The sequence below is a fragment of the Micromonospora taraxaci genome, assembly GCF_007830095.1.
In the GTDB taxonomy this organism is placed as follows: Bacteria; Actinomycetota; Actinomycetes; order Mycobacteriales; family Micromonosporaceae; genus Micromonospora; species Micromonospora taraxaci.
The window spans coordinates 339,764-395,154 of sequence record NZ_VIWZ01000001.1 but is presented as its reverse complement, the minus strand read 5'-3'; the positions used below and the strand labels follow the sequence as shown (position 1 = coordinate 395,154).

At 71.3% G+C, this 55,391-nt stretch carries 62 protein-coding genes and 2 pseudogenes (2 of these 64 running past the window's edge); 43 read left to right on the top strand and 21 right to left on the bottom strand.

All coding sequences use genetic code 11. The features are described from left to right. From FHU34_RS01960 to FHU34_RS01865, 20 genes and pseudogenes are all read left to right on the top strand, one after another. Positions 1-338, top strand: the 3' portion of a protein-coding gene (locus FHU34_RS01960; protein ID WP_145778417.1) for a YbaB/EbfC family nucleoid-associated protein. It extends 76 nt beyond the left edge of the window; the window shows 338 of its 414 coding nt (coding positions 77-414); its start codon lies beyond the left edge, outside the window; its stop codon occupies positions 336-338. Between the two features lies 1 nt (position 339). Beyond that, complete coding sequence (locus FHU34_RS01955) at positions 340-660, top strand: hypothetical protein (RefSeq protein ID WP_145778416.1); 321 nt, start codon at positions 340-342, stop codon at positions 658-660. Positions 661-666: 6 nt separating this feature from the next. Beyond that, a complete protein-coding gene (locus FHU34_RS01950; protein ID WP_145778415.1) occupies positions 667-1,161 on the top strand; it encodes a WXG100-like domain-containing protein in 495 nt (164 codons plus the stop codon). Beyond that, on the top strand, positions 1,154-1,663 hold the full coding sequence (locus FHU34_RS34190; RefSeq protein WP_145778414.1) for an EndoU domain-containing protein: 510 nt from the start codon (positions 1,154-1,156) through the stop codon (positions 1,661-1,663). Before FHU34_RS01950 ends, FHU34_RS34190 begins: the two co-directional genes overlap by 8 nt. Before the next feature lie 101 nt (positions 1,664-1,764). After that, a complete protein-coding gene (locus FHU34_RS01940; protein ID WP_145778413.1) occupies positions 1,765-2,055 on the top strand; it encodes a hypothetical protein in 291 nt (96 codons plus the stop codon). A 180-nt stretch (positions 2,056-2,235) separates the two neighbouring features. Beyond that, positions 2,236-3,000: an ABC transporter ATP-binding protein gene (locus FHU34_RS01935; RefSeq protein ID WP_145778412.1), complete on the top strand. Its 765-nt coding sequence runs from the start codon at positions 2,236-2,238 to the stop codon at positions 2,998-3,000. Further along, positions 2,985-4,688, top strand: a complete 1,704-nt coding sequence (locus FHU34_RS01930; protein WP_145778411.1) for an ABC transporter permease — start codon at positions 2,985-2,987, stop codon at positions 4,686-4,688. The genes FHU34_RS01935 and FHU34_RS01930 overlap by 16 nt, the downstream gene beginning before the upstream one ends. Before the next feature lie 89 nt (positions 4,689-4,777). Further along, complete coding sequence (locus FHU34_RS01925) at positions 4,778-5,680, top strand: alpha/beta fold hydrolase (RefSeq protein ID WP_145778410.1); 903 nt, start codon at positions 4,778-4,780, stop codon at positions 5,678-5,680. Further along, positions 5,643-6,194 (top strand): annotated as a pseudogene (locus FHU34_RS01920) (flavin reductase family protein); the annotation flags it as partial. The gene FHU34_RS01925 and the pseudogene FHU34_RS01920, both read left to right, overlap by 38 nt. 174 nt (positions 6,195-6,368) lie before the next feature. Beyond that, positions 6,369-6,734, top strand: a complete 366-nt coding sequence (locus tag FHU34_RS01915) for a DUF485 domain-containing protein (protein ID WP_145778408.1) — start codon at positions 6,369-6,371, stop codon at positions 6,732-6,734. Next, complete coding sequence (locus FHU34_RS01910; protein WP_145778407.1) at positions 6,712-8,403, top strand: solute symporter family protein; 1,692 nt, start codon at positions 6,712-6,714, stop codon at positions 8,401-8,403. The genes FHU34_RS01915 and FHU34_RS01910 overlap by 23 nt, the downstream gene beginning before the upstream one ends. 78 nt (positions 8,404-8,481) lie before the next feature. Beyond that, on the top strand, positions 8,482-9,459 hold the full coding sequence (locus FHU34_RS01905; RefSeq protein ID WP_145778406.1) for an NAD-dependent epimerase/dehydratase family protein: 978 nt from the start codon (positions 8,482-8,484) through the stop codon (positions 9,457-9,459). 76 nt (positions 9,460-9,535) lie between these two features. Next, the gene (locus tag FHU34_RS01900; protein WP_145778405.1) at positions 9,536-10,762 is read left to right on the top strand and encodes an LCP family protein; all 1,227 of its coding nucleotides are present in this window, start codon (positions 9,536-9,538) and stop codon (positions 10,760-10,762) included. 174 nt (positions 10,763-10,936) lie between these two features. Next, on the top strand, positions 10,937-12,202 hold the full coding sequence (locus tag FHU34_RS01895) for an LCP family protein (RefSeq protein ID WP_145778404.1): 1,266 nt from the start codon (positions 10,937-10,939) through the stop codon (positions 12,200-12,202). 175 nt (positions 12,203-12,377) lie between these two features. Then, positions 12,378-13,340, top strand: a complete 963-nt coding sequence (locus FHU34_RS01890) for an LCP family protein (RefSeq protein WP_145778403.1) — start codon at positions 12,378-12,380, stop codon at positions 13,338-13,340. 58 nt (positions 13,341-13,398) lie between these two features. After that, positions 13,399-13,734: a rhodanese-like domain-containing protein gene (locus FHU34_RS01885; RefSeq protein ID WP_145778402.1), complete on the top strand. Its 336-nt coding sequence runs from the start codon at positions 13,399-13,401 to the stop codon at positions 13,732-13,734. A gap of 11 nt (positions 13,735-13,745) precedes the next feature. Beyond that, entirely contained in the window at positions 13,746-14,534 is a 789-nt protein-coding gene (locus tag FHU34_RS01880) for a glycerophosphodiester phosphodiesterase (protein WP_145778401.1), read from the top strand. Positions 14,535-14,580: 46 nt separating this feature from the next. Further along, a complete protein-coding gene (locus FHU34_RS01875) occupies positions 14,581-16,035 on the top strand; it encodes a PAS domain-containing sensor histidine kinase (RefSeq protein ID WP_145778400.1) in 1,455 nt (484 codons plus the stop codon). 60 nt (positions 16,036-16,095) lie between these two features. After that, complete coding sequence (locus FHU34_RS01870) at positions 16,096-16,512, top strand: ATP-binding protein (RefSeq protein WP_145785395.1); 417 nt, start codon at positions 16,096-16,098, stop codon at positions 16,510-16,512. A 91-nt stretch (positions 16,513-16,603) separates the two neighbouring features. Further along, positions 16,604-17,491 carry a DUF5926 family protein gene (locus FHU34_RS01865; RefSeq protein ID WP_145778399.1) on the top strand — a complete coding sequence of 296 codons (888 nt, stop codon included), beginning with the start codon at positions 16,604-16,606 and terminating at the stop codon, positions 17,489-17,491. Between the two features lie 18 nt (positions 17,492-17,509). On the opposite strand, the gene FHU34_RS01860 is transcribed toward FHU34_RS01865, so the two are convergent. Further along, a complete protein-coding gene (locus FHU34_RS01860) occupies positions 17,510-18,739 on the bottom strand; it encodes an arginine deiminase (RefSeq protein WP_145778398.1) in 1,230 nt (409 codons plus the stop codon). A gap of 164 nt (positions 18,740-18,903) precedes the next feature. On the opposite strand from FHU34_RS01860, the gene FHU34_RS01855 reads away from it, so the two are divergent. The 5 genes from FHU34_RS01855 to pheA all read left to right on the top strand — a co-directional run bounded on the left by FHU34_RS01855 (position 18,904) and on the right by pheA (position 22,392). Further along, on the top strand, positions 18,904-19,641 hold the full coding sequence (locus FHU34_RS01855) for a hypothetical protein (protein WP_088987108.1): 738 nt from the start codon (positions 18,904-18,906) through the stop codon (positions 19,639-19,641). A gap of 169 nt (positions 19,642-19,810) precedes the next feature. Then, positions 19,811-20,269: a hypothetical protein gene (locus FHU34_RS01850; protein ID WP_145778397.1), complete on the top strand. Its 459-nt coding sequence runs from the start codon at positions 19,811-19,813 to the stop codon at positions 20,267-20,269. A gap of 75 nt (positions 20,270-20,344) precedes the next feature. Beyond that, entirely contained in the window at positions 20,345-20,734 is a 390-nt protein-coding gene (locus FHU34_RS01845; RefSeq protein ID WP_145778396.1) for an ACT domain-containing protein, read from the top strand. A 133-nt stretch (positions 20,735-20,867) separates the two neighbouring features. Further along, entirely contained in the window at positions 20,868-21,425 is a 558-nt protein-coding gene (locus tag FHU34_RS01840) for a hypothetical protein (RefSeq protein ID WP_145785394.1), read from the top strand. 10 nt (positions 21,426-21,435) lie between these two features. Then, complete coding sequence (gene pheA, locus FHU34_RS01835) at positions 21,436-22,392, top strand: prephenate dehydratase (protein WP_145778395.1); 957 nt, start codon at positions 21,436-21,438, stop codon at positions 22,390-22,392. A gap of 46 nt (positions 22,393-22,438) precedes the next feature. Here the strand turns inward: pheA and FHU34_RS01830 are convergent, their stop codons facing one another. From FHU34_RS01830 to FHU34_RS01820, 3 genes are all read right to left on the bottom strand, one after another. Further along, complete coding sequence (locus tag FHU34_RS01830; protein WP_145778394.1) at positions 22,439-23,161, bottom strand: AIM24 family protein; 723 nt, start codon at positions 23,159-23,161, stop codon at positions 22,439-22,441. Between the two features lie 106 nt (positions 23,162-23,267). Further along, the gene (locus FHU34_RS01825) at positions 23,268-23,615 is read right to left on the bottom strand and encodes a metallopeptidase family protein (protein ID WP_208745111.1); all 348 of its coding nucleotides are present in this window, start codon (positions 23,613-23,615) and stop codon (positions 23,268-23,270) included. A gap of 145 nt (positions 23,616-23,760) precedes the next feature. Continuing rightward, positions 23,761-24,192, bottom strand: a complete 432-nt coding sequence (locus tag FHU34_RS01820) for an OsmC family protein (RefSeq protein ID WP_145778392.1) — start codon at positions 24,190-24,192, stop codon at positions 23,761-23,763. 131 nt (positions 24,193-24,323) lie between these two features. Between FHU34_RS01820 and FHU34_RS01815 the strand changes: the two genes are divergently transcribed. The 3 genes from FHU34_RS01815 (at position 24,324) to FHU34_RS01805 (ending at position 26,875) form a co-directional block, all read left to right on the top strand. After that, positions 24,324-25,052 carry a hypothetical protein gene (locus FHU34_RS01815; protein ID WP_145778391.1) on the top strand — a complete coding sequence of 243 codons (729 nt, stop codon included), beginning with the start codon at positions 24,324-24,326 and terminating at the stop codon, positions 25,050-25,052. Between the two features lie 189 nt (positions 25,053-25,241). Then, complete coding sequence (locus FHU34_RS01810) at positions 25,242-26,063, top strand: HAD family hydrolase (protein WP_145778390.1); 822 nt, start codon at positions 25,242-25,244, stop codon at positions 26,061-26,063. After that, on the top strand, positions 26,063-26,875 hold the full coding sequence (locus FHU34_RS01805) for an HAD family hydrolase (RefSeq protein ID WP_145778389.1): 813 nt from the start codon (positions 26,063-26,065) through the stop codon (positions 26,873-26,875). The genes FHU34_RS01810 and FHU34_RS01805 overlap by 1 nt, the downstream gene beginning before the upstream one ends. A gap of 5 nt (positions 26,876-26,880) precedes the next feature. Here the strand turns inward: FHU34_RS01805 and FHU34_RS01800 are convergent, their stop codons facing one another. Continuing rightward, a complete protein-coding gene (locus tag FHU34_RS01800; protein WP_145778388.1) occupies positions 26,881-27,486 on the bottom strand; it encodes a bacterial proteasome activator family protein in 606 nt (201 codons plus the stop codon). Between the two features lie 84 nt (positions 27,487-27,570). On the opposite strand from FHU34_RS01800, the gene FHU34_RS01795 reads away from it, so the two are divergent. Together FHU34_RS01795 and FHU34_RS01790 are read left to right on the top strand one after the other, a co-directional pair. Beyond that, complete coding sequence (locus FHU34_RS01795) at positions 27,571-28,368, top strand: alpha/beta hydrolase family protein (protein WP_145778387.1); 798 nt, start codon at positions 27,571-27,573, stop codon at positions 28,366-28,368. An 80-nt stretch (positions 28,369-28,448) separates the two neighbouring features. Continuing rightward, on the top strand, positions 28,449-29,636 hold the full coding sequence (locus FHU34_RS01790) for an ABC transporter substrate-binding protein (protein WP_145778386.1): 1,188 nt from the start codon (positions 28,449-28,451) through the stop codon (positions 29,634-29,636). A gap of 77 nt (positions 29,637-29,713) precedes the next feature. Here the strand turns inward: FHU34_RS01790 and ddaH are convergent, their stop codons facing one another. Continuing rightward, on the bottom strand, positions 29,714-30,547 hold the full coding sequence (ddaH, locus tag FHU34_RS01785) for a dimethylargininase (protein WP_341874417.1): 834 nt from the start codon (positions 30,545-30,547) through the stop codon (positions 29,714-29,716). Positions 30,548-30,606: 59 nt separating this feature from the next. Between ddaH and FHU34_RS01780 the strand changes: the two genes are divergently transcribed. Further along, a complete protein-coding gene (locus tag FHU34_RS01780; RefSeq protein ID WP_007453771.1) occupies positions 30,607-31,068 on the top strand; it encodes an Lrp/AsnC family transcriptional regulator in 462 nt (153 codons plus the stop codon). A gap of 59 nt (positions 31,069-31,127) precedes the next feature. Further along, entirely contained in the window at positions 31,128-32,084 is a 957-nt protein-coding gene (locus tag FHU34_RS01775; RefSeq protein ID WP_145778385.1) for a zinc-binding dehydrogenase, read from the top strand. Here FHU34_RS01775 and FHU34_RS01770 read toward each other — a convergent pair. From FHU34_RS01770 to mobA, 3 genes are all read right to left on the bottom strand, one after another. Continuing rightward, complete coding sequence (locus FHU34_RS01770; RefSeq protein WP_145778384.1) at positions 32,081-33,178, bottom strand: YbjN domain-containing protein; 1,098 nt, start codon at positions 33,176-33,178, stop codon at positions 32,081-32,083. The two genes, FHU34_RS01775 and FHU34_RS01770, sit on opposite strands and share 4 nt — an antisense overlap. Positions 33,179-33,259: 81 nt before the next feature. After that, positions 33,260-33,526 carry a DUF6457 domain-containing protein gene (locus FHU34_RS01765; protein WP_145778383.1) on the bottom strand — a complete coding sequence of 89 codons (267 nt, stop codon included), beginning with the start codon at positions 33,524-33,526 and terminating at the stop codon, positions 33,260-33,262. Then, positions 33,523-34,128: a molybdenum cofactor guanylyltransferase gene (gene mobA, locus FHU34_RS01760; protein ID WP_145778382.1), complete on the bottom strand. Its 606-nt coding sequence runs from the start codon at positions 34,126-34,128 to the stop codon at positions 33,523-33,525. Before mobA ends, FHU34_RS01765 begins: the two co-directional genes overlap by 4 nt. A gap of 73 nt (positions 34,129-34,201) precedes the next feature. On the opposite strand from mobA, the gene fdhD reads away from it, so the two are divergent. Then, positions 34,202-35,068 carry a formate dehydrogenase accessory sulfurtransferase FdhD gene (fdhD, locus tag FHU34_RS01755; RefSeq protein WP_145778381.1) on the top strand — a complete coding sequence of 289 codons (867 nt, stop codon included), beginning with the start codon at positions 34,202-34,204 and terminating at the stop codon, positions 35,066-35,068. Between the two features lie 3 nt (positions 35,069-35,071). Here fdhD and FHU34_RS01750 read toward each other — a convergent pair whose 3' ends face one another. The 4 genes from FHU34_RS01750 to FHU34_RS01735 form a co-directional block, all read right to left on the bottom strand. Continuing rightward, positions 35,072-35,779 carry a GAP family protein gene (locus tag FHU34_RS01750; RefSeq protein WP_145778380.1) on the bottom strand — a complete coding sequence of 236 codons (708 nt, stop codon included), beginning with the start codon at positions 35,777-35,779 and terminating at the stop codon, positions 35,072-35,074. Positions 35,780-35,902: 123 nt separating this feature from the next. Then, positions 35,903-36,301: a hypothetical protein gene (locus FHU34_RS01745; protein WP_145778379.1), complete on the bottom strand. Its 399-nt coding sequence runs from the start codon at positions 36,299-36,301 to the stop codon at positions 35,903-35,905. Then, positions 36,298-36,549 carry a hypothetical protein gene (locus FHU34_RS01740; protein WP_145778378.1) on the bottom strand — a complete coding sequence of 84 codons (252 nt, stop codon included), beginning with the start codon at positions 36,547-36,549 and terminating at the stop codon, positions 36,298-36,300. Before FHU34_RS01740 ends, FHU34_RS01745 begins: the two co-directional genes overlap by 4 nt. 49 nt (positions 36,550-36,598) lie before the next feature. Further along, the gene (locus FHU34_RS01735) at positions 36,599-37,645 is read right to left on the bottom strand and encodes a DUF4192 domain-containing protein (protein ID WP_145778377.1); all 1,047 of its coding nucleotides are present in this window, start codon (positions 37,643-37,645) and stop codon (positions 36,599-36,601) included. Positions 37,646-37,819: 174 nt separating this feature from the next. On the opposite strand from FHU34_RS01735, the gene FHU34_RS01730 reads away from it, so the two are divergent. The 5 genes from FHU34_RS01730 to FHU34_RS01710 all read left to right on the top strand — a co-directional run bounded on the left by FHU34_RS01730 (position 37,820) and on the right by FHU34_RS01710 (position 44,519). Then, complete coding sequence (locus FHU34_RS01730; RefSeq protein ID WP_145778376.1) at positions 37,820-38,734, top strand: fructosamine kinase family protein; 915 nt, start codon at positions 37,820-37,822, stop codon at positions 38,732-38,734. Next, the gene (gene moaA, locus FHU34_RS01725) at positions 38,731-39,744 is read left to right on the top strand and encodes a GTP 3',8-cyclase MoaA (protein WP_145778375.1); all 1,014 of its coding nucleotides are present in this window, start codon (positions 38,731-38,733) and stop codon (positions 39,742-39,744) included. Before FHU34_RS01730 ends, moaA begins: the two co-directional genes overlap by 4 nt. Positions 39,745-39,747: 3 nt before the next feature. Continuing rightward, the gene (locus FHU34_RS01720; RefSeq protein ID WP_145778374.1) at positions 39,748-40,002 is read left to right on the top strand and encodes a MoaD/ThiS family protein; all 255 of its coding nucleotides are present in this window, start codon (positions 39,748-39,750) and stop codon (positions 40,000-40,002) included. 13 nt (positions 40,003-40,015) lie between these two features. Then, the gene (locus tag FHU34_RS01715; protein ID WP_145778373.1) at positions 40,016-41,263 is read left to right on the top strand and encodes a metallophosphoesterase; all 1,248 of its coding nucleotides are present in this window, start codon (positions 40,016-40,018) and stop codon (positions 41,261-41,263) included. Positions 41,264-41,324: 61 nt separating this feature from the next. Next, entirely contained in the window at positions 41,325-44,519 is a 3,195-nt protein-coding gene (locus tag FHU34_RS01710; protein ID WP_145778372.1) for a UvrD-helicase domain-containing protein, read from the top strand. 15 nt (positions 44,520-44,534) lie between these two features. Here the strand turns inward: FHU34_RS01710 and FHU34_RS01705 are convergent, their stop codons facing one another. Together FHU34_RS01705 and FHU34_RS01700 are read right to left on the bottom strand one after the other, a co-directional pair. Further along, entirely contained in the window at positions 44,535-45,176 is a 642-nt protein-coding gene (locus FHU34_RS01705) for a prepilin peptidase (protein ID WP_145778371.1), read from the bottom strand. A gap of 24 nt (positions 45,177-45,200) precedes the next feature. Next, positions 45,201-46,193 carry an EamA family transporter gene (locus FHU34_RS01700; protein ID WP_145778370.1) on the bottom strand — a complete coding sequence of 331 codons (993 nt, stop codon included), beginning with the start codon at positions 46,191-46,193 and terminating at the stop codon, positions 45,201-45,203. Between the two features lie 423 nt (positions 46,194-46,616). Here FHU34_RS01700 and FHU34_RS33515 point away from each other — a divergent pair. From FHU34_RS33515 to FHU34_RS01685, 3 genes and pseudogenes are all read left to right on the top strand, one after another. Continuing rightward, positions 46,617-47,108 (top strand): annotated as a pseudogene (locus FHU34_RS33515) (LppU/SCO3897 family protein); the annotation flags it as partial. A 453-nt stretch (positions 47,109-47,561) separates the two neighbouring features. Beyond that, on the top strand, positions 47,562-48,017 hold the full coding sequence (locus FHU34_RS34120; protein WP_145785392.1) for an LppU/SCO3897 family protein: 456 nt from the start codon (positions 47,562-47,564) through the stop codon (positions 48,015-48,017). A gap of 137 nt (positions 48,018-48,154) precedes the next feature. After that, entirely contained in the window at positions 48,155-49,396 is a 1,242-nt protein-coding gene (locus tag FHU34_RS01685) for an ATP-binding protein (protein ID WP_145778368.1), read from the top strand. A 24-nt stretch (positions 49,397-49,420) separates the two neighbouring features. On the opposite strand, the gene FHU34_RS01680 is transcribed toward FHU34_RS01685, so the two are convergent. Further along, the gene (locus tag FHU34_RS01680) at positions 49,421-49,969 is read right to left on the bottom strand and encodes a GNAT family N-acetyltransferase (protein WP_145778367.1); all 549 of its coding nucleotides are present in this window, start codon (positions 49,967-49,969) and stop codon (positions 49,421-49,423) included. A gap of 133 nt (positions 49,970-50,102) precedes the next feature. Between FHU34_RS01680 and FHU34_RS01675 the strand changes: the two genes are divergently transcribed. Then, a complete protein-coding gene (locus FHU34_RS01675) occupies positions 50,103-50,648 on the top strand; it encodes a DoxX family protein (RefSeq protein WP_145778366.1) in 546 nt (181 codons plus the stop codon). 214 nt (positions 50,649-50,862) lie between these two features. Beyond that, on the top strand, positions 50,863-52,308 hold the full coding sequence (locus tag FHU34_RS01670; protein ID WP_145778365.1) for a glycosyltransferase 87 family protein: 1,446 nt from the start codon (positions 50,863-50,865) through the stop codon (positions 52,306-52,308). A 6-nt stretch (positions 52,309-52,314) separates the two neighbouring features. Here the strand turns inward: FHU34_RS01670 and FHU34_RS01665 are convergent, their stop codons facing one another. The 5 genes from FHU34_RS01665 to FHU34_RS01645 form a co-directional block, all read right to left on the bottom strand. Continuing rightward, the gene (locus FHU34_RS01665; protein ID WP_130405760.1) at positions 52,315-52,743 is read right to left on the bottom strand and encodes a molybdenum cofactor biosynthesis protein MoaE; all 429 of its coding nucleotides are present in this window, start codon (positions 52,741-52,743) and stop codon (positions 52,315-52,317) included. Continuing rightward, the gene (locus FHU34_RS01660; protein ID WP_145778364.1) at positions 52,740-53,996 is read right to left on the bottom strand and encodes a molybdopterin molybdotransferase MoeA; all 1,257 of its coding nucleotides are present in this window, start codon (positions 53,994-53,996) and stop codon (positions 52,740-52,742) included. The genes FHU34_RS01665 and FHU34_RS01660 overlap by 4 nt, the downstream gene beginning before the upstream one ends. 118 nt (positions 53,997-54,114) lie before the next feature. After that, positions 54,115-54,585 (bottom strand): MogA/MoaB family molybdenum cofactor biosynthesis protein, encoded by a 471-nt coding sequence (locus tag FHU34_RS01655; RefSeq protein WP_145778363.1) that lies wholly within the window; start codon positions 54,583-54,585, stop codon positions 54,115-54,117. After that, on the bottom strand, positions 54,582-55,073 hold the full coding sequence (moaC, locus tag FHU34_RS01650; RefSeq protein ID WP_088987073.1) for a cyclic pyranopterin monophosphate synthase MoaC: 492 nt from the start codon (positions 55,071-55,073) through the stop codon (positions 54,582-54,584). The genes FHU34_RS01655 and moaC overlap by 4 nt, the downstream gene beginning before the upstream one ends. Positions 55,074-55,335: 262 nt before the next feature. Beyond that, on the bottom strand, positions 55,336-55,391 hold the 3' end of the coding sequence (locus FHU34_RS01645) for a tetratricopeptide repeat protein (protein ID WP_145778362.1). 598 nt of this gene lie beyond the right edge of the window; the window shows 56 of its 654 coding nt (coding positions 599-654); its start codon lies off the right edge, out of view; its stop codon occupies positions 55,336-55,338.

Sequence of the window (55,391 nt, the reverse complement as noted above, 5' to 3'; positions counted from 1 at the left end):
CAGCGGAAGCGGTGTCGGTCGTGCAGGGCACCGGGGAGGCGGCCGACGGCATGGTCCGGGTCGTGGCGATCGCAGGTGGACAGATCGAATCGGTCTGGATCGACCCCCGCATGATGCGAGAGCCCTCGGAGGCCCTCGCCGAGCACATTCGTGAGGCCACCAACTCCGCCCTGACGGACCTCCGCTCGGCACTGGCCGCCGTCGCTGCCGCCTCTGACACGACGGCGTTGCTGGAGCAGCTGCGCGAGGTGCAGCGCAGCGCGGTGCCGCAGTTGCAGGGGATCATCGACACTCTCGGCGATGTCCAGGAACGCCTCTCCTCCGGCAGGCGGCCCTGAGATGGCCCGGGTTGTCGACCCGGACGGGCTGCGCGACGCCGGCACCAACCTGCAGGACGTCTCCGACCGTTTTCTCACTGAGCTGCGCACGTTCCTGACGGACCTTCAAGGGTTCGGCGCTCCCTGGGGCGGCGACGACATCGGCAGCCTGATCGGTGCCGCCTGCGAGGAGGTGACCGCGTACGCCGCCGAGTGTTTCGAGTCCGCGATCGAGGAACTCGGCGTGGTCGGCGTCGACCTCAACCGGATGGCGCACCTGATCGACGAGGACGAGCGGGCAGTCGCGGAGCGCCTGGCCGGCCTCGGCCAGCAACTGGGGTGAGCTGACGTGGGACTGCAACTGCCGGGTGAGCTGGCCACCTTCCTCAGCATGATCGGCTACGACTGGCCGCAGGCGGACGAGACTGCCCTTGTCGAAATGGGGCAGCGCTGGCTCACCTTCAGCGGCACCCTCCAGACCCTGACCGCAGAGGCGGGGCAGGCGGCCCAACCGGTCTCGGCCGGCAACACCGGGGCCGACATCGATGCCTTTCAGCGATACTGGACCGAGCAGGACGGCCCGGCGCAGGTCCTACAGGACGGGGCGCTGGCGGCAACCCTCGCCGGCACCGGGCTCATGATCGTCGGGGCCATCGTGCTGGCGTTGAAGATCCAGGTCATCGTGCAACTGGTGATCCTCGGCGTCCAGATCGCGCAGGCGGTGGCGACCGCGGCCGCCACGTTCGGCGCCACCCTCGCGGAGATTCCGATCTTCCAGATGATCACCCGTGAGATCGTCGGCCTGCTGATCGACGAGGTGATCGGCGCGCTCCTCGATGGGTAGGGGCCGGGGAGGAAAGCTCGTCCGCGCCGCTCTCGAACACATCCGTAAGCAACGTAGACGTTCCCGCACGGGGGAAGGAACCGGCGGTATGACGCCGGAACGGCTCCGGCACACGCTGCTGGGCGAGCGTGACGGCCGGGCCTCCGGTTGGCATCACCGCCCAGGTGGCATCGATCCACCCGGTGCCAAGTTGGTGAAAGTGACACGCCGCGACACGAGAACCGGTGTCTACAACGGTCGAGTCGCGTTCCAGAACCGTCGTACCGGCGAATGGCGGGAGAAGCGAGGAGGTAGCACGTTCTTCCCGGACGATTGGACACCGGCACAGGTGGACAACGCCGTGAACCGCGGTTTCGACTCCCCCGACGTGGTCAAGGACCCGGAGACCGGGCGGTGGTCCAGCATCTTCCGCAACGTCGAATTGGAAGGGTTCTACGATCCGGACACTGACACACTCAGACACGGTTACCCCGTTCTGCGGCACCCTGGAGGTACTCCCTGAGCACCATCGACTTCTACTGGACCGAGCGAGGTCGGGCTGAGTACCGTACGACCGATCCACGGCTTCAGTGCATCGGAATGTGGCTTACCGGGGACATCCAAGTGGTGCACGAGCTCTGCCTCGACCTGCTGGCCGACCTGGAGGACATCGCGGCAGGGCGGAAGGAAAACGAAAGCTGGGAGGGCAACGCGTGGGCTGCGGAACTCAGCGCCGGGGGCGTTGACCTGCAGAATCTCTGGCGGGATGTGCTCAAAGCCCACTATCCCCTCCCGGAAGCCCGCCGGGTGGTGGCTCAGTACTGGCGGCTGCTCGCGGAGGACCCGGACCGTACGCGTGCCGTGATCGAGTGGGAGCGCGAGAACGGTCGTCAGCACCCGTTCCAAGGACTCTGATCGCGTGATCCACTCCACGTCGGCGATGTGGTGGCATGCCGATGCTCTGACACCCCGATATCGGCGATGTGGAGTGGATCAACCGCCGTCGAGGGCAGATCGGGGATCTACGACTTCAGGATGATCCCGGTCCGCCCGTCGCCGGACGCAGAACTGGCAGCCGCCGGATAGCGTCGACGCATGACTGTTGAGCACCCCGCGCTCGCACTGCGTGGCCTGGCCAAGCGGTTCGACGGCACGATCGCGGTGGCCGGCGTCGACCTGGACGTCCCCGCTGGCTCCTTCTACGGGCTGCTCGGCCCGAACGGCGCCGGCAAGACCACCACCCTGTCGATGGCGGTCGGCCTGTTGCGGCCGGACGCCGGCTCGGCCCGGGTGCTCGGGCAGGACGTCTGGCAGGACCCGGTCGCCGCGAAGCAGCTGTTGGGCGTGATGCCCGACGGGGTACGCCTGTTCGACCGGCTGACCGGAGCGGAGCTGCTCGCGTACAACGGGTTGTTGCGGGGGATGGATCCGGCGGTGGTCGACCAGCGGGCCGCGGAGCTGCTGGACGTACTGGCGCTCGGCGACGCCGGTCGGACGCTGGTGGTGGACTACTCAGCGGGCATGAAGAAGAAGATCGGCCTGGCCTGCGCGCTGCTGCACGGCCCGCGGGTGCTGGTGCTGGACGAGCCGTTCGAGGCGGTCGACCCGGTCTCCGCCGCGCTGATCCGCGACATCCTCAGCAGGTACGCGGCCGGCGGCGGCACCGTGGTCTTCTCCAGTCACGTGATGGAGGTCGTCGAGCGGCTCTGCTCGCACGTGGCGATCCTGGCCGGCGGCACGATCAAGCGGGTAGGGACGATCGGCGAGGTCCGTGGTGACCGCTCGCTGGAGCAGGTGTTCGTCGAGGTGGTCGGCGGGCGCACTGCGACGGGCGAGGAGCTGTCGTGGCTGTCGCGGTGAGCACGGACGCCGGGCCCACCGCGCCCGTACGCACGGTCTCCGCTCGGCACTTCGTGCGGCTGAAGCTGCGGGTGATGGGCAACAACTTCCGGGGTCAGGGCTGGCGGATCGCACTGTTCATCGGTGGCGCGCTGCTCGGGCTCTGGTTCGCCGTCAGTGGCTTCTTCCTCTTCGCCCTGCCCGGCCTGACCGGCGACGGCCAGTACGCGGTGCTGGTGGGGGCGGCGGGCGGGGGCCTGCTGGTGGTCGGCTGGCTGATCCTGCCACTGGTCTTCTTCGGTGTGGACGAGACACTGGACCCGGCTCGGTTCGCGCTGCTGCCGTTGTCCCGCCGCACGTTGGTGACCGGCCTGTTCGCGGCGGCTCTGATCAGCGTTCCGGTGTTGGCGGTGCTGATCGCGACGTTCGGACTGGTGCTCACCTCCTGGTCGCTGGGCGGCTGGTCGGCGGGGTTGGTGGCCGTGGTCGGTGTGGTCGCGGGGTTGCTGCTCTGCGTGGCGGCCAGCCGGGCGGTGACCAGCGCCTTCGCCACCATGCTGCGGTCCCGGCGAGTCCGGGACCTGGCGGCCGTGCTGCTGGCGGTGGTCGCCGCACTTCTCGGCCCGTTGCAGATCTTCGGTCTCGCCGCACTGCGGGAGACGGACTGGACCCGACTGACCGGCGCGGCGACCGTGATCGGCTGGACGCCGCTCGGCGCACCGTGGACGGCCGGCATCGACGTGGCCCAGGGACGGGTGTGGGCGGCACCGGTGAAACTGCTGATCACGGTGGTGGCGCTCGGCGCCCTGCTGGCCTGGTGGTCCCGGTCGCTCGAGTCGGCCATGGTGGGCGCGGCGAGCGCCGGTAAGGCCCCCGCGCGGAGCGGGGTGGCCGGTGGCGCCGTCGCCCAACTGTTCCCCCGGGTCACCGGCTGGGCCCGCCGGGACCGGTTCGGCGCGCTGGTCGCCCGGGAGGCCCGGTACTGGTGGCGGGACGCGCGCCGCCGGGCCAACCTGATCACGATCGCTGTGGTCGGCATCTTCGTACCCGTGTTCGTCAACGTCACGGGCGGGGACTTCGCGGCCATGGAGAGCGGAGGGCTGACGGCGGCTGCCAACGACAGCTCACCGGTAGTGGTCACCATCTCCATGGTTCTCGTGGGTGTGCTCGCCGCCGCCACCCTGGCCAACCAGTTCGGCTTCGACGGCAGCGCGTACGCCGCGAACGTGGTGGCCGGGGTGCCCGGTCGGGTGGAGCTCCGGGCGCGGATGACTGCCTTCTCGCTGTACGTGCTGCCGATGCTGGCGTTCGTGTCGGTGGTGCTGTCGGTGCTGCTCAGTCGACCGGGTTGGATCGGGCTCACCCTCGGCAGCCTGGTCGCCACCTACGGTGCCGGGCTGGCGGTGAACAGTTTCGTCTCGGTGCTCGGGGCGTACTCGCTGCCGGAGACGAGCAACCCGTTCGCGATGAACAGCGGTGCGGGCCTCACGAAGGGGCTTCTCACCCTGGTGACCATGCTCGTGTCGGCGGTCGCGGCGGTGCCGATGGTGGTGGCCGCCGCGCTACTCGGAGGCGCCTGGCTCTGGCTGGCCCTGCCGGTCGGCGCGGCGTACGGGTTGGGCGCGGCGCTGCTGGGCGCTTACCTGGCCGGCGACGTGTTGGACCGCCGGCTGCCCGAGTTGCTGGCCACGGTCACGCCGCGCCGCTGAGCAAGGGCGCGTCCCGTCCGGTCGAACGCCGGTCGGGCGCGCCCGACCCTCGTTATGGTGCGAGCAGGCGCGACGAGGGGACGGTCGGCATGGGCTCACACACGCGCTACCGCAGCGTCGTCGTCGATGGGCTCTCCGTCTTCTATCGGGAGGCGGGCGCGCCGGACGCGCCGGTGCTGCTGCTCCTGCACGGGTTCCCGTCGTCGTCGCGGATGTTCGAGCCGCTGCTCGACCGGCTCGCCGACCAGTTCCGGTTGATCGCACCGGACTACCCGGGTTTCGGGCACAGCGACACCCCGGCTCCGGAGAGCTTCCCGTACACGTTCGACCGGATCGCCGACACGATGGCTGGTTTCGCCGCCGCCGTCGGCGCCGAGGACTACCTGCTCTACGTGCAGGACTACGGCGGGCCGGTGGGGTTCCGGATGGCCCGCGCCGATCCGGGGCGGCTGCGCGGACTCGTCGTGCAGAACGCGGTGGCCCACGACACGGGCCTGGGGCCGCTCTGGGCGACCCGGCGGGCGTACTGGCAGGACCGCGCCGGGCACGAGACGGCTGTCCGGGAGAACATCCTCTCGCTGGCGGCGATCCGCACCCGCCACGTCGGCGACGACCCGGACCCCGAGCGGTACGACCCCGACCTGTGGGTCGACGAGCACGCCTTCCTCAGCCGCCCGGGCGTGATCGAGCGCCAACTGGACCTGATGTACGACTACCGGACCAACGTCGCCTCGTACCCGGTCTGGCAGGACTGGCTCCGTCGGACGCAGCCGCCACTGCTGGTCGTCTGGGGCCGACACGACACCTCGTTCGAGAGCACCGAACCGGCGGCGTACCGCTCCGACGTCCCGGGGGCGGAGGTGCACCTGCTGGACGGCGGGCACTTCGTCCTCGACACGCGGGCAGACGAGGTGGCCGACCTGGTCCGGAGCTTCGCCGGCCGGGTCCACGAGGCGGGCCGGCGGGGTCACAATGTTTCACGTGAATCATGAGCCGGGCGCCGAGATCCACCACACCGATCCGTTCGCGGTACCGACCGGGCAACGGTCACCGGTACGCCGGCTGCGCGGCCGGCTCGCCGCACCGGTGACCCTCTGGACGGCTCCCGGTCCGGCCGGGCTGACGGTGTCGTCCACGCTGGTCGCCGAGGGGGAGCCGGATCGACTGGTCGGGCTGATCGACCCGGAGTCCGACTTCTGGGCGGCGGCGGAGGAGGCGGGTCGATTCGCGGTCACGCCGCTCGGTCCACCGCACCGGCAGCTCGCCGACCGGTTCGCCGGCCTGTTTCCCGCGCCGGGCGGGCTCTTCGCCGCCGACACCTGGATCGAGACACCGTACGGGCCGGTCCCTGCGGATGCCGGCGGGTGGGCCGGGTGCCGGCTGGACACCGCCCGGGAGTACGGCTGGGGCCTGCTGGTGGAGGCCACCATCGAGGCTGTCGACCTGACCGGGGAGGCCTCTCCGCTGCTGCACTACCGCGGTCGGTACCACGAGCTACCGGGCTGAACGGGGGGCCGTCCGGACCGACCGGTCACCGGAGTGACCTGGGTCACTCGGCGCAGCCAGGCAACCGCTCGGCGCAGTCGGCGACCGGCGTCGATCTCGGCCTTCCCCGTCGTGGAGCGCGCTCTTTACCGTGCGCGAAACTCCTCTGACGCCTGTGAAGGTGGTGATCCACAGATGTCCACGGACACACCCGCTCCGGCCGCTTCCCAGTCGGACAAGTACCTGACCGTACAACGGTCGGACGAGTTCGCCGGGCTGCGGCGTGCGCTGCGCGGCTTCGTCTTCCCGATGACCGTCGCGTTCTTCCTGTGGTATGCGCTCTACGTCATTCTCTCCGCGTACGCCCGGGACTTCATGGGCACGAAGCTGTTCGGCAGCAACATCAACGTCGCGCTGGTCTTCGGCCTGCTCCAGTTCGTCTCCACGTTCCTGATCGCCTGGCTCTACTCCCGGTACGCGGACCGGAAGATCGACCCCATCGCCGACCGGATCCGCGCCGAGATCGGGGAGGTGACCCGTGAAGACGGTCCACGCGGTTGAGACGTTCCTGGCGGCCGAGGCGGGCAACCACACCGCCCGCAACCTGACCATCACGCTCTTCCTGGTCTTCGTGGCGGTGACCCTGGCCATCACCATCTGGGCCAGCCGGCAGACCAAGACGGCTACCGACTTCTACGCGGGCGGCCGGTCCTTCTCCGGCTTCCAGAACGGCATGGCGATCGGCGGCGACTACATGTCGGCCGCCTCGTTCCTCGGTATCGCCGGCATCATCGCCCTGTACGGCTACGACGGCTTCCTCTACTCGATCGGCTTCCTGGTCGCCTGGCTGGTGGCCCTGCTGCTGGTCGCCGAGCTGCTGCGCAACTCGGGCCGGTACACGATGGCGGACGTGCTGGCCTTCCGGATGCGTCAGCGTCCGGTGCGTACGGCGGCGGCGGTCTCCACCATCACGGTGTCGATCTTCTATCTGCTGGCGCAGATGGTGGGCGCCGGCGCGCTGGTCGCGCTGCTGCTCGGCATCCGGCCGGGGACGACCTTCCTCGGCATGGACGCGGACACCGCGAAGGTGGCCACCATCATCATGGTCGGCACCCTGATGATCATCTACGTCACCGTGGGCGGCATGAAGGGCACCACCTACGTGCAGATCGTCAAGGCGTTCCTGCTCATGGGCGGCGCGCTCCTGATGACCATCCTGGTGCTGGCGAAGTTCAACTTCAACCTGTCGGAGCTGCTCGGCCAGGCGGCCGCGGCATCCGGCAAGGGCAGCGCGTTCCTCGAACCCGGGCTGCGGTACGGCGTCGAGGTCGCTGGCAACTCGACACAGACCTTCTACAACAAGGTGGACCTGCTGTCCCTGGGCATCGCCCTGGTGCTCGGCACCGCCGGTCTGCCGCACATTCTGATCCGGTTCTACACGGTGCCGACCGCCAAGGCGGCCCGCAAGAGCGTGCTCTGGGCGATCGGCATCATCGGCACCTTCTACCTGCTCACCCTGGCCCTCGGCTTCGGTGCGGCGGCGCTGGTCGGCAGCCAGGCGATCACCGCACAGGACAAGGCCGGCAACACCGCCGCGCCGCAGTTGGCCGAAGCGCTCGGCATCAGCTTCTTCGGCGGCGAACTGGGCGGGGCAGCCCTGCTGGCGATCATCGCGGCGGTCGCCTTCGCCACCATCCTCGCAGTGGTCGCCGGGTTGACGTTGGCGTCGTCGTCGAGCCTGGCGCACGACTTCTACGCCAACGTGATGAAGAGGGGTGAGGCGTCGGAGCGGCAGGAGGTGCGCGTCGCCCGGATCTCCGCCCTGGTGATCGGCGCGGTGTCGATCGCCTTGTCGATCTACGCGCAGAACCTCAATGTGGCGTTCCTGGTGGCACTCGCCTTCGCGGTCGCCGCCTCGGGCAACCTGCCGGCGATCCTCTACAGCCTGTTCTGGCGGCGGTTCAACACCTCCGGCGCGGTGTGGGCGATCTACGGCGGCCTGCTCTCGGCCGTACTGCTGGTGTTCTTCTCGCCAGTGGTCTCCGGGGCGCCGACCTCGATGTTCCCGGACCACGACTGGCAGTGGTTCCCGCTGTCCAACCCGGGCATCCTCTCCATCCCGTTCGGTTTCCTGTGCGGGTGGATCGGCACCGTCATCTCCAAGGAGCACGACGAGGACAAGTACGCCGAGCTGGAGGTGCGCGCCCTCACCGGCTCGGGCGCCCACTGACGCTCTGCACGGGCTCCCGCTGACGCCTGGCGTCAGCGGGAGCCCGTCGCCGTATCCGTGGTCGGTAGGCTGAGCGGTATGAAGGTTGTTGAGCGCTTCGGGTCCGGTCACCGCATCCTCGTCACCGGTGGAGCCGGCTTCGTCCCGTCGCACCTGGTGGACGTCCTGATCGCCCGGGGCTGCACGGTCGTGGCGCTGGACAACTTCGTGACCGGCTCGAAGGACAACGTGGCCCACCTGCTGGACCGGCCCACCTTCACGCTCGTCGAGGCGGACCTCTCCGACGGCCTGCCCACGCACCACCCGGCAATGGCCGAGCGTTTCGACGCGATCCTGCACATGGCCTCGCCGGCCAGCCCCACCGACTTCGCCCAACTGCCGGTGGAGATCCTCCGGGTCGGCTCGGTGGGCACCCTGCACCTGCTGGAGCGCGCGGTCGCCGACGGCGCCCGGTTCCTGATGGCCTCCACCTCCGAGGCGTACGGGGACCCGAAGGAGCACCCGCAGCGGGAGACCTACTGGGGCAACGTGAACCCGATCGGGGTCCGCAGCGTCTACGACGAGGCAAAGCGCTTCTCCGAGGCCGCGACGATGGCGTACCACCGCTACCGCGGGCTCGACGCGGCGATCGTCCGGATCTTCAACACGTACGGTCCCCGGATGCGCCCGGACGACGGCCGCGCCATCCCCACCTTCGTCTCCCAGGCGCTGCGCGGTGAGCCGATCACCGTGCACGGCACCGGCAACCAGACCCGCTCGATCTGCTTCGTCGAGGACCTGGTTCGCGGCATCCTGCTGCTGCTCGACTCGACCGAGACGGGCCCGGTCAACTGCGGCACGGAGCACGAGTTGTCCATGCGGCAACTCGCCGAGTTGATCGTGTCGCTCTCCGGAAGCAGCTCCGAGGTGATCTACGTCACGCGCAGCTCGGACGATCCGGAGATGCGCCGCCCCGATCTCACGCTCGCCCGCGAACTGCTGGGATACGAGCCGACCGTGGCGCCCGAAGACGGCCTGCGACGCACGATCGAGTACTTCCGGGCGCGGCTAGGGTAGCCGGTTCGTTGCGCACCGCCTGCCGCTGAGTGTCGCCTGAAGGCGGTGGTGGCTCCCGCTACGTACCCTGAGTTACATGTCCGCGACTTCGTCTGCCGGCGTCCCGTATCCGTCCCTGCACCGCAGCGCCGGGCGCGCGTCGGTGCCCGGCCCTGATCGGGGCGCCTCCGGGCGTGCCCGTCCCACCGAGGCACGCTTCTACCCGTCGTACGACGAGGAGGGGCCCAGGCCGGGCGGCCCGACGGGGCCGAGAGGCCCCGGCGGCCCAGGTGGCGCAGGTGGGTCGGGACGACGTGGCCCACGCCCGCGCTGGGGCCGGATCGCCCTCGTGGCAGGGGTCGCGGTGCTGGTGCTGGCGTTGCTCGGCGGCGTGGGCGCCTGGCTCTACGCCCGCAACCTCAACAGCGACCTGGCCCGCACCGACCCGTTCGCGGAGATCACCGGCGGCCGCCCGGTCAAGGCCGTCGACGGCGCGCTGAACATCCTGCTGGTCGGCAGCGACTCGCGGGACCCGGACGCCCCGGTCGACACGAAGAGCCAGTGGCGCGCCGACACGATCATCGTGATGCACATTCCGGCCGACCACCAGGAGGCCTACCTGGTCTCCATCCCGCGCGACCTCTACGTGCCGATCCCGGAGAGCGCGGGCGCGGCCTGCGACTCCGGTGAACGCGCGAAGATCAACGCGGCGTTCGCGTTCGGCGGTCTCCCGCTGGCGGTACGCACCGTGGAGTGCTTCAGCGACGTTCGGATCGACCACGTGATGGCGATCGACTTCGGCGGGTTCAAGGAGGTCACCGACGCCCTCGGCGGGGTGGACCTGAAGGTGGAGCGGACCGTCACCTCGATCCACAAGCCCTACCGGACGTTCACCAAGGGCACGAACCACATGGACGGCGCGGAGGCGCTGGACTGGATCCGGCAGCGTAAGCAGTTCCCGGACGGGGACTTCGCCCGGATGCGGCACCAGCAGGAGTTCCTGCGGGCGCTGATGGACAAGGCGGCGAGCAGCGGCACGCTGGCGAACCCGAAGAAGCTCAACGATTTCCTCCAGTCGGTGACCAAGGCCGTAACCGTGGACCAGGGTTTCTCGGTTACAGACATGGCGCTGCAGTTCCGCAACCTGCGCGGCGAGAATCTCACCTTCGTGACCAGCCCGAACTCGGGCAGCGACACGATCAACGGCGAGTCGGTGGTGGTTTCGGACCGGGAGAAGGCGCTCGCCATGTACCGGGCCATGTCGGCCGACACCATGGCGGACTGGGTCAAGGCCAACCCGCCGAAGAGCAAGGACGGCGGCTGACCGGGGCGGAGGGCCCCACGGCCGACGGCCTGCCCGCCGTTCGGCTCATCGAGTGGCGACGATCAACCGAGTCTGCGGAAGTTGACGTCCGGATTGACCCGAGCTGAACTCGCAAAGTCGAATTGATGTCCGTACAGTGGTGCCGCCCCCTCCTGATCACGAGCTGGAGCACGCATGCCGGTTCAGGCCAGTCGTCGCCCTTCGTCCCCCGGGTCCGCCGCGCCCAGCGGTCGTGCTGCCGCGGCCATACCCGTGCAGGCACGCGCCTCGGGCGGCGGGCCGGGTGCTCGGCCGCCCGGCGGTGGCGGTGGCGGTCCCACGGGTGGCGGCGGGCCGGCGAAGAAGCGGACCAAGCGACGCAAGGACCCTCTGTGGGCCCGACTGACAGTGGTGTTCGGGGCGGTGCTGATGCTCGGCAGCGGCGCGGGCATCGTCGGCGGCAAGGTGCTGATCGGCCAGGCAACCGGGGACATCGCGCAACGTAACCTGCTGGGCGACGCCGGCAAGTCCGACGCCGAGGGCGGTGCGAGCCTCGACGGGCCGATCGACATGCTGCTGCTCGGCGTGGACGCCCGGGAGCGCTGGGCGGCCGACGACGTGCGCTCGGACAGCATCATCATCCTGCACATTCCCGCCACCCATGACCAGGCGTACCTGATCTCGATCCCTCGGGACACCGAGGCGCAGATCCCCCCGTTCAAGAAGAGCGGCTACGCCGGCGGCACCGGAAAGATCAATGGCGCGTTCCAGGCCGGTGCCGCCAACGGTGGTGGCTGGGAGGGTGGCGCGCAGCTGATGGCACAGACCATCAAGCGGCTCACCGGGATCAGCTTCGACGGCGCGGCGATCATCAACTTCGGCGGCTTCAAGAACGTCATCGACACCCTGGGCACGGTGCGCATCTGCGTCAGCCAGGAGGTCAAGTCGCTGCACATGTCGTACGTCGACGGCAAGCCGATGTGGAACGCGGACGCCAAGAAGACCGGCAAGCCGCGGACCCCGGTGGTGCACAAGAAGGGCTGCCAGGAGATGGAGGGGTGGGCCGCGCTCGACTACTCCCGGCAGCGCAAGACCCTCAAGAACGGCGACTACGACCGGCAGGCCAACCAGCAGCAGCTGATCAAGGCGATGGCCAAGAAGGCCACCGACGGCGGGATGTTGACCAACCCGGGCAAGATGAACCAGCTGATCAAGGCGGCCGGTAAGGCGTTCGTGCTGGACACCGGCGGTGTGGCGATCGAGAACTTCATCTTCACCATGCGCGGGGTCACCGCCAACGAGCTGACCATGCTCAAGACCAACGGCGGCACCTTCCACGCCAACGGCAACAACACCGAGGGCTTGAGCGAAGAGACGATGGCCATGTTCCAGGCCGTCAAGCAGGACAAACTCGCCGAGTTCGTCTTCACGCACCCCGAGGTGATCTCCACCCGCAAGTGACGACCGGAGTCGCGGAAAGTCAGCGACGGAGTCATCACCGCCCGTAGCCTCGACGTGAGTAGTTTTCACGTGCGGCTGCGGGGAGGCGGTCACGTCCAGGTGGGGGCGGAACACGGCGGGCCGGGCCGCAACGGCCCCGTCCGCCCGAGCGCGCCGCGCCCGCGGGTCGCGGATCATGCTCGGCATCGGCCTGGCCCTCGTCCTGCTGGCCGGGCTCGCCCTGGTCGGGCTCAAGACGCTCAGCAACCGGTACGACCGGACGGTGACCAAGGAGCAGTTGCTCGACGCCGACGCCCGCACCGACCGCACCGACCTGGACGGGCCCCTCAACTACCTCCTGGTCGGCTCCGACCGCCGCCCCGGTGACAGCGGGCCGGACCAACGCTCGGACACCATCCTCATCGTGCACGTACCCGCCGGGCAGCGGGAGGCCTACCTGGTCTCCATCCCCCGGGACCTGCTGGTCGCCATCCCGCCCGGAAACGGCTTCGGCGGCGGCCAAGACAAGATCAATGCCGCGTACGAGCACGGTGGTGGTGGGCAGGCCGGTGCCCAACTCCTCTCCGCGACCCTGCACCGGCTCACCGGCATCCGGTTCGACGGTGCCGCGCTGATCGACTTCTCCGGCTTCCGCAAGGTCATCGACCTGCTCGGCGGGGTGGACATGTGCGTGGACACCGAGGTCCGCTCGATCCACACCAACCGGGTCTTCCCCACCGGCTGTCAGCGCATGGACGGGGCGCAGGCGCTGGACTACGTACGGCAGCGCTACGACCTGCCCGGTGGCGACTACGACCGGCAGCACCACCAGCAACAGTTGCTCCGGGCGATGCTGGACAGCGCTGGCAGAGCGGACCTGCGCAGCAACCCGGTCAAGTTCGACCAGGTGCTGCGGGCGGTCGGCGGGTCGTTGACCGTCGACACCAACGGCGTACCCCTGGAGGACCTGCTCCTCGCGCTGCGCGCGCTGCCGCCCGACGGGATGCGCGGCGTCCAGGTTCCGTCGTCACCACAGACCATCGACGAGGTTTCCTACGTGGTACTGGACAACGGGGGCAACGGGCTCTTCGAGGCGGTTCGGGGCACTCGGGTGCCGGCCTGGGCGCAGGCCAACCCGCGCTGGGTGACCCGGTTGTGACGGTGGCGACGGCCCTGTCGGTGCTGAACCAGCCGACGAGGATCTAGTGTTGCTTCCTGTGTTCGGACCCCAGGTTCCCACCGTGCCCGTGACCGAGATCGACGACGAGACCTACCTGCTGGATGTGCGGGAGGCCGACGAGTGGGCCGCCGGCCACGCTCCGGCAGCCCACCACCTGCCGATGATGGAACTGCCGGCGCGGTTGGCCGAGGTGCCCACCGACCGGGACGTGGCGGTCATCTGCCGCTCCGGCGGGCGCTCGGCCCAGGTCGTCGCCTACCTGGTCAACAACGGCTGGGGGCAGGTGCGTAACGCCGACGGTGGGATGCGCCAGTGGGCCGCCGTCGGCCGGCCGGTGGTCGACGCGAACGGGCAGCCCGGCCAGGTCATCTGAGGGCGGGCGGGATGGGCGGCCCACTGGTCTTCGCGCACCGCGGCGCCTCGTTCGACCTGCCCGAGCACACTCTCGCCGCGTACCTGCGCGCCCTCGACGAGGGCGCCGACGGGCTGGAGTGCGACGTCCGGCTGACCCGGGACGGGCACCTGGTCTGCGTACACGACCGTCGACTCGACCGCACCAGCAACGGTCGCGGTCTGGTCAGTGCGCGTACGCTCGCCGAGCTGGACGCGCTGGACTTCGGCTCGTGGCATCCGGGCAGCGCACCGAGCGGCGACCTGCCGCCGGACGATTCGCACACCCGGTTGCTGACCCTGGCCCGGCTGCTGGACGCCGTGCTCGACGCCGGGCGACCGGTCCGGCTGCTGGTGGAGACGAAGCACCCTTCCCGCTACGGCTCGGCCGTGGAACGACGACTGGTCTCCATGCTGCGCCGGTACGGGCTGGCCGACCCGGCGCCGGACGACCCCGTGCAGGTCACCGTCATGTCGTTCTCGCCGCTGGCGGTCCGCCGGGTCCGCGAGCTGGCCCCGACGCTGCCCACAGTGCTGTTGCTGGAGGTGGTGCCACGCTGGCTGCGGCTGGGGCGGCTCCCGTTCGGCACCCGGATCGCCGGGCCGGGCATCGGTCTGGTCCGGGGTCGCCCGCAGCTGCTGCCCGCACTGCGCGCGGCCGGCAACCAGGTGTACGTCTGGACGGTCAACGAGCCGACCGACCTGGAGCTGGTGCTGTCCGCCGGGGTGGACGGGATCATCACCGATCGGCCGGCGCACACCCTCGCCCGGCTGGGCCGCTGAGCCTGCGGGGGTGCCCAAATCCAGGCCGACCGGGCAGACTCGGCACATGCCGGAGCGTATCGATTTTCCCGCTCTCCTCGGCGGCCACACCGTCGTGATCGAGATGATCAATTCTGGGGACGCGGGCCTGCCGGTCCTCACCCAGCTTCTCCGGGTGGCCCAGCCCGCGCTCGGTGCGACAGGTATGGCGTTCGTCGAGTTCGGCCCGACCGGCGGTCGGGTGATCTCTGCGACCGGTGCTGCGGAATGGGCCCTCGGCCGGCCGCTGGCAGTCGACGATCCGGACACCGTCTGCCTGCTCGCCGGACCACGGGCACGCCAGGTGCGGGTGGGTCACCTCAACGGCAAACTGGCCGCCGAGTTGAGCGGCAGCGACCTGCGCTGGATGGTGGTCTCCCGGGCGGAGATCGGCGGCCACACGGTGGGCAGCCTGCACGCGCTCTACCCGGGCGACGACGAACCGGGCACCGAGCAGCAGGCGGTGGTCGCCTACCTCGCGTCCTGCGTGGCGCACATGTACGGCGACCAGAGCGGCCTGCCGGTGCACGGTGACGGCCCGGTCGTGGCGGCGCTCGCCGACGGGCTGGCCGTCGTCGACCGGGACGGGCACGTCCGACTCTGGAACCCGGCCGCCGCCCAGGTCACCGGCCGGTCGGCCGAGCAGGCGCTGAGCCGGCCCCTGCCGTTCCCATTGCCGCCCTCCGGTCAGGTGCGGGATCACCGGATGCCGGACGGCCGCTGGCTGCGGATCACCTCCGGCGAGCTGCCCGGCCCGGGCACGCTCCGGGTGGTCACCTTCCGCGACATCACCGACCAGCAGCAACGCGACCACGACCGGGATCTGTTCGTCGCCGTGACCAGCCACGAGCTGCGGACGCCGGTCACCGTGATCAAGGGGTACGCGGACACACTCACCGACCACTGGGAGTCACTGACCGAGGTGGACCGCCGGCAGGCCGCCCGGGTGATCGGGCAGCGCGCCAACGAGTTGGCCCGATTGGTCGATCGTCTCCTCTCCTCGGCCGCCGAGGCGGGGCCCGGGGACGAACCCGCGACGCCGTTCGACCTCGGCGAGGCGTTGCGCTCCGCCGTCGTCGACCTGCCGGCGGAGTTGCGCCGGAGGCTGGTGCTCCTCCTCCCGAACGACCTGCCCAAGGCGCTCGGTCACCGGCCCAGCCTGGCCACGGTGTTGACCGAGTTGACGACCAACGCTGGCAAGTACTCGGCACCGGACTCCCCGATCGAGGTCACCGCGTCGGTCGACGGTCAACTGGTGGCGTTCCGGGTCAGCGACAAGGGCATCGGCATCCGACCTGAGCACGTGGAGCGCGCGTTCGACAGGTTCTGGCAGGGCGAGTCCGGCGACCGACGCGGCTATCCGGGGGCAGGGCTCGGCCTCTATCTCGTCCGCCGGATCGTTGAACAACAGAATGGATGGGTATCCCTACGTCCGAGGGCCGGCGGCGGTACGGTCGCAGAGGTGCGGCTACCCCGCTGTTGACCGAGGTGGCGTGACGTGGAGGCGACGGTGGCAGCGGCAGTGACGGATCGGGCGTGGTGCGTGGTCGTTCCCCACCATCCGGCCGGGGCACGGCTGGCCCGGCACAGGCTCTCTGACGAGCTGGCGGACGTCGTACCCCCGACGCTCCTCGCGGATCTCATCGCGGTGCTCGCGGAGCTGGTGGGCAACGCGGTGCGGCACGCCCGGCCGCTTCCCGGCGGAGTCATCCGGGTCGCCTGGCGCCTACGGCCCTCGGCCGAGGGCGCTCTGATCCAGTTGCGGGTCACCGACGGCGGCGCGAGCACCGGGCCACGGATCCGGACGGCCAGCCCCGATGCGGCGGACGGTCGCGGGCTGCACATCGTGGCTGGTCTGGCGACCCGCTGGGGGGTCGAGCGGGACGGAATGGGCCAGCGCGTCTGGGCGGAGTTCGATCCGGTGCCGGCGCCCCGACCTGACCTGGTGTCCGCGGGCTGAACGCGGGTGGTGGCGACTTCGGGGATCGACGGGCTGAGGTTGGGTGGGTCCGGCCCACGGCGAGCCGGTCGGGCCTCTAGGCTGTGACGCCGTGAGCAAGCGTCGAAAGAGCCAGCGCACCGCCGCCGACACCGCCCCCCGCAAGGACAAGGTGCGGGACATCTTCGTGCCGCGTCCGTTCGACGGGTTGGTCGACGAGCCCGAGTGGATCGCCCTACGCGAACTGGTGCCGGCCGCCTCCGCGCCGCTGCGACTGGCACCCGCCCTGGTCGAGGAGTTCGGCGACCGGTCGGCGACGCTCGCCACGGTGCTGCCGATGGCCGCGCCGGCGATCACCAAGCCGGACGGCCGGGTGCTCATCGGTCTTCAGCGCCACCAGCAGTCCGGTGACGTCTCCCGGGACCTGGCCGACGCGCTGCTCTGCGCGCTGCGGACCGAGCCGGGCGGCGAGGTGTCCGTGCCGCCGCTGCCCGGCCCCGGCCCACGCCTGCAGGACATCCTCGTGGACGGCCCACTGGACATCAGCATGCATGACGGTTTCGAGTTCTGGCTCGACCCCGGGGCCGCCGACGACCCGACCGTCCAGGCGTCCCTGGAGCGGGCGAACGCGGCCATCTACCCGACGGTACGAATGACCGCGGCGAAGGCCGCGTACTGGTGCCAGGTCCCGGACAAGGCGCACGTGCGCTGGGTGTTGCCGGACGACGAGGACGCCGCCCTGGACGCGTTGGCCCGTCTCGGCGCGGCCGGCTCGCTGACCCTCGGCGAGCAGACCAAGTTCGCCGGCATGTTCCGCGCGCACGGCCGTCTGGTCCCGGTGTGGGACCTGCCGGAGGAGACTCCCGCGGCGGAATGGGAGGACCCGGTGGCGCAGTTCGCCAAGCGCTACGCGGAAGCGCTGGCCACCGACGGCCCGCTCGACGCCTCCGGCCGGCGCGCCCGCCAGGGTCTGCTCGGCCGCCAGCTCACCCTCCGCTGACCTGCGGGGGAGGGCCGCCTATCCCGACGAGGGCGCCCTTCCCCGCAACGGCTCACGGGTGATCGGGCAGGACATGCAGCGCGGGCCGCCCCGGCCGGAGCCCAACTCGGAGCCAGCGATCGGGATCACCTCGATGCCGGCCCGCTCCAACTGGGCGTTGGTCTCGGTGTTGCGCTCGTAGCCCACGCAGAGCCGGGGTGCCAGGGCGAGGGTGTTGTTGCCGTCGTCCCACTGCTCGCGTTCCGCCGTGACCGGATCCAGCCCGGTGTCGATGACCCGGAGCACGTCGAGGTCCATCGCGTCGGCGGCGGCACGCAGGAACGGCGCCGGCCCGTCCACCCGCGGGTCCGCACCGTCCGCGCCGGCGATCACGGTGTACGCGGACAGCGTGCTCGCGATGTTGGGATACATCAGTACGGCGTCCACGTCGACCATCGTGCAGACGGTGTCGAGGTGCATGGTGGCGCGTTTCTGCGCGATCGGCACCACCAGGATGGTGTGGGCCAGACCGGCGGCGAAGACCTGCCGGCCGAGGCGTTCGGCGCCGGCCGGTGTGGTTCGCTCGCCCACGCCCACCGCCAGCACCCCGGGTGCGAGCAGCAGCACGTCCCCGCCCTCCAGGTGTTCGAGGTTCGGGCGGTAGACGAACTCGGTGCCGGCGAAGCGTGGGTGGTGACGGTAGATGGCGTCGGTCAGGGTGGTCTCGCGGCGACGGGCGGGCATGGCCAGACTGGTGACGCCGACCCGATCGCGGATCCAGAGCGACGAGTCACGGGTGAACAACAGGTTGGGCAACGGGTCGATGACGAAGTCATGTCTGTTCATCAGGGTGTAGACCAGCCCGCCCGGCCGCTCCGAGCTGATCCGCAACTCCTCGTGGGCCAGCCCGGCGGTGAGCACGTCGGCCAGGGCCGCCGGGTCCAGGTAGGAGAGGTGGTCTGCCACGCGGGCCCGCAGGGTGTCGCCGAGTCGCCGGGAACGCAGCACCTGTTCGGTGAGCTCGGCGCGGGCGTCCGCCACGGCGAGTGTCTCGGCCAGCAGGGTGGCCAGGTAGAGAACCTCGACCCCGCGCTCGCGCAGGGCAGCGGCGAACGCGTCGTGCTCCTCCTGGGCGCGTCCGACCCAGGGGATCGCGTCGAACAGGAGCGAGTCGTTGTTGCGCGGGGTGAGCCGGGCCAGTTCGGGGCCGGGCCGGTGCAGCAGTACGGTGCCGAGCCGGCCGACTTCACTGTCGACGTAGTGGGTCACTCCCGCAGCGTAGGGCAGGGTTTGGCGGCATCCGACAAAAGAACTGTGGATGAATATGGCATTCATCCACAGTCATTCCGGCGCTCCGGCTTGCCGAACACCGGGAGTGACAACGTAGGGTAGTGAGGACATAACTTCGAGGGACCTTTTGCCGGAGGTCGACGATGACTGTCTTTCCCGCACGACGAGCCGTACCCTCCGCTCGGGCACTGCCGCCCGTCGCGGTGCCACACCCCCGCGTCGAGTCGCCGGGGGTTCTCGAACCAGTCCGTCCGACACCCCTCGAGTGGGCTCGTCGTCGTCGGGCTGAGCGGGGCGCACGCCGCCTGGAGGCGGCCGGGGCGCGGGCACTGGGCCAGCTCGACCACCTCGGTCCCGCCTGGCACGTCATCGAGTGGCCACGCACAGACGTGACGGACGTCCTCGACCGCGGTCAGGACGACCGCGCCGGGTTCCTCGCCATCGGGCCGAGCGGCCTCTTCGCCGTGACCATCGCCGACCACGGCCGGGCGAGGGTGCTCGTCGCCGGCGACGTCGTGCAGATCAACGGCAAGAGGCCACCGTACGTGGCCGAGTCCCGCCGCGACGCCAAGCGGGCCAGCAAGGCCCTCTCCGACGCGGTGGGGCTGCCCGTCCCGGTGACGCCGGTGCTGACCTTCGTCGGCTCCGGAGTGATCAGTGTCTACGGCCTTCCGAAGGACTGTCTGATGGCCACCCACCGGGAGCTGGACCGGCTCCTCGTGGCTGGTGGCAGCCGGATCAGCCCTGCCACGGCCGAGAAGCTGTCCCGGGTCGCACAGCACCCGAGCACCTGGTTGAACGGCACGTACCGTCCAACAGCCGACTACCGGTGGTACGACGAGGGCCGAACGGCCGCTGACAAGCCGGCCCACCGCCGGTAACGTCACCGGCGACGCCACGCGGCTCCGGTCCCCCCGTCCACCTCACCGGTTTCCGCGCCGTCACCAGTCGCGTCGGTTCAGGCTGCGCGGCCCGGTGACCCGGTGCGCTCGGTGATTCCGTCGGCGACCCGCTAGCGTGGACAGTCGATCGGTGCACATAGGAGGCGCGGTGGCCCACGTCGAACTTTCGCTCTCGGAAGCGTTCGTGCCGGCGGCCCGAGCGTCGACAGAGCCGGAGTCCGGCAACGTCGGCCAATGGTCCTCGACGGTGTCCCGGGCCGATGAGCCGTGCCTGTTGATCGACGCCGACACGCGGGTGGTGGCGATCTCCACGGCCGGCTGTGAGCTGCTCTGTCTGGGCGAGCCGGGCGGTCTGATCGGGCGACCGCTGCTCGACGGGGGTCTGCGCCTGCTCGACTTCACCGCCAACCGGGGCGTGCTGACCGAGGCCGAGATCGACAAGATTCCGCCCCTGCTGGCGCTCTCGTCCGGCCGACTCGCTCGTGGGTTACTCCGCGTGCAGGCCGCCTCGGCAAGCAACTCCGACGCGACAGTCGACGCGATCTCGACTCCGGTGCTCACCGACGGCGCCGTCGCAGGCTCACTCACCTTCTTCTCCGAGGTCTGACCTGCGGCGGAGTGTGTCGTTCGCCGCACGCGCCGTTCCCCAGGAGAGTCCCCGCGCAGGCCGTAAGGTGCCCTCATGCTCGACATCGCTCTACTGCCCGGGGAATACGCTGTGTGTCGGCTGGCCGCCGGCAGCACCCTGCCGGATGCGATGTCGAACGACCTTCGTGACACCGACGTCGTCACGGTGAGCTGGACCTCCGACGGGATCTCCGTGATCTGCCCGACCGACCGGGCTCCGGCGCAGACCGTGGTGGAGACCGTCTGGCGCTGTCTACGGGTCGCCGCGCCAATGGACCTGAGCGGCACCGGCAGCCTGGCCCTGCTCGTCGACCCACTGGCCGAGGCGCGGGTCAGCGTGGTCACGTTCTCCACCTTCGACACCGACTACCTGTTGGTGCCGGCCGTCCGACTGACCGAGGGCATCGCCGCGCTCCAGCGCGCCGGGCACCGCGTCACCGGCTGAGCTTCACCCGGAAGGCCGCTCACCCTACGATGGGCTCGGCCACCCCGGCCGTGACGAATTCTCCGATGTCCCCGAGGATCGGCCCGTGCCGTTCACCCCGCCCCGCCCCGCGTCTCCCCCGTCGCGCGCGACGATCCACGTCCCACGCGGCCGGACGGCCGGCCATTCAGCCGTACGGACCCTTGCGGTCACGCTCGCGGTGTTCGCTGTCGCGGCGCTGTCCGGCTGTGGCGCCCCTCCCGGGGTGCGGACGCCCACCGCCATGCCCACCGGCAGCGGGGCTCCGCCGACGCCCGGCCCGAGCATCGCCCCCACCACCCCGCCGGTGACCGCACCGCCATCCGTCGCGATCACACCCTCCGCCGACGCTGGGGCGGTCGCGACGGCCTGCCGGAACGGGCCGACCGGGCAGCGCGTGGTGCAGTTGCTCCGTGGCCGGGCGGGCGTGCTCCCGGCCAACGTCCGGGTCCAGGTCCGCACCGGACCACTCTGCGCCGCCGACTGGCAGTTCACCGTGCTGGAGGTGACCGGGCACGAGGAACTCCAGGTGGTCACCCGGGGCCAGCCGAGCGCACCGACGCTGGTCACCGCCGGCACTGACGTCTGCACCATCGAGGTACGCGCCGCCGGGCCGCCCGGAATCCGCGCCCTGGCCTGTGAGGCCGGTCCGGCCACCCGGCCGGGTGCGTAGGCTGATCGGCATGCCGGGAACACCGCCGACACGTTTCGTCTACCTCGGGCCGGAGGGCACCTTCGCCGAGCAGGCCCTGCGCTCCGTGCCCGCCGCCGAGCGTGGCACCCGCACGCCCGCCCGCAGCGTCGGGGAGGCACTGGACAGCGTCCGGGCCGGGGATGCCGACGCCGCGCTGGTGCCGTTGGAGAACTCGATCGGCGGCGCGGTGGGCGTCACCCTGGACGAGATGGCCGAGGGCGAGCCGCTGGTGATCACCCGGGAGGTGATCCTGCCGGTGGAGTTCGTGCTCGGCGCCCGACCCGGCACCTCGTTGACCTCGATCCGCACCGTGGCGGCCCACCCGCAGGCTTCCACCCAGTGCCGGGGCTGGCTGCGTGACCATCTGCCCGACGGCGTGGTGGTCGACGTGCTCTCCAACGGCGCGGCTGCCGCCGGCGCCGGGTCCGGCGAGTACGACGCGGCGATCTGCGCGCCGATCGGGGCGACCCGGCACCGGCTCGCGATCCTCGCCGACAAGATCGCGGACCACCCCGACGCGGTGACCCGTTTCGCGCTGGTGTCCCGGCCGGGGCCGCCTCCGCCGCCCACCGGCGACGACCTCACCTCGCTCGCTGTCTACATCGCCCACGACCGGGTCGGCGCCCTGCTGTCGGTGCTCATGGAGTTGGCAGTGCGCGGGGTCAACCTGACCCGGATCGAGTCCCGCCCGACCGGTGAGGCCCTGGGCCGGTACGTCTTCTTCCTGGACTGCACCGGGCACGTGGCCGACGTACGCCTGGGCGAGGCGTTGCAGGGGCTGCGTCGGGTCTGCGCCGACGTCCGCTTCATGGGGTCGTACCCCCGGCACCGCTGGGCCGAGGCGGCGGGCGAACGGCCGGTGCCTGCGCCGGCGGGCCTCTCCGACGTCGACTACGCGGACGCGGCGGCCTGGCTGGCTCGATTGCGCACCGGCGAGTTGACCTGATCGGGCCGGGCGCCCCCGGGTTCCGGGAGCGCCCCCGCCACGTCGGTCAGCTCAGCAGCCCGCCGAGCAGGCCGCCCTCCTGCTGCTGTTGACCGCTGCCCAGGACCGGCGGCTCCTCGGACGGCTGCACCACCACGAAGCCCTGGCCGGCGAAGCTCATCGTGAACGACTCACCGGTGCGTCGACCCAGCAGCGTGCCGAGGCCCAGTTGCTCGGCTCGGTGGTAGCCGGTCTGGAGGTTGGCCGACCAGCAGACCGCGGCCTGCGGGTCCACGTACGTCGGGGCATCCACGTTGAGCACCACCGGAGTGCCCTTGGTGGTGATGGCGATCCGTCCGTAACCGCTGAACACGCAGTTGAACAGGCCGGACGAGGAGGCCATCCCGGCGCCGCCGACCATCCTGATGTCGTACTGGAGGGTCGAGTCGAAGGCGAGCACGCTGGAGCCGTTGATGGAGAGGGCGTCGCCCGGCTCCAGGTCGATGATGTGCACGTCCTTGGCCAACTCGGCGAGGAAGACGTCACCCTGGCCGGAGACCTTCATCAGCGGGACACCCTCGCCGGTGAGCTTCTGCTTGAGGAACTTGCCGAGCCCGCCCGAGCCCAGCGCCTGGAACTGCACGTTCCCCTGGTAGGCGACCATCGAGCCGACCCGGGCCATCGCCTCGCCGTTGAGCTCGATCTTCAACATCTTGGAGTTCTGCAGCCGCATGCCGGGCTGCGCGGACTCCTTTTCCAGGTTCTCCGAGGAGAACAGCTCGCTGCGCATGAAAGGTGCCTCCTGACAGGGTTCGCGGTCGCTGCACCGACGGTAGGCGAAGGGGGCAACCGCGACCATCGGTCGCGGTCGCGCGGCGGGGGCCGACTGGCGGGACTCAGCCCCAGCCCAGCGCGTGCAGCCGCTCGTCGTCGATGCCGAAGTGGTGGGCGATCTCGTGGACCACCGTCACCGCCACCTCGTCGACGACGTCGTCGTCGTTGTCGCAGATCCGCAGGATCGGATGTCGGTAGATGGAGATCCGGTCCGGCAGCACGCCGGAGTAGTCCCAGCCACGGCTGGTGAGGGCATGGCCCTCGTAGAGGCCGAGCAGGTCGTGCTCGCCCGGCGGCGGGTCGTCCTCGACGAGGATCACCACGTTGTTCATCAGGCCGAGCAGCTCTTCGGGCACCTCGTCGAGGGCCTCGCCGACCAACTCCTCGAAGCGCTCGCGGGTCATCTCCACCGGCACCCCACCTATTGTGCCCGATGCGGGGGCCGGCCCGCCGGGTCAGCGGTGCTGCCGAGCGGCTCCGCAGGTCACGGAGAGAGTGACCGCCCGAGGTGGGCGGAGACTCTCTCCGTGGTCGAGCGGTTGTGGGTCGACCGGCTCAGGAGGCCAGGCGCGCGTTGAGGGTGATCTCGGCGCCGGGCGAGAGCAGGCGGGAGATCGGGCAGTTGGCCTTGGCGGCCTCGGCGAGCTTCTGGAACTCCGCGTCGTCGATGCCCGGGACCTGGCCGACGGTCTCCAGGTCGATGCGGGTCACGGTCATCCCGGCGTCGGTCTTGTCCAGGTGGACCTTGGCGGTGGTCTCGACCGAGGTGGGCGTCGAGCCGGCGTCGGCGAGGGCCTTCGAGAACGCCATCGAGAAGCAGCCCGCGTGCGCTGCGGCGATCAGCTCCTCCGGGTTGGTGCCCTCGCCCTCCTCGAAGCGCGACTTGAAGGAGTAGTTGCCCGACAGGCCACCCTTACCGGTGCGGACGGTGCCGGCACCCTCGGTGAGATTGCCCTGCCATTGTGCTGAAGCGGTACGGATAGGCATGGGAAGAACGCTAGCGGAAAGGTGACCGCCGGGCGACCGAGCGGCACTGACGCGCGCCGTGCGATCCCCGTCACGCACCGCTGGTTGTGCCATGATTCGACCCACATCCGTGACCGGCGGAAGGATGGCCGATGTCCGAGGAGCTACCGATCCCACGACAGGGCGACCGGTCCGACGGTCCGGCCGTCATCGAGTGGGGTGCCGACGACGACCCGCCCCCGCGCCGCCGGTTCGGGTGGTCGCTGACCGGGTTGGTGCAGGATCCTCGGCTGCCCCTGCTGCTGGCCGGTCTGGGCGCGGTGGCCGGGGTCGCCTCGATGGTCGGCGAGTGGTTGGTGCTGAGCCTCCCGAACGGTGGGCCGGAGGGGGACGCCACGATGAAGGTGCCCGCCGGGGTGTCCGAGGTCGGCGGGTTCGGCGTCGGTTACCTGGTCGGGCTCCTCGTCCTGGTCTGCACGGTGGCGCTCGCGCTGCGCGGCACGCCAGCCGTGCGGTCGAACGCCCGGCTGGCCGGTCTGACCCTGGCCGGTGCCCTGCTGGCGTTGCTGGTCGCCGCGGCGGCCACTCTCAACGACTCCGGTCAGCGGACCTTCTTCTACTCGGAGCAGGACGGCTTCCGGACCGAATACGGTCGTGGTCTGGTGATGGCGTTCGCCGCCTGCGTGCTGCTCGGCGCGGCGCTGCGGCTGGCGTCGAACACCACGCCCGCACCGTCGGCCGACGACCAGGCAGGCGACGGCTCGGCGGCACGCGGCTGGCGCCGCCGACACCACGACCCGGTCGACGAGGGCCTCCCCGCCCCAGCCGACCTGACCGTCACTCCCGCCACTCCCTTCGCCCGCCCCGACAACCCGACCTGAGCGATCTCGGGCAGGACCACCGCGCCCTCCGCGGGATGGCCGGACGTCTGCTGGTGTTGACGCCCGATTCGCCTGGAAGCCATGGATGCGACCCGTTCCGCGAGGTACGGTTGCTGCCCGCCGTCACGCCGGGCCTCGGCTTTTCCGACCGCACGGCAGGCTGCGACGGCGGCGGGCGAAGGAGGAACGATGACCCGCCCGGGACTGCCCAAGCTGATCGCGACCGACCTCGACGGGACGCTGGTCCGCAGCGACGACACCGTCTCCGCGTACACCCATGGGGTGCTCGACCGGGTGCGGGCCGCCGGGATTCCGGTGGTCGGCGCGACCGGTCGCGGCCCTCGGCTGACCGAGTTGACCCGCAACGACATCCGTGCCGCCGACTTCCTGGTGATGGCCGGCGGTGGACGGGTGGTCGACCAGAGCGACCCCTCCGGCCCGCTGGTGCTGCGCGACGAGCGCCTCCCCGCCGAGGTGCTGGCCCGGCTGCTCGCCGACCTGGAAGCCGAGGTCGGGCCGCTGACGGTGATGGTCGAGGCGTCCGACGAGCACGACGCGCCGCTCTGGGGTGACTACCACGAGAGCTGGCCCTACCAGGACCGGTTCGAGGCGCGGAGCCGCGCGGAGTGCCTCTCCTGCGATGTGATCAAGGCGTTCGCCCGGACCGCCGATCACCACGTGGACGAGCTGCTGGCGGTGGCCCGCCGGATCGTCTCACCCCAGGTCGCCACGCTCACCCAGGCCGGGCTGGGCTTCATCGAGATCTGCCCGCCCGGCGTGGACAAGGCGAGCGGGCTGACAGTGGTGGCGCAGACCCTCGGTGTCGACCCGGCCGACGTGCTGGTCTTCGGTGACATGCCCAACGACCTGCCGATGTTCGAGTGGGCCGGCTGGGCGCGGGTGGCGGTGGCGAACGCGCACCCCGACGTCCGCGCCGCCGCCGACGAGGTGACCTTGCGCAACGACGACGACGGAGTGGCCGTATATCTGGACCGGCTACTGTCCCGGTGATGGGAGAGACACCCCGCCTGATCGCCACCGACATCGACGGCACGCTGATCCGCGACGACCACACCGTCAGCCCGCGCACCGCCGACGTGCTCGCGCGGATCTCCGCGCGCGGCACGCCGGTCATCCTGGTCACCGGCCGTCCGGTCCGCTGGCTGAAGATGGTGTACGACCAACTGGCCGAGCCACTACCGGCGGTCTGCGCCAACGGTGCCGTGGTCTACGACCCGTTCAACGACGAGGTGTTGCGGGCCGACCCGCTCGCGCCGCAGCACCTCGCCGAGGTGGCTCAGCGGCTACGCGCCGAGGTGCCCGGCATCAGCTTCGCCGTGGAGATCCTGGACAGCCGGCAGATGCGGCACGAGGCGCACTACCCGCTGCGCTGGGATGTCGACCCGGACGGCATCCGAGCGATCGAGACGCCGGAGGAGTTGCTCTCCCTGCCGGCGGTGAAGCTCCTCGCCCGGGCCGGTGAGCAGGACCCGGACGCCTTCGCCGAGCTGATCGCCACAGCGGTCGCGGGGCTGGCCGAGGCCACGCACTCGTCGTCGTCCGGCCTGGTGGAGATCTCCGCGGCCGGGGTGACCAAGGCGGCCGGCCTGGCCTGGTACTGCGAACGGATCGGGGTGAGCGCGGCCGACGTGGTGGCCTTCGGCGACATGCCCAACGACGTGCCGATGCTCACCTGGGCCGGGCGTGGCGTGGCGGTCGCCAACGCGCACCGCGCCGTCCTGGCAGTCGCCGACGAGGTGACGACGACGAACTCCGAGGACGGCGTGGCGGCGTACCTGGAAAAGATCTTCGGGGTGGGCTGAGCCGGTCAGAGGTACTGACCGGTGCTGTGGCCCTCGCCGCCGCCCGGCTGGCCGATGCCCGGCGGCATCCCGGGGACCATCCCGCCGGGGCCGCTGGGCAGGGCCTGGCGGCCGCCGCGCATCTGCTCGAGCTGAACCCGTGCGGCCATCTGCTGGGCCACCAGGGCCGCCTGGATGCCGTGGAACAGGCCTTCCAGCCAACCGACGAGCTGGGCGTGCGCGATCCGCAACTCGCCCTCACTGGGGGCCTTGTCCTCGGTGAAGGGCAGCGAGATGCGCTCCAGCTCGTCGCGGAGCTCGGGGGCGAGGCCCTCCTTGAGCTCGACGATCGACCGCTCGTGGATCTCCCGCATCCGGTTGCGGCTGGCGTCGTCGAGAGGAGCTGCCTTCACCTCCTCGAGCAACTGCTTGATCATGCTGCCGATCCGCATCACCTTGGCCGGCTGTTCGACCAGGCGGGTCGGGTCCTCGCCCTGCCCCTCGTCGGTCTGCATCGTGCCGATCGGCCGGCCGTCCGGGCCGACCACCACAACGGTGCCGGAGTGGCCGGAGTCGTCGGGGCCGGGCTCGTCGTCTTGTCCAGCGGAACGCGCGTCGGTCATGGGGTCCATCTTTACCCAGCGGTTGCGAACCATGCCGCCCGGGACCTACTCCCGGGGCCGAACCACCCGGCCGGGGCGCGCTACCGTCGCGCCATGCCTGCCGACCCGCGTGCCGTGTTGACCCGGCCCGCGCCGAAACCCGACCGGACCGTGGCGTACGGCGACCACCCGGATCAGGTGGCCGACCTTCGCTGCCCGGCGGGGACCGGCCCGGCGCGGCCGCTGGTCGTCGTGGTGCACGGCGGTTTCTGGCGGGCCGAGTACGACCGACAGCACACCGGCCCGCTGGCCGCTGCCCTCGCCGCCGCGGGTTACCCGGTGGCGCAGGTGGAGTACCGGCGCACCGGGCAGCCGGGAGGCGGCTGGCCGGGCACGTTGACCGACGTGCTGACCGGAGTGGCCGAGCTGCCCGCCCTGGCCGCCGAGGCGCTTCCCGGCCGAGTGAGCCGGGCCGCACCGGTCCTGCTCGGGCACTCCGCCGGCGGCCACCTGGCGATGTACGTGGCGGCCACCGCCCCGGCGACGGTGGCCGGGGTGCTCGCCCTGGCCCCGGTGGCCGACCTGGGCGAGGCGTACCGGCGGGACCTGGACGGCGGTGCGGTGGCCGCGTTGCTCGGCGGCGGCCCGACTGAGGTCCCGGACCGCTACGCGGCAGCCGATCCACGAAGATCGGTACCCATCCAGACACGCACGGTAGTCATGCACGGCTCCGAGGATCAACAGGTTCCAGCGGAGATGAGCCGCGACTTCGTCACAGCAGCCCGTGCCGCAGGATCCGATATCTCCCTTGTTGAACTGCCCGGATGCGAGCATTTCGGACTGATCGATCCGGAGTCGCCAGCGTGGCCTCAGGTCCTCGTTATGTTGCGGTCCCTGCACGATGATCACTAGCCATTGACGCAGCGTCGCGGACCAGGTAGAACGCCGGAGGGGCGGTGTTCGGCCCTGCAATGTTTCCTGGAAGGAACTCGGTGTCGCAGATGAATCGCAGGCGGGCGCTCCAACTGTTGGCCGCGCTCGGTACCACCGGGTTCGTCGCCGGATGTGGCTCCGACACCGACGCCCAGCCGACCGCTGACCGCAGCCCGGTCAAGATCGGTCTGATCACGCCGCAGGGCGGCGGGTTCAAGAGCATCGGCGAGGACATCACCAACGGCTTCCAGATCTTCCTGGACCTGCACGACCAGAAGTTGGGTGGACACCCGGTCGAACTGCTGACCGCCGACGAGGGTGACACCGCGAAGACGGGCAAGGCCGCCGTCGAGGGCCTGCTCAAGCAGGGCGTGCTGGCCCTCACCGGCGTGGTCAACTCGGCGGTGATGGTCGGCATCCGGGACACCGTCGAGGAGGCGCGCGTCCCGCTGATCGGCTCGAACGCCTCACCGAGCAGCCTGCAGAGCGTCTTCTACATCTGGCGGACGTCGTACGTGCTGGACGAGGCCGGCCGCGCGCTGGGGCGCTACCTGCGCGACCAGTTGCCGGCGAACGGCCGGATCGCGATCATCATGCCGGAGAACGTCGGCAGCCCGGACGTCGTGCGCGGCTTCAAGCAGGAGTTCGGCGCGACCGACCCGCGGATCAGCGACCCGGTGACCTACACGAACGCCACCTCCAACCCGGGCAAGACCATTTACGCCTCGGACATCAGCAAGGCTCTGGCCAAGAAGCCCACCGCCGTCTTCTGCTTCTTCGCCGGGGCGGCCGCCGTGGAGTTCATCAAGCAGCTGCGGGAGAAGTTCTCCGGGCCCATCTACGCGCCCGGCTTCCTCACCGAGGGCACCGTGCTGGAGAGCCTGAAGGAAAACGCGCTGGGCATCCAGACCGCGCTGAACTACTCAGCCGACCTGAACAACACGTCCAACCGGGTCTTCGCCTCTGCCTACCGCAAGAAGCACCAGGTCACGCCCACCACCTACGCGATGGCGTCGTACGACGCGGCACAGGTGCTCGACCAGGCCATCCAGCTGACCGGCGGGAAGCCCACGCCGAAGGACGTCAACCTGGCCCTGGGCAAGATCGGCCAGATCGACAGCCCGCGCGGCATCTGGCAGTTCAACCAGCCGCGTACCCCGCAGCAGAAGTGGTACCTGCGAGAGGTGCAGCGCGACGGTCAGGTCATGTCGAACGTGCTGATCAACGAGCTGGCCACGCTGGGCTGAGCACCCACCACGACGAGGTCAGGGGCCGGTCTCCCATCAGGGAGGCCGGCCCCTGGCGTACGGAGCTGACGTGCGGGTCAGTGCCGCAGTTCGGCGATGCAGCACTTCACACTGCCGCCGCCCTTCTTCAGCTCGGCCAGCTCGACCGGAACCGGGGTGTAGCCGGCGGCCTTCAGCTTGCCGGCGAGGCGGGTCGCCTCGCTGTTGAGCACCACGTTGGCGCCGTCGCTGACCAGGTTGAGCCCGAAGGCCATCGCGTCCTCGTCGTCGGCGATCACGGCGTCCGGGAAGAGCTGGGTGAGCACCCGCTGGCTGGCCGCGGAGAACGCGCCCGGGAAGTAGACGACGTTCGCGTCGTCGATGGCAGCGAGCGCCACGTCGAGGTGGTAGAAGCGCGGGTCGATCAGGCGCAGCGACACCACCGGCCGGCCCAACGCCTCCTGCGCCTCGGCGTGCGCCGGGATCTCGGTCCGGAAGCCGTGCCCGGCCAGGATGAGCCCACCGTGCGCCTCCGGCACGTACGCGAAGTCGCCCTCGCCCTCGTTCGTCTCGCTCGGCGCGACGAACCGCCAGCCCTGCGACTCGTAGAAGGCGTGGTGGGCGGCTGCCTCGGCGGCCCGCTGCTCGTGCTTGAACCGTGCGCCGTACACGCTGCCGTCGACAGTGAAGGCACCGTTGGCGGCGTAGACCATGTCGGGCAGGCCGTGCTCGGGCGTGAGCAGGTGCACCTCGTGGCCGAGGCCGACCAGCGTCTCGCGCAGCCGGTCCCACTGTTTGACGGCCAGGTCCCGGTCGACCGGGGTGGTCACGTCCATCCACGGGTTGATCGCGTACTCGACCGCGAAATGCTCCGGCGAGCACATGAGATATGTCCGCTTTCGCGGGAATCGCTGCTGGTTCACGGTCACCAAGAGTAGGTACCGTAGAACTTTGGTAACAGCCACAACCGTTGCTTCCCAGAGGCGGAACGTTGCAGATAGACGCGGTCGACCAGCGGATCATTGCGTTACTCGTCGCCGACGCCCGTGCGTCGTACGCCGACATCGGCACCCGGGTCTCACTCTCCGCCCCAGCCGTCAAGCGTCGCGTCGACCGACTGCGGGCCACCGGCGTGATCAGGGGATTCACGGCCGTGGTGGATCCGGCCGCCGTCGGGTGGACCACGGAGGCCTTCGTCGAGCTGTTCTGCGCCGGTCGGACGACCCCCGCACAGATCGGCGTGGCAGCACGCCGGCACCCCGAGGTGGTCGGCGCCTACACCGTCTCCGGCGAGGCGGACGCGCTCGTACACCTGCGCGCCGCCGACATCGCCCACCTGGAGGCGGCACTGGAACGGCTGCGGGCCGAGTCCTTCGTGACGTCCACCCGCAGCACCATCGTGCTCTCCAGGCTGGTCGAGTCACCGGGCGTGGGCCCCTCCACCAGAGCTTGACCTCAAGTCGGGTTCACCTGTTGCAGTGGTGCTACCGGACGCGACAGAGAGGGCAGACCATGCGGGCGATCTGGCTACACGAGTTCGGCGGGCCCGAGGTGCTGGTGCCCGAAACGACACCCGACCCGACGCCCGGCCCCGGACAGGTGCTGATCGACGTCGCGCACGCGAACATCACCTTCGTCGAGACGCAGCAGCGCTCCGGTCGCCCCGGCCCGTTCCGGGTCACCCCACCGCTGATCCCCGGCAACGGAGTCGGCGGAATGATCACCGCCGTCGGGCCGGACGTCGACCCGACGTTGACCGGGCGTCGGGTGGTCAGCGCCACCGGCGGCTCCGGCGCGTACGCCGAACGCGTGGTGGTGGACGCGTCCGCCCCGATCGAGGTGCCCGCCGAGCTGGCTCTGGACGAGGCGGTGGCACTGCTGGCCGACGGACGTACCGCCACCATGCTGGTCAAGGCGGTGGGTGTCCGGCCGGGTGACCGGGTGCTGGTCGAGGCCGCCGCCGGCGGGGTGGGCAGTCTGCTGGTGCAGCTCGCGTCCCGCTCGGGCGCGCGGGTGATCGGCGCAGCCGGTGGGCACCGCAAGGTGGAACTGCTACCCGGGCTGGGCGCCGAGCTGGCCGTCGACTACCGCCTGCCCGACTGGCCCGACCGTGTCCGAGCTGCAACGGGTGGAGTCGACGTGGTGTTCGACGGGGTCGGTGGGGCGACAGCCCAAGCCGCGTTCGACCTGCTGGTACCGGGCGGTCGCATGATCAGCTTCGGCTTGGCCAGTGGCGAGTGGTCACCGGTGTCGGCGGAGGCCGCCACGGCACGGCAGGTCACAGTGGTCCGGCCGGACGTGCCACCCGCGCGGCTGCGGGCGTACACCCGGCAGGCCCTGGCCGACGCGGCGGCCGGCAACCTGCGACCACTGATCGGCCAGCGATTCCCGTTGGAACGCGCCGCCGACGCGCACGCCGCCATCGAAGCGCGCGCGACGGTCGGCAAGACCCTGCTGGACAGGCTCTAGAGATACATCCCGGTGCGGTGCTCCGAGTCGTCGCGCCGAACCGGCTTGTCGCCCTCGCCGAAGAACCGCTTGCCGCCGAACTCGCCGTGCAGACGGTCGTCCAACTCGTCGGCGAGACCAGTCATCACCTGCACCGCGAGCATCAGATGGGTGGCCTGGAAATTGCGGCCGAAGACCGGGATGGACGCCCAGACCGTGTCGTCGGCGCAGTAGAGACGGCCGATCGGCATCCGGTTGGTCAACTCGGAGAGCTTCACGTAGAGCCGCTCGGTCGGCTCGACCTCGGTGAGGATCGGGGAGAAGACGTCCACCAGGGGTGGGTTGTCCCGCACCCGCACGAAGACCATCGCCGAACCGGCCCGGATGTTGATGTCGCCGTCCGAGTCGATCTGCAACCGGTCGGTGTCCGACTTCAACATCGTGGAAACCACGGTACGGACCCGATCCGCCAGGTCGAGCACGTCGTCCCGCTCGGACTGCGCGGCTGCGGCCTCGGCCAGCGCCTCCTCCAAATCGGCCTCGACATCGGCATCCGGGCCAAACTCGCTGCGCGCGGTGCCCAACGGGTCCACTGCCAAGGGCTCTCCCTCGGCGTCGTGCACCAGGTAGACGAGGAAGGCCGGGTGCGGGGCGCCGTAGACGTCCCGCAGCGTGCGGGAGAGCAGCGCGGCGACCCGGGTCGACTCGGCCGTCGTGGCGTCCAGCCCGAAGGACCCGCCGGAGCCGGCGACCACCCCGGGCGGCGACCAGCCGAGCGCGATCATGTCCGCCACCGCGCCCCGGTCCAGCCGGTAACCCGCCGGCAGGGTGGCGTTCCCGACCGCGCGCGCGGACAGGGCGCCGTCACCGTCCACGTCGACGCTGATCGAGTAGACGGCGTCTCCGGTGCCGGAGGCGGTGGGATCCAGGGTCACGTCGAGGTGCGCGCCCACCGGAAGGTCCCGCAGTCGTACGGCGAGCGCTCGGGCGAACTCCCGCCACGCCTCGGTCACCTTCGCCCGCAGGTCGGTGGTGCTGGGCTCGTCGAGCAGGATCGATTCCGCCGCGCCAGCGGGCAGCTCACCGTCCGAGGCCGAGGGGTGGTCAGCCGTCATGATCGCCTCCGTCCGTCACGATCACCCTACCCACGCCGCCCGTGCGTCGAATCAGCCCGGACCGGGATCGGACAACGGCGGTCAGGGGGCCGTCGGGTCCGCCGGGTCGGCGCCCAGCTCGACCGGCCAGGTGCCGGCCAGCGCGCTGAGCCGGGCCGCGGCGTCCGCCGGGTCGGCGCCACGCCCAACTGCCACCCCGAGCAGGTACGCGGTGACCGGCGCGCCCGGCCGCAGCACCTGGTGGGCGACGTCGCGGGCCAGATCCAGCACCGCCGGCACAGGCACCCCGGAAGGGTCCAGCTCCAACTCGGCGCACGCCGCCGTGACCCAGTCGTCCATCACCGTCATCGCGCCCACTCCTCCGCCCGGCGTACGTCCTCGTCAGTGTCGCAGTCGAACCACGGCGGCGGGCCGTCGCCGGACCAGGGCACCTCCCGTGTCACCAGCCCGGCCAGCAACGCCCGGACCGGGGCGCCGGACAGGCTGCCACCCCGCTCGCCCGTCAACCGGTCCAGCCCCGCCCGCAACGCGGAGACCCGCCACACACCGCAGAGTGACTGCCGCCGCCCGTCGCCGTCGACGAAGCACGCTCCGTCGGGCTGGGGCTCGACCCGGGTGAGCTGATCCAGCAACTCGCCGATCGCGGGGCGCGTCAGCAGCGGCAGGTCCGCGGCGAGCAACGCGACCAGCGTCGTGTCCGGGTCGAGCAGCGCCAACCCGGCAGCCGCCGCGGCGACCGGGCCGCCTCCGGGCGGGTCCTCCCGAGCGACACGCACCCCGTTCGGCACGGCATCGACCGGACCGACCAGCACCCGTGGCGTGGCGTCGGCGACGGCAGCCAGCACCCGGTCCCGCATCGGTCGGCCCCCGACCGGGAGCGCGGGCTTGTCCACGCCGCCCATCCGGCGGGCCGCCCCACCCGCGAGCACCACAGCGGCGTACGTCCCCATTCGGTCACGGTAGCCGGGTGTCCGATGCACGGTGGCCGTGCGCGCCTCCCGGGCCGAGGTGGAGGATGGCGGGATGGGACGGGCAACTGATCGGCGGGGCGTACTCCGAATCGACCTGGAAGCGGTGACCGCCGGACGTGGGTCCGTCCGTCGTCCGGACACGCTCGCCGTGGAGGAGCCACTGGAGATCCGCGTGGGCGCGGCCGGTCCCGGTCGCCGACGGCCGCTCGCCGTCACCATGCGCACCCCCGGTGACGACCTGGACCTGGCCATCGGGTTCCTGCTGACGGAGGGGCTGATCCGGTCGACTGACGACGTGTCGACCGCCCAACTCTGCGCGGGCGCGGAGACGCCGAACACGTACAACGTGGTGGACGTGGTGCTCGCGCCCGGCGTGCCGGAGCCGACCACCGACCCGTCCCGGAACTTCTACACGACGAGTTCCTGTGGGGTCTGCGGCAAGGCGAGCATCGACGCGGTACGCACCCGGTCGCTGTTTCCGGTCTCGGCGGATCCACTCAGTGTCTCGGCCATGCTCCTCACCGAGCTGCCCGACCGGCTACGCGCCGCCCAGCGTGGCTTCGACCGGACCGGTGGACTCCACGCGGCGGGGCTGTTCACCCCCGACGGTGAGCTGGTGGTGCTCCGGGAGGACGTGGGCCGGCACAACGCCGTGGACAAGGTGATCGGCTGGGCGGTCCGGGAACGACGGCTACCACTGGCCGGGCACCTGCTGCTGGTGTCCGGGCGGGCCAGCTTCGAGCTGACCCAGAAGGCCTGGATGGCGGGGCTGCCGCTGCTGGCCGCGGTGTCCGCCCCGAGCACCCTCGCCGTCGAACTGGCCGACGAGGCGGGGATGACACTTGTCGGTTTCCTGCGTGGTCGGACGATGAACGTCTACGCCGGGCCGCACCGGATCACTGTGGAGCAGCCGGCCTGACGCTCAGCGGTCGAGCAGGTCGAACAGGCCGAGCCGGACGGCGGCGTCGCGGGCGATCAGGAAGCCGGCGATGCCGAGGATCCAGCCCAACGCGCTGCCCGCCTTGTTCACGATCCAGTTGTTGAGCCGGGCGAGCACAGGCTCGACCAGTGCCGGGCGAGCCACCCTGGCACCCAGCAGGAGCATCGCCGGCAACACCATGACCAGGCAGTATCCGGCGAGCAACGCCACCACTGTCGCCGAACCGACCCCGGAGGTGGCCAACAGACCCACTGCCCCGAGGTACGGAAGCATGGTCGCCACCTCGGCGAGCGCGGCGAGCAACGCGAGCCCGACCAGCCATCGGACCGAGGAGTCGCCGGCGGTCGCCCGGTCCCGCCAGCGCAGCACACCACCGGTACGCGGACGCCGTTTGCCGTCGTAGCGGAAGCTGAGCACCAGCATGCCGACGCCCAGGACGAGTTGCGCCCAGAGCACAGCCCGGTTGTCCAGCGCACCGCCCAGCGCGTCCGCGAGCGTGCTGCCACCGAAGACCAGCAGCAGCCCCACCCCCAGGTAGAACACCGCGATCGTGGCGAGGTAGCCCAGGATCCGTCGGGCGTTGACCGGCCCGGGGGCGAGCAGCAGCCAGACCGGGATGAACAGGGTGCCGATGCTGGTGCTGTCGATCAGCGCCAGCCCGGCCAGCGACAGCAGCAATTCGGGAGTCACGAGATCATTCTCCGGGGGCGATAAGCCCGCCGCGTCGGCCGTGGACAGGAGCAACGCGTACATCCTTCGACGGAGGTCGCCGCTGGACGGGGCGCTCCGAAAGCCGCGCCGTCCACCCGCCCGTCAGGCCAGGTCGAGGATGCTCCAGTTGGTCGGTAGGACCTTCGCAGCCACCTCGGGCTGCGCTGTCGCGTAGTGCGCCTCGTGAATGAGTGCCGCGCGGGCGGCATGGCCGAACGAGACGTCGCCGCCCACGACGCGGGCCAGCATGCCGGTGTCTCGTACGTCCTCGGCGTCGAGCGGCAGCAGGCAGATCATCGGGGCCGTCATCATCAGGGCCAGTAGCGCGGCATCGATCTCGTCGCTGACGCTCGCGAAGGCGACCGCCAGACAGGTCGCCGGGACAGCCACCTGCCGACCTTCATCGGCCACCTCCAGCATCAACTCCCCCACCGAGACGTTGCCCTCGATGTAGGCCGCCAACGCCGACGCGTCGAAGACGGCCGCGATCTGACCGTTCATCCGGCGCGTCCCAACATCCGGCGGCCCTCGGCGAGCGCTTCCGCCGGGATGGGTGTGGAGAGCCGCTCGCGCCACCGCGCCCTGCCCGCCTCGGTCGCCTCGATGCCGGCCCGCCGCAGCACCTCGTCGAGGTGTACGCGCGCCATCTGGACCCGGACCGCCGCGGTGATCGCGGCCGAGACGTTGGGCTGCTGGTCGAGCCACTGTGCGACGTCGTCGGGGAGGCTCACGGAGCGCTTCACAGTCATGTCCGGCAGCCTACCAATTCTGGTAGCACCGGCGGTGTTACCGGACCCGTCAACGGCGACCACGGCGGCTCCTCCGGCGCGGGCGGATCACTCCCGGCATGCCGACCGACGGCCAGCCGTCCAGCTCGGACGGGGGCACGCCGCGCCGGAGAAGGTCGTCCAACAACACGGCGAGTGAGTAGTCCGGGTGCAGGCTCAGCGTGCGTTCGAGCGCGACCGCCGCCAGCGCCCCCTGCCCCGCGCGCCAGGCCGCGAAGGCCAGCAGAGCCCCGGGCGCGGCAACCAACTCCGGTTCGGCACGGCGCAGTACGTCGGTCCAGAGGGCGATGTCCCGGTCCCGACCGTCGGTGCGTTCCCAGGCGTGATCGCGGACCGGAAGGTGGGTCATCAGCAGGCTCAACCAGGCCACCTCGTCGTCGTCGAGCCGCTCGTCGCGCCGCTGCCGACGCTGGGCCTCGCGAACCGCCGCCACCCCGGCCGAGCGCAGAGCCCGCCCGCCGAGCAGGTCGCTCTCGGGTGCCTGCTTGATCAGCTCGGCCATTCGCACCTCGGCGCGGGCGGTGGCCGTGCGTATTGCCTCCCGGGCCGACCCGTCGACCGGTGCCACCTGCGCCACGAGCGCGGCCCGATCGGGCAGGGCGACCTGGCCCGCGAAGACCGCCGAGGCGGTCACCGGGTTGGCGCTCGGGTCGTAGCGCCGACCCTCGGGCGGGCAGCAGTCGGGCTCGACGCAGAGGTAGGACCACCACCTCCCCTCGGTCACCCGCAACACGTCGAGCACCTCCGTCCCGCCAGCGACCAGTGCGACACGCACCGCGTCCACCGCCGGGGTGACCCGGTCCGGTGGTCCGTAACCGATCACCGTGGCGGACTCCGCACCCTGCCTGCGGATCACGCCGGCCAGATGCCGCGCCCGCTCGACAGGATCGGTCGACGGGTCGGGCAGGTCGGCGCGTGCGGCGAAGATGATCTGCCGGCCGAGCAACGCCACGGCGACCACGCTCTCGGTGGGATGGAAGCCGAGCAGGTACGGCACCGCGGCGATCAGGTCGGCGGGGGAGCGGACGGTGAGCTGGGGGCGTTCGGTCGAGGTCATGCCGGTAGCGTGCGGCGGTCCGGTCCGGCGTCGCCGCCCCTGTGGACGACACGCGGCTTATCCACAGTTACTCAGCGTATTTTCCCTGCTCGGGCCACATCCATGAGTGCCGCAGGAGAGTCGATGTCCCTCGGGCGGGGCCGCAGTGTCGTGGGGAGCGGTTACCGTGCGCTGATGGACCTCGCGTACCTACGCGCGCACCCGGCACACCTGCCGACCTTCCGGACCCACCAGCGCATCCGGGAGACGCCGGTCGCCGGTGGAAACATCTGTGCCGCCGCCCGGCTCACCCTGGACGACGGTCACTCCGTCTTCGCCAAGTCCTGGCCTGAGAAGGCCGATCGGACGGCACCGGAGGGCTTCTTCGCCGCCGAGGCCGCCGGGTTGCGGTGGCTGCGGGAGGCCGGGGCGGTCGCCGTACCCGAGGTGATCGTGGCTCTGCCGAGCCTGCTGGCGCTCGACTGGGTGGAGCCCGGCGAACCGACGCCGGAGGCCGCGGAACGCTTCGGCCGGGAGCTGGCCGACCTGCACCGGGCGGGGTCGGCCAGCTTCGGTGCGCCCTGGCCAGGCTTCATCGGCTCACTCCCACAGGACAACACCCCCACCGACGGGCCCTGGTCGACGTGGTTCGCCGAGCGACGACTCCTCCCCTATCTGCGACGCTCAGTCGACGGGGGTGCGCTGACCAGCGCCGACGTCGCACTGGTCGAGCGGGTGATCGATCGGGTCGGCGAGTTCGGCGGCGACGAGCCGCCCGCGCGCGTCCACGGCGACCTGTGGCCGGGCAACGTGCTGTGGGGGGCCGACGACCGGGTCTGGCTCGTCGATCCGGCAGCGCACGGCGGGCACCGGGAGACAGATCTCGCCCAACTCGCGCTCTTCGGCGGCATCCCTCACCTGGATCGGGCGCTCGCCGCCTACCAGGAGGCCTGGCCGTTGCCGGACAACTGGCAGGCTCGGCTACCAGTCCACCAACTGCATCTGCTGCTCGTGCACACCGCGCTGTTCGGCGGCAGCTACCGAGATGCGGTGGTCCAGACCGCCCGTGCCGCCCTGGGCCGGGCCGAGCGCGCTACGGTCGACAGGTGAGCGACGCCCCGGGGACCGACGGGGTCCTCGTCGACCGGTACGGCCGCGTCGCCCGGGACCTGCGCGTGTCCCTCACCGACAAGTGCAACCTGCGCTGCACCTACTGCATGCCTGCCGAAGGTCTGCCCTGGCTGGCCGGCCCCGAGTTGCTGACCGACGAGGAGATCGTCCGGCTGGTCCGGGTGGCCGTCGAGCGGCTCGGCGTGACCGAGGTGCGGTTCACCGGCGGTGAGCCGCTGATCCGACAGGGGCTGGTCGGCATCGTGACCGCGGTCGCCGCGTTGCAGCCCCGCCCCCGGGTCTCGTTGACCACCAACGGCATCGGTCTGGACCGGCTGGCCCCGGCGCTGCGGGCGGCCGGCCTGGACCGGGTGAACGTCTCACTGGACACCCTGGACCCGGGCCGGTTCGACCGGCTCACCCGCCGGCCCCGCCTCGACGCGGTGTTGGCCGGGCTCGCCGGGGCGAAGGCCGCCGGGCTCAACCCCGTGAAGATCAACTCCGTGTTGATGCGCGGTGTCAACGAGGACGAGGCACCGGCCCTGCTGCGCTTCGCTCTCGACCACGACTACCAACTGCGGATCATCGAGCAGATGCCGTTGGACGCCCAGCACGGCTGGGACCGCAGCACGATGGTGACGGCCGAGGAGATCCTGACCTCCCTGCGTACCGCCTTCGATCTCAGCGCCGACCCGGCCGAGCGCGGCGCGGCACCGGCGGAGACCTGGTTGGTCGACGGCGGCCCCGCCCGGGTCGGTGTGATCGCCAGCGTCACCCGCCCCTTCTGCGGGGACTGCGACCGCACCCGGCTGACCGCCGACGGCCAGGTCCGCGCCTGCCTCTTCGCGACCGAGGAGTCCGACCTGCGCGCCGCGCTGCGCGGCGGCGCGGACGACGACGAGTTGGCCCGGCGCTGGCGCGCCGCGATGTGGGGCAAGCGTGCCGGGCACGGCATCGACGATCCCACCTTCCTGCAGCCGACCCGGCCGATGTCAGCGATCGGGGGCTGAGACGTGGACCCGACGCACCTGACCGTCCGCTATTTCGCGGGTGCCCGGGCCGCCGCAGGGCGCACCGAGGAGGTCCTGCCCGCCGGCCGATCGCTCGACGACCTCAGCGTCGAGTTGACCCAGCGTCACGGCGACCGGCTCGCCGCAGTGCTGCGGGTGGCGAGTTTTCTGGTGGACGGCGTGACCTGTCATGATCGTCGGGCACCCCTGCCGGCCGGGGCCACGATCGACGTCCTGCCCCCGTTCGCGGGCGGCTGAGGGAGGCGCACGCATGTTGGCGGTTCTGGGGTTCGTGGCCGTCCTGGCTCTGATCACCGGCCTCATCCACCTCTACCTGTGGAAGCGGCTGGTTCGCGACACCACCACCCCGGGCCGTTGGCGACGGATCGGCGGGGTCACCGCCCTGGTGCTGGCGCTGCTCGTGCCGGCAACCATGGCCGGTACGCAGGCCGGGCTCTACTGGCTCGCCTGGCCGGGCTACCTGTGGCTCGCGCTGATGTTCTACCTGCTCGTGGTGCTGATCGTGCTCGAGGTGCCGATGCTGGTCACCCGGCTGGTGCTGCGCCGCCGGGTGATCGCCGCGGAGCCGACCGCCGCGGCACCCGAGCCGGTGCTGGTCGGTGCCGCCGGGCCCACCGAGCCGCCGGCCGCCGGCGCCGTCGCGGCACCGGACCACGACCCGGCCCGCCGGCTCCTGCTGGCCCGTAGCGCGGCCATCTTCGCCGGCCTCACCGCCACCGCCACCGTGGGGTACGGCGTCCGCACCGCCCTCGGCCCACCACGCCTCGACCGGGTGCAGATCCCGCTCGCCAAGCTTCCCCGCAGCATGGACGGCCTGCGGATCGCGACCGTCTCCGACATCCACCTCGGCCCCCTGCGCGGCCGGGCACACACCGAGCGGATCGTGGCCGCGATCAACCGGCTCGACGCGGACCTGGTCGCGGTCGTCGGCGACCTGGTCGACGGCTCGGTCGCCGAACTCGGCTCGGCCGCAGCGCCGCTTCGCGACCTGCGCTCCCGGTACGGCAACTTCTTCGTCACCGGCAACCACGAGTACTACTCCGGCGTGGAGGAGTGGGTCCAGGAGGTCGACCGGCTCGGCCTGCGGGTCCTGCAGAACCGCCGCCAGGAGATTCAGGCCCGGGGCGGCGTGCTCGACGTGGCCGGCGTGAACGACCTGGACGCGACAGGCGGCAGCGGTCTGGCGGCCGGGCCGGACTTCGCCGCCGCCCTCGGTGACCGTGACCCGAGCCGCCCGGTGGTGCTGCTCGCCCACCAGCCGTTGGCCGCGGTGGAGGCGGCCACGTACGGCGTCGACCTGCAACTGTCCGGGCACACCCACGGTGGTCAGATGGTGCCGTTCAACCTGGCCGTCCGGCTGGAGCAGCCGGTGGTCAGCGGCCTCGGCGAGGTCGACGGCACCAAGGTGTACGTGACCAACGGCGCCGGCTTCTGGGGGCCGCCGGTCCGGGTCGGAGCCGAGCCGCAGATCAGTCTGGTCGAGTTGCGCTCGGCATAGCGGATGTCACGTCCGCGCGTGGCGGCAGGCAGCCGGCGCGGCGGGCGTGACAGGATGCGGCGTGCCTCCGTTCAGCGCCGTACCCCCCGGTGGCCTACCGCCATTCGTCGCGGACCTGCACATCCATTCGAAATACTCGCGCGCGTGCAGCCGCGACCTCACCACGCCGAATCTCGCGTGGTGGGCCCGTCGTAAGGGCATCGGTCTGCTCGGCACCGGCGACTTCACCCATCCCGCCTGGTACGACCACCTGCGGGAAACCCTGCGGCCCGCCGAGCCGGGGCTGTACCGGCTCGACGCCGACGCGGAACGGGACGTCGCCCGCCGGCTGCCTCCCCGACTGGCGAGCGCTGCGGAAGCGGACCCGGTCCGGTTCATGCTGAGCGTGGAGATCTCCACCATCTACAAGCGGGACGACCGGACCCGCAAGGTGCACCACCTGATCTACCTGCCCGACCTGGACGCGGTAGCGCGGTTCAACACCGCGCTCGGCCGGATCGGCAACCTCGGTTCGGACGGTCGGCCGATCCTCGGCCTGGACTCCCGTGACCTGCTGGAGATCACCCTGGAGGCCAGCTCGGACGGCTTCCTGGTGCCGGCGCACATCTGGACGCCGTGGTTCTCCGCGCTGGGCTCGAAGTCGGGCTTCGACGCGATCGCGGACTGCTACGCCGACCTGGCCGAGCACATCTTCGCGGTGGAGACCGGTCTCTCGTCCGACCCAGCGATGAACTGGCGGGTCGGCAGTCTGGACGGCTACCAGTTGGTGTCCAACTCGGACGCGCACTCCCCGCCGGCCCTGGGCCGGGAGGCGACGGTGCTGACCGCCGAACGCAATTACTTCGCCGTCCGGGATGCGCTGCGGACCGGTGACGGCCTGGCCGGCACCATCGAATTCTTCCCGGAGGAGGGCAAGTACCACGCGGACGGGCACCGGCTGTGCGGCGTCAACTGGTCGCCGGAGCGCACCCGCGCCGCGGGCGGTCGTTGCCCCGAATGCGGCAAACCCCTCACCGTGGGCGTCCTCAGCCGGATCGAGGAGCTGGCCGACCGCCCGGAGGGGCACCGGCCGGCGGACGCCCGGGACGTCACCCACCTGGTGCCGCTGGCCGAGATCCTCGGTGAGATCAACAAGGTGGGCGCCCGGTCGAAGAAGGTCGAGGGGCGACTCAACGAGTTGGTGGCGACGCTCGGCCCCGAGCTGGAGATCCTGACCACCACGCCGCTCACCGACATCGCCCAGACGGGCGGGGAACTCCTCGCGGAGGGCATCGGACGGTTGCGGCGGGGCGAGGTACGTCGGGTGCCGGGCTACGACGGCGAGTACGGGGTGATCACGCTCTTCGACCCGGCGGAGTTGGGCGCTCACGCGGGCACGGCACAGGAGACGCTGTTCGACGTACCCGTGCCGGCGCAGCGACGTCCCTCGGAGCCGACGGCCCGCGCGACGGCCAAGCGCCCGGCGGCGGCCAAGGCTGAGCCGAAGCGCAAGCCGACCCCGCCGCCCGCGCCACCGATCGCGCCGCCGCCGTCACCGCACGAGCCGTTCGAGCCGATGCTGTCCGGCATGGAGGAGGTCGGCACCGGTCTGCTGGACCGGCTCGACGCGATGCAGCGGGTGGCCGCCTCCGCACCCGGCGGGCCGCTGCTCATCGTCGCCGGCCCGGGCACCGGCAAGACGCGGACGCTCACGCACCGGATCGCGTACCTCTGCGCGGAGCTGAACGTCTTCCCGGAGCACTGTCTGGCGATCACGTTCACCCGTCGCGCCGCCGAGGAGCTGCGGCACCGCCTCGACGGCCTGCTCGGCCCGGTCGCCGAGGACGTCACAGTCGGCACGTTCCACGCGCTGGGGTTGACCATCCTTCGGGAGAACGCCGCAGCCGTGGGCCTGCCGAGCGACTTCCGGATCGCCGACGACGCCGAGCGGGCGGCGGCGCGGGTGGAGGCCGGCGACGACAGTGCCAGCTACACGGCGCTGCTGCGCAAGCAGGACCTGGTCGACCTGGACGAGCTGGTGAGCCTGCCGGTGGAGTTGTTGCGGGCCGATCGTGGGCTGGTGCAGCGCTACCGGGACCGCTGGCGGTGGATCTTCGTCGACGAGTACCAGGACGTCGACGAGACGCAGTACGAGCTGCTGCGGCTGCTCAGCCCGGCGGACGGCAACCTCTGCGCGATCGGTGACCCGGACCAGGCGATCTACTCGTTCCGGGGTGCCGACGTCGGCTACTTCCTGCGCTTCTCCGAGGACTTCACGGACGCCCGGTTGGTCCGACTCAACCGCAACTACCGCTCGTCCGCGCCGATCCTGGCTACCGCCGTGCAGGCCATCGCGCCGTCGTCGCTGGTTCGTGGCCGGCGACTGGACCCTGCCCGGCTCGACCCGGAGGCTCCGCTGGTCGGCCGTTACCCCGCGGCCTCCGTCGCCGAGGAGACCGACTTCGTGGTCCGTACCGTCGACGAACTGGTCGGCGGGCTGTCCCACCGCTCGCTGGATTCGGGCCGGATCGACGGCCGCTCCACGACGTTGTCGTTCTCCGACATCGCAGTGCTGTACCGCACCGACGCGCAGGCCGCACCCGTCGTGGACGCCCTGACCCGGGCCAACATCCCGGTGCAGAAGAGGTCCCACGACCGGCTGCGGGACCGGCCCGGGGTGGCGGCCATCGCCCGCGAGTTGCGGCACGCCGACGGGCTTGCCGGCCCGCTGGCGGCCCGGGTACGACTTGCTGGCCAGGTGGTCGCGGAGCGGTTCGCCGTGCCCACCCTCGACGGCGGCGGCGGCGCGGTCCGTCCCGAGGACGTCCGCTCAGCCGTGGACCTGCTGACCCCACTGGCCCGCCGCTGTGGGGACGACCTGGAGACGTTCCTGTCGCAGTTGGCGACCGGCGCGGAGGTGGACGCGCTCGACCCGCGCGCGGAGGCGGTCACGCTGCTCACCCTGCACGCCGCCAAGGGCCTGGAGTTCCCGGTGGTCTTCCTGATCGGTGTCGAGGACGGGTTGCTGCCGCTGCGGTGGCCCGGCTCGACGCCCGACGAGGAAGCGATCGCCGAGGAGCGCCGGCTCTTCTTCGTCGGCCTCACCCGCGCCCAGGACCGGCTCTACGTCAGCCACTCCGCCCGCCGCACCCGTCATGGGGTGGAGCGTGACTGCGTTCCGTCGCCGTTCCTCGGTGTCATCGATCCTGGCCTGTTCGAGCGGTTCGGTGAGACGGAGCCACGCCGTCCCAAGGACCGTCAGCTCCGCCTGATCTGACTGTGTGGGCGGCTTTCAGCCCAGGAGGACGGCCAGCCAGGCGCCGGCGAGCAGGGCCGGCCCGAGTGGCAGCAGGGTGTCCCGGCGGACCCGTCGCGCGGCGAGCAGACCGACCACCAGCGTGCCGTGGAGCAGGTGCGGCAGGAGTAGCCCGACGAGCAGGACGTCCCGACCCAGCCAGCCGAGCGGCAGACCGAGGGCGGCAGCGAGTTTCACGTCTCCGAAGCCCAGTCGGGAGCCGGGGAGCAGGGCCAGCAGCACGTGCGCCGCACCCGCTACCGTCGCGCCGGTCAACGCGCCGAGCAGTCGGGCCGGCTCGTCGGCCAGCAGCGCCGTGGCGGTCAGGCCGGCGAGGGCCAGCAGCCCGGCGGCGAGGACCAGCGGATCGGGCAGACGCAGACAGGCCAGGTCGACCCGGGCCAGCACCAGCCCCACCGCCGCCACCATGAGGAAGACCGGCAACGCGGGATCGTCGCCCTGGGCGACAACGAGCCCGCCGAACACCGCAGCCGACACCATCGGGCTGAGCCAGACCCAGGCACCACGTCGAGGCCCCGGCCGGACCGGCGGGTCGGTGAAGCGCAGAGCCAGCGGGGGTACGACGACACCGACCAGCCCGCCGAGCAACGCCACCCCGACCAGAGCAGCGGCCGACATGGCCCGGAGGCTACCGGCGCGCGCTCACCGGCGGGGTCCCCGATCGTGATCCCGCGCGCTCGCCCGGCGCGGCCGTTCCGTGCTCACCACCAGTGCGACACCGGCCACGATGACCGCGCCGCCGAGCAGCACCTGCGGGGTGATCGGCTCGGCGACCAGCAGCGCACCGAGCGCCACCGCGACCGCCGGGTTGACGTAGGCGTACGTCGACACCAACGAGATGGGCGCGTTGTGCAGCAGCCAGACGTACGCGGTGAAGGCCACCAGTGAGCCGGCCACCATGAGGTAGCCCAGCGCCAGCCAGGAGCGGGTGCTCACCTGCGCCGGGTGGAAGTCGCTCAGCTCGCCCCGACCGGCGGAGACGGCGGCCAGCACCAGGGCGCCGGCCAGCATCTCGTACACCGTCGCGACGAACGGGTCGGTGGGCATCCGGATGCGTCCGGACAGGAACGACCCGACCGACCAGGAGGTCGCCGCCGCCACCACTGTCAACGCCCCCACCAGCGGCACCGCGTCCGAGTTGCCGGCGGGCAGCACCAGCAGGACCAGGCCGGCGAAGCCCACTGTGACCCCGGCGAACGTCCAGAGCGGCGGCCGGTCGCCGCTGGCGGAGCGCAACAGCACCACCAGCAAAGGCACTGTCGCCACCAGCAGCGCGGCGATGCCGGAGGGCAGCGCCACCCCGGGTAGCCCCGACTCGGCGAGCACCACCAGGCCGTTGCCGCCGGCGAGCAGGAGTACGCCGACCAGCGCGGCCGAGCCGAGTTGCCGGCGGTCGACCCGCAGCGCGCCAGGCCCTCGGCGCAGCCGCAGCACCGCCGCCAGGATCAGACCGGCCACCGCGAACCGCAGGGCGGCCGACAACAGTGGCGGCAGCGTCTCCACCGTGATCCGGATGGCCAGATAGGTGGATCCCCAGAGCAGGTAGACCACGATCAACGCGGTCCAGATCAGTGTCGGTGTGGCGCCTGCGCGGCGGCCGGCGAGGGCTGCGGCGCTCGGTGGAGGTGAGCTCATCAGTGGACCACGCTACGGTGACGTCGGAGTCGGCGTCGCGTGTTGGTGGCCGGCCTCTCACCACACGTGCAGGAGGGCGGCATGACGAACTACGGACCACCGGGCGGCGGCGACCCGGGACCGTGGCGTGGGCAACGACCCGACGAGACGCCCGGACGGCCGATACAGCAGCCTTACCCGCCCGCGAACGAGCAGTACCCGCCGGCGGTTCCGTCGTATCCGCACGCCCCCCAGGGGAGACCCGGACCCTACGACGACCCAGGTCCCGCGTCGTACGGCAGCCCAGGTCCCGCCTCGTACGGCGGCCCAGGTCCCGCGTCCTACGGGGGCGGCTCCGAGGGGCCCTACGGGCGCGATCAGGGGTCACCGCCCTATGGCGGCTCGTACGGGGCGAACCCGGCGTACGGGCAGCCGTACCGGCCGGAGGAGACCCCGTACGGCAGCGATCCTGCTCCGGCGCCAGGCCGGCGCGGTCGGGGGCCGCTGATCGCGGTGCTGGCCGTCGTGCTGCTGGTGGTGGCCGCTGGTGGCGCCTTCTGGCTGCTACGCGGGCAGGACGACCCGGCACCGTTGGCCGCGCCGAGCGATTCGCCCGTTGCCAGCGAACCGAGCGCGGACGCGGACGTGGCCGAGCCCGCCCCGAGCGGCGCCGCTCCGGAGTCGTCGGCCGACCCCAGGTTCGCCAAGGTCGGCCAGTGTGTCCGCAACGACGGTGCCGCGGGCGGCAAACCCAAGTTGCTGATCAGCGGTTGCGTCGCGAAGTCGTACGAGGTGTTGAGCCGGGTCGACGGCGCGACCAGCGGCGAGCGTGACGCCGAGGCCAAGTGCAGCAAGGTCGAGGGGTACACCAACTGGTACTTCTTCGACAGCGAGCTGGACACCCTCGACTTCGTCCTCTGCCTCAAACAACGCTGAGACCACCCACCCCGGGGATATGACATGACGACCTACGGACCACCGGGCTCCGACCAGCCGGACGACCGCCAGCAGCGCCCTCCCGAGGGGTCCGACGGCCCGCCACCGGTCGATCCGACAGTGCCGCAGTGGGGTCCACCGCCGCCCGCCCAGGACCCGACCCGCCAGCAGTGGGGCCCTCCGCCAAGCGGCGCGGAACCGCCCACCGCCCCGATGTGGGCACCTCCACCCACCAATCCGGAGCCCCCGACCGAACCGATGTGGGCACCCCCGCCGACCTCGGGCCCGGGTTACCCGCCGCCTTCGGGCGCAGGCCAGCCTCCTACCTCGGGCCCGGGCTATCCCCCCACCTCGGGCCCGGGCTACCCGCCGCCTGGGCCGTTCCCGCCGGCCGGGCCGGTGCCGGGTCAGCCGTCCGCGCCGTGGGGCCAGCCGCCTCCGGGCGGCTTCGGTATGGCGCCCGGCGCGCCGGTGAAGAACAACGGCCGCAAGATCGCCCTCATCATCGCGCTGGTGGTGCTGCTCCTGCTCTGCCCATGCCTTGGCCTGGCCGGCTGGGCGATCTGGAGGGTCGCGGACGCCAGCAACGACGTCGAGCCCAAGCCGTCGGTGACCATGCCGGTACGTCCGCCCGTCCTGCCCAGCGCGGCACCGACGCCGGCCCTGCCGAGTCCCGACCCGGACGAGGAGTTCGCCCGGGGCGACTGCGTGGTGAACGAGGGCACCGAGGAGGATGCGGAGCTGCGCAAGGTGCCGTGTGGCCCGAACACGTACCAGGTACTGCTGCGGATTCCGGCGACCACCGACGGGGACCGGTGCGAGACGCTCGCGCCGCAGGCGACAGCGAACTACGTGCACGACAACTCGATCGACCTGTTCGACTACGTCCTCTGCCTGAAGGAACGCTAGCCGCCGCTTGGCAAAACTAGGGATGTCTAGCGTGGACGCTAGACATCCCTAGTTTTGTCTCGACGGTCTCGACACGCCGGTAGCCCCATCTATCCATGTCTAGCCCCGCAGCTAGATGGCCCGATACTCTCCAATGCGTGGATCCGGTCCGCAACCCGTACGCGCCGGGCGCCGGTCAGCGTCCGCCCGAACTCGCCGGGCGGGGGCGGGAGCTGGACGTCTTCGACATCGTGCTGGAACGCATCGCACGAGGTCGCCCCGAGCGCAGCCTGATGCTCACCGGGCTGCGGGGCGTCGGCAAGACGGTCCTGCTCAACACCCTCCGGTCCCAGGCGATCAACCACCTCTGGGGCAGCGGCAAGATCGAGGCAAGGCCGGACCAGTCGTTGCGTCGGCCGGTCGCCGCCGCCCTGCACATGGCCGTCCGGGAGCTCGCCCCCCGGCACCGGGCACCGGACCGGATCGACACCTTCCTCGGCGTCCTCAAGGCCTTCGCCCAACGCTCCGCCCCGACCGGCCGGGCCGGCACCGCCCCGAAACTGCGCGACCGGTGGCAGCCCGGCATCGACGTGCCGGCGGCCAGCGGCCGGGCCGACTCCGGCGACATCGAGATCGACCTGGTCGAGTTGCTCAGCGACGCCGCCGCGGTGGCCAGTGACGTGGGCACCGGCATCGCCATCTTCATCGACGAGATGCAGGACCTCGGCCCGGAGGACGTGTCGGCGCTCTGCGCCGCCTGCCACGAACTGTCCCAGCTCGGCGCACCCCTGATCGTGGTCGGCGCTGGTCTACCGCACCTGCCGGCGGTGCTCAGCGCCGCCAAGTCGTACTCCGAGCGGCTGTTCCGCTACCAACGCATCGACCGGCTCGACCGGATCGCCGCCGACCAGGCGCTCTGCGCGCCGGCCGAGCGCGAGGAGGTCGAGTACGAACAGAAAGCGCTCGACCTGCTCTACGAGAAGTCCGGCGGCTATCCCTACTTCGTCCAGGCGTACGGCAAGGCGACCTGGGATCACGCGCCGCGCTCGCCGATCACCGCCGCCGACGTGCGAGTCGCCGCACCGGAGGCGGAAGCGGAGCTGGCGGTCGGGTTCTTCGGCTCCCGATTCGAGCGGGCCACGCCCGCCGAGCGCGAGTACATGCGGGCGATGGCCACGATGTCCGCGGTCGAGGGCGACTCCTCAGCGGTGGTCCGCGACGACATGGACGCCGCGGTGCCCACCGCCGAGATCGCCCGGGCACTCGGCCGCAAGCCCGCCAGCCTGTCCCCGGCCCGCGACGCGCTGATCAAGAAGGGGCTGATCTACTCCGGTGAGCGGGGGACCGTCGCCTTCACTGTGCCGCACTTCGGCAGGTACCTGCGCACCCAACCGGCCTGACCGTCACCGACCGCGCCGACGCGGTCAGACCTTGGACCAGGGCGCCGGAAAGAGCACCTCACCGCGAGGCGGGGGGCCCTCCTCGCTGGTGGATGGGGGGAGCACCAACGCCTGCCAGGGCTCACCGAGACCAGCCCACGGCCCGGTCAGGCCCAGCTCCGTGGCCGGGCCGAAGCCGAACCGGCGGTAGAAAGCCGGGTCGCCGAGGACCACGACCAGCCGCTCACCCAACTCGGTGGAGGCGTCCAACGCGGCCTGCACGACCGAGGTGCCGTGGCCGACGCGTTGCCGGTGCGGCGCCACCGCAACCGGACCGAGTGCCAGGGCGGGAACGTCCGAGCCCCGCTCCGGCCGCACACGCACCCGGGTGAGCAACGCGTAACCGACGACCTCACCGCCGTACTCCGCGACCATGGCCAGCTCCGGCAGCCAGGCGGCGGTGCCGCGCAACTCGTCGACGAGGCTCACCTCCGGCGGCGTCGTCACGTCCGGACGGGCGAAGGCAGCTCCCAGAACGCGGCGTACCGAGCCGGCGTCGGCCGGGTCCTCGGGGCGTAGCCGCAGCGTGGTCACCCGCGCGACGTTACCCGCCGCAGCCAGTCCATCCGTGACTGTCGCTCGAATCGGCGTGGCGCACGTGCACGAGCACCGATCCGATCCGGCCGTTGCCGGGGTAGCAACCGCCCAGACGGGGTATGACTGATCCATGACGCCCGTACGCTCTCTCGCCCGAGCCATGCTGAGCGGCATCTTCGTGGTCCAGGGGTACCGCAACTTTCGCGACCCGGGTCGCCTCGCGGTGGCCGCCCAGCCGGTGACCGAGAAGGTCGCGCCACTTCTGAAGAAGGCTCACCCGAGCTTCCCCACCGAGACCGAGACGTTGATCCGAGTCAACGCTGCGGTGCAGGTCAGCGCCGGGCTGATGCTCGCCACCGGCCGCCTCAGTCGACCTGCTGCTCTGGTCCTCGCCGGTACGTTGGTGCCGGTGACCGTCGCCGGCCATCCCTTCTGGAAGAACGACGACCCGACCGCCAGGAACAACAACCAGATCCACGCCATGAAGAACCTGGGCATCCTCGGTGGTCTTCTGCTGGCCGCCGCCGACACCGGCGGCAAGCCCGGTCTGCGGTGGCGGACGGGTCACCGCATCGGCCACTCTCGACGTTCCGTGCAACGCGCCGTCCGTACGGCCCGACGCGAGGCTCGGATCGCCGTCCGGTCCGCGTCCACCGCGCGCCGACTTCCCGGCTGAACTGCGTCGATCCGTCTCCGAGCCGTCCCCACCCCCGCTAAGGCCGCGAATTACCTGAACCACCCGGTAGGCGTTAACGCGGTGGAAATGTCAAAAACATGTGTGGGATCGGACACGGTCGCATAACGCGGGAGGCACTGACGTGAGGCGCCGTTCTAGGCTCCGTGCAGGACCTGGACGGATAGGACAACATTGGTACGGGGGTGGCCACGCCATGCCGACGGCTGTCGGTAGACGGGCGGACCGCCTCGCCCCAATCCAACGCGTGACGCGTGGGATCGATCGCAGGAACGTCGTACGGGGCGCCATCGTGGCCGCCGTCGCCTACGCCGCATGGCTCGCCATCGGCACCTTCGGGCGGCCGTACAACTTCTTCGATATGAAGATCTATCACGGTGCCGTGGTGTGGTGGGCGAGCGGACATGAGCTCTATGAGTTCATCGCGCCCGGAACCACCCTGGGCTTCACCTACCCGCCGTTCGCCGGTCTGGTCATGTTGCCGATGGCGCAGTTGCCGATCGGCATGGCGGGCATGGTCAACGCCGCTGCCAGCATCGCCGCGTTGGCGTTGGTCCTGGCCGGGCTGCTTCGCCCCATCGTGGACCGGTTGGCGTGGCCACTGTGGTTCACAGTGGCCCTGGCGGTGCCGCTCGCGGTCGCCATCGAACCAGCTCGGGAAACCCTCGGCTACGGCCAGGTCAACATCCTGCTGTTCGCTCTGATCATGGCGGATCTGATCGGCCTCCGCTGGCGCTCCCGCCGAGGCACCCACTACGCCGCCACCGACGGCCCGCTGCTGCGCTTCGTCTACGGCGGAGCCTGGGCCGGCGCCGGCATCGGCTTGGCCACCGCGGTCAAGCTCACCCCGGCACTGTTCATCGCGTACCTGCTCATCACCCGTCAGTGGCGGGTAGCGGCCACCGCCATCGGCACCACGATCGGCGTGACGGTGGCGAGCTTCGCGATCGTCGGCGACGAGTCGCGGACGTACTTCGGCAGCGTGCTCTGGCAGACCGAACGGGTCGGCGCCGCGGACATGACGCCCAACCAGTCACTCGCCGGCCTGCTCGCCCGGCTGTACGACTCGATCGAGACCCCCGGGCTGCTCTGGTTCGCCTTCTCGGTGCTGATCCTGGCGCTGGGCCTGTCCCGCGCGGCCAGTTCCCGCGCCGACGGCGACGAGCTGACCGCGTTCACGCTCGTCGGTCTGACCGCGAACGTGATCAGCCCGATCTCCTGGACGCACCACCTGGTCTGGGTGATCCCGGCGATCATCGTGCTGGCCGATGCCGCCGTGCGCCGCCGGGAGGCGAGCCGCACGATGCCTCAGCGCACCGGTCAGGGGCCCGTGTTCGGCGGACTGCCAGGGGTCAACGGGCTCCGCCCGCCGATCTGGTATCCCACCCTCACCGGCCTCCGCCACGGCGCCGCCGCGATCGGGCTCTACCTGCTGTTCCTGATCTCCCCGATCTGGCCGTACGAGCACCAACTGCCGGAGATGTCGCACTACCAGGACGGTCTCTTCGGGGCCCTGATGGAGAACTCACTCGCGGTCGCGTTGATCGTGCTGGTCGCCGCGCTGCCCTGGCGGCCCGGTGCCGAGCCAGCGTTCTACGGTGACCGGCTCGCCAGGGCGGCGGTGCTCAGCAGCCGTCGGTGAGCCCGGTCAGGGGCAGTTGACCCACTCCTCGGTGCCGTCGGTGAAGACCTGCCGTTTCCAGATCGGCAGGCGCGCCTTGACCTCGTCGACCAGCCGGGCGCAGGCGGCGAAGGCCGCGGCCCGGTGTGCGGTGCTCACCGCGGCGACCAGCGCCACGTCACCGATCGCCAGTGGGCCGACCCGGTGCGAGACGGCCACCGCGTAGACGTCGGGTTCCGCGGCGATCTCGGCGGCCACCTCGCGCAGCACCTGAGCGGCGCTCGGGTGCCCTTCGTACTCCAGGCTGGTGACCTGACGCCCGTGGTCGTGGTCGCGGACCACGCCTTGAAAGGACACCACAGCGCCGGCCCGCCGGTCGGCGACCGCCGCCTCGTGCGTGGCGAGGTCGAGCGGCTGGTCGGTGACCTCGCCGAAGGTGATCGCTGGCGCGGTCATGACGCACGCTCCCCGGGCAGCAACGGCAGCGGCACGATCGGCACACGGTCACCCGGCTCGCCTCTGGTGCCGGGCCGGATGACGGCGAAGCCATCCGCGCCGGCCAGGCCACGCAGCATCGCCGACCCGACGTGTCGCACCGGAGTCGCGGTGCCCGCGGCCCGGTCCAGTCGGACCAGCGCCAGGTGGGTGTGGTCACCACGGCCGGGCACCGCCTCGGCCAGCGTCGCCTGCGGCAGCACGGGCATCGATCGCCCTTGGAGGCCGGCGAGCAGCGGGGCGACCAGCGACACCAGCGCGACGATGGCGGACTGTGGGTTGCCCGGCAGCCCGGCCACGAACCTGATCCGCCCGTCGGGGTCGGCCAGCCGGGCCAGCAGCATCGGGAAGCCCGGCCGGACCGCGACAGTGTTGACCACGTAGTCGGCGCCGAGCGCCTCCAGGGTCGGATGCAGGTGGTCCACCGGGCCGTTCATCGTGCCGCCGGTGGTGCACACCAGGTCGGCACTGGCCAGTGCCGACCGCAGGGCCGCCACGTGCGCGGGCAGTGTGTCGGCGACCGGGCCCACCACGTCCGACTGTCGGACCTGACAGCCGTAGCGCCGTAGCCACGCGGGCACCGCCGGACCCAGCGCGTCCCGGACACGACCGGCCGCTGGCGGCCCGGCGGTCAACAGCTCGTCACCGAAGACCAGCAGGGCGGCGCGCGGTGCCCGCCGGACCCGCAGCGTGTCGTGCCCACAGGAGGCCGCCAGGCCGATCACCGCCGGGTCGACCGGCGTGCCGGCCGGCAACAACTCCTCATCGGCGTACGCCTCCTCACCGGGCTGCCGCCACTCGGGCGTCTCCCGGGGAGTGCCGCGCACCAGGCCGTCGGCGGTCGTCGACTCCTCGACGCGCAGAACCGCTGTGGCACCCTCGGGCACCATGGCTCCGGTCGCGATCTCGACTGTGGTGTCGGCCTCGGTGAGCGGGGCCGGGGTGCTGCCCGCCAGCACTCGACCTACGACCCGCCACGGGCCGGCGCCGCGCACCGCCCAGCCGTCGACGCTGGAAGTCGGAAAGGCCGGAAGGTCGGTGCGGGTGGTCAACGGTTCGGCCAGGGTGAACCCGTCGATGTCGGCCAGTGGTCGGGCGACGGCGGGCAGTGCGGCGGCGAGACCGACCGCGTAGACCCGCGACCGCGCTTCCTCCCAGCCAGCCGGCGGGGGCGCGGCGACCCGATCCGCGGTGGGTGCGGTTTCCGTGCTCACCGACCGAGCCTATCGGCACGGACCGACACCCGCCCGGGCCTGGCACGGACCGATTGCTGGGCACCGCCACCAACCCGGGTGCTCTTCGGCACGAACTCAGGGAGTGCCCTGCTCGAACTCAGTGGTCTCCGCCGCGTAACTGGTCGACGGTGTGCCCGAGGATCGGCCCGAGCACGGCCAGGCCGTCCCGGGCCCCGCCGGTCGAGCCGGGCAGGTTGATCACCAGCATCCGGCCGGCCACCCCGGCCAGACCCCGGGACAGCACCGACGTAGGCACCCGGTCGCGGCTGTGCGCGCGGATCGCCTCGGCGATGCCGGGGATCTCGTAATCCAGCAGATCCCGGGTCACGTCCGGCGTCCGATCCGACGGGGTCACCCCGGTGCCACCGCTGGTCACCACCACGTCGACCCCGTCGGATCGGGCGGCCCGCAGGGCGACGCCGACCGGCTCCCCGTCGGGCACCACCACCGGCTCGTCGACCTGGCACCCCAGCTCGCGCAGGCCCGCGACGAGCAGAGGACCGCTGGTGTCGGCGTAGACGCCGGCCGCGGCTCGGTTCGATGCCACGATCACCCGGGCCCGGATCACGGCCGGTCCTCGGGCCGAACCCACTCGCCGGTCTTGCCGCCTTCCTTACGCAGCACCCGCACCGCCTCCACCGAGGCTGCCGGGTCGACCGCCTTGACCATGTCGACCAGAGCAAGACCGGCGACGGCGACCGCCGTCAGTGCCTCCATCTCCACCCCGGTGCGATCCGCGGTGCGGGCGGTGGCCGTGATCTCCACGGTGTCGGCGGTCAACCGCAGGTCGACAGTGACGCCGTGCAACGCGATCGGGTGACACAGCGGGATCAGATCGGGCGTGCGCTTCGCCCCCATGATGCCGGCCAGCCGACCGACCGCCAGCGCGTCACCCTTGGGCAACCCGTCGCGATGCAGCAGGTCGATGACCTCGGGCGTGGTCCGCAGACGGCCGGCCGCGACGGCAAGCCGGCCCGTCACCGCCTTGGCGGAGACGTCGACCATGCGGGCCGCGCCGGCGCGGTCGACGTGGCTGAGCTGCGCGGGTTCGGTCACGGTCGTGAGCCTATCGGTGCGGTACGACGGCGCTGAAGAAGGAGCGGCGTCGCATCGACCACCACACCGGGTGCTGACGGCGCGCCGGTCCGACGCCGCTCCTCCCTCACCGACCCGCCGCCGAGGCCGCTGGGGTGACCTGTCGGCGGGTGCGTGTCGACGGACCGGCTCTGCCCACGGGCAGAGCCTCCCCCGTTCGCCGATACGTCCGGTAAGTTACCGGGCCGGTCGATAAGAAATCGATAAGCGCTGTTCGGCCGGGTCAGCGCTTCGCGGCGTCGCTCGCGCGGGTGTGGTCGTCGGCTTCGACGCCCACCA

Coding starts and splice junctions, on each gene's coding strand:
- FHU34_RS01730 (WP_145778376.1), top strand. CDS start 37,820: ATGGACCTCGCGTACCTACGCGCGCACCCGGCACACCTGCCGACCTTC.
- FHU34_RS01800 (WP_145778388.1), bottom strand. CDS start 27,486: ATGGACCCCATGACCGACGCGCGTTCCGCTGGACAAGACGACGAGCCC.
- FHU34_RS01875 (WP_145778400.1), top strand. CDS start 14,581: ATGCCGGAGCGTATCGATTTTCCCGCTCTCCTCGGCGGCCACACCGTC.
- pheA (WP_145778395.1), top strand. CDS start 21,436: ATGCCGGGAACACCGCCGACACGTTTCGTCTACCTCGGGCCGGAGGGC.
- FHU34_RS01675 (WP_145778366.1), top strand. CDS start 50,103: ATGACGCCCGTACGCTCTCTCGCCCGAGCCATGCTGAGCGGCATCTTC.
- FHU34_RS01715 (WP_145778373.1), top strand. CDS start 40,016: ATGTTGGCGGTTCTGGGGTTCGTGGCCGTCCTGGCTCTGATCACCGGC.
- FHU34_RS01740 (WP_145778378.1), bottom strand. CDS start 36,549: ATGACTGTGAAGCGCTCCGTGAGCCTCCCCGACGACGTCGCACAGTGG.
- mobA (WP_145778382.1), bottom strand. CDS start 34,128: ATGGGGACGTACGCCGCTGTGGTGCTCGCGGGTGGGGCGGCCCGCCGG.
- FHU34_RS01815 (WP_145778391.1), top strand. CDS start 24,324: ATGTCCGAGGAGCTACCGATCCCACGACAGGGCGACCGGTCCGACGGT.
- FHU34_RS01915 (WP_145778408.1), top strand. CDS start 6,369: ATGTCCACGGACACACCCGCTCCGGCCGCTTCCCAGTCGGACAAGTAC.
- FHU34_RS34120 (WP_145785392.1), top strand. CDS start 47,562: ATGGCGCCCGGCGCGCCGGTGAAGAACAACGGCCGCAAGATCGCCCTC.
- FHU34_RS34190 (WP_145778414.1), top strand. CDS start 1,154: ATGGGTAGGGGCCGGGGAGGAAAGCTCGTCCGCGCCGCTCTCGAACAC.
- FHU34_RS01735 (WP_145778377.1), bottom strand. CDS start 37,645: ATGACCTCGACCGAACGCCCCCAGCTCACCGTCCGCTCCCCCGCCGAC.
- FHU34_RS01705 (WP_145778371.1), bottom strand. CDS start 45,176: ATGTCGGCCGCTGCTCTGGTCGGGGTGGCGTTGCTCGGCGGGCTGGTC.
- FHU34_RS01905 (WP_145778406.1), top strand. CDS start 8,482: ATGAAGGTTGTTGAGCGCTTCGGGTCCGGTCACCGCATCCTCGTCACC.
- FHU34_RS01745 (WP_145778379.1), bottom strand. CDS start 36,301: ATGAACGGTCAGATCGCGGCCGTCTTCGACGCGTCGGCGTTGGCGGCC.
- FHU34_RS01820 (WP_145778392.1), bottom strand. CDS start 24,192: ATGCCTATCCGTACCGCTTCAGCACAATGGCAGGGCAATCTCACCGAG.
- FHU34_RS01805 (WP_145778389.1), top strand. CDS start 26,063: ATGGGAGAGACACCCCGCCTGATCGCCACCGACATCGACGGCACGCTG.
- FHU34_RS01895 (WP_145778404.1), top strand. CDS start 10,937: ATGCCGGTTCAGGCCAGTCGTCGCCCTTCGTCCCCCGGGTCCGCCGCG.
- FHU34_RS01900 (WP_145778405.1), top strand. CDS start 9,536: ATGTCCGCGACTTCGTCTGCCGGCGTCCCGTATCCGTCCCTGCACCGC.
- FHU34_RS01795 (WP_145778387.1), top strand. CDS start 27,571: ATGCCTGCCGACCCGCGTGCCGTGTTGACCCGGCCCGCGCCGAAACCC.
- FHU34_RS01830 (WP_145778394.1), bottom strand. CDS start 23,161: ATGCGCAGCGAGCTGTTCTCCTCGGAGAACCTGGAAAAGGAGTCCGCG.
- FHU34_RS01935 (WP_145778412.1), top strand. CDS start 2,236: ATGACTGTTGAGCACCCCGCGCTCGCACTGCGTGGCCTGGCCAAGCGG.
- FHU34_RS01700 (WP_145778370.1), bottom strand. CDS start 46,193: ATGAGCTCACCTCCACCGAGCGCCGCAGCCCTCGCCGGCCGCCGCGCA.
- FHU34_RS01770 (WP_145778384.1), bottom strand. CDS start 33,178: ATGACGGCTGACCACCCCTCGGCCTCGGACGGTGAGCTGCCCGCTGGC.
- FHU34_RS01665 (WP_130405760.1), bottom strand. CDS start 52,743: ATGACCGCGCCAGCGATCACCTTCGGCGAGGTCACCGACCAGCCGCTC.
- FHU34_RS01855 (WP_088987108.1), top strand. CDS start 18,904: ATGACTGTCTTTCCCGCACGACGAGCCGTACCCTCCGCTCGGGCACTG.
- FHU34_RS01765 (WP_145778383.1), bottom strand. CDS start 33,526: ATGACGGTGATGGACGACTGGGTCACGGCGGCGTGCGCCGAGTTGGAG.
- FHU34_RS01890 (WP_145778403.1), top strand. CDS start 12,378: ATGCTCGGCATCGGCCTGGCCCTCGTCCTGCTGGCCGGGCTCGCCCTG.
- FHU34_RS01775 (WP_145778385.1), top strand. CDS start 31,128: ATGCGGGCGATCTGGCTACACGAGTTCGGCGGGCCCGAGGTGCTGGTG.
- FHU34_RS01925 (WP_145778410.1), top strand. CDS start 4,778: ATGGGCTCACACACGCGCTACCGCAGCGTCGTCGTCGATGGGCTCTCC.
- fdhD (WP_145778381.1), top strand. CDS start 34,202: ATGGGACGGGCAACTGATCGGCGGGGCGTACTCCGAATCGACCTGGAA.
- FHU34_RS01955 (WP_145778416.1), top strand. CDS start 340: ATGGCCCGGGTTGTCGACCCGGACGGGCTGCGCGACGCCGGCACCAAC.
- FHU34_RS01810 (WP_145778390.1), top strand. CDS start 25,242: ATGACCCGCCCGGGACTGCCCAAGCTGATCGCGACCGACCTCGACGGG.
- FHU34_RS01845 (WP_145778396.1), top strand. CDS start 20,345: ATGCTCGACATCGCTCTACTGCCCGGGGAATACGCTGTGTGTCGGCTG.
- FHU34_RS01880 (WP_145778401.1), top strand. CDS start 13,746: ATGGGCGGCCCACTGGTCTTCGCGCACCGCGGCGCCTCGTTCGACCTG.
- FHU34_RS01670 (WP_145778365.1), top strand. CDS start 50,863: ATGCCGACGGCTGTCGGTAGACGGGCGGACCGCCTCGCCCCAATCCAA.